Raw genomic sequence first — 48,155 nt, 5'->3', positions numbered from 1 at the left:
AGAACCGTCTGGTGCGGTAAATTTCTGGAGCAAACTGCCAGTAGTAGTGTCAAATAGGTAGGCTGAACCACTTAATAGTCCGTTTTCATCGTCTCCTATGGCACCAATCAGGGCAAGGTGATCGCTTAGAGCTACTGACCCTCCAAACAAGTCTGATTCAGAACCGTCTGGTGCGGTAAATTTCTGGAGCAAACTGCCAGTAGTAGTGTCAAATAGGTAGGCTGAACCACTTAATAGTCCGTTTTCATCGTCTCCTATGGCACCAATCAGGGCAAGGTGATCGCTTAGAGCTACTGACCCTCCAAACAAGTCTGATTCAGAACCGTCTGGTGCGGTAAATTTCTGGAGCAAACTGCCAGTAGTAGTGTCAAATAGGTAGGCTGAACCACTTAATAGTCCGTTTTCATCGTCTCCTATGGCACCAATCAGGGCAAGGTGATCGCTTAGAGCTACTGACCCTCCAAACAAGTCTGATTCAGAACCGTCTGGTGCGGTAAATTTCTGGAGCAAACTGCCAGTAGTAGTGTCAAATAGGTAGGCTGAACCACTGTTGCTTCCGTTTTCATCGTCTTCTGGGGCACCAATCAGAGCGAGGTTATCCCTTAGAGCTACTGAGTCTCCAAACAAGTCTCTTCTAGAACCGTCGGGTGGGGTAAATTTCTGGAGCAAACTGCCAGTAGTAGTGTCAAATAGGTAGGCTGAACCACTGTTGCTTCCGTTTTCATCGTCTCCTATGGCACCAATCAGGGCAAGGTTATCCCCTAGAGCTACTGACTCTCCAAACAAGTCTGATTCAGAACCGTCGGGTGCGGTAAGTTTCAGTTCAAAAGCGTTAGCAGGAGCTGTCAAAGCAAGAAGTGCCAGGAGCGGACAGGAGGCTATTTTACCAATTTTGTTTAGGTTAGTGGCTTTGCTCTTAATTGCTTGTTTTTGATTGTGCATATCTAAAATTTTTCCTCTATTTGTTGCCATGAATTTGTAAGTTATAGCGCTTTTCATATTAGACGTTAGTCAACCTCTCCAGAAAAGAGGGAACACTTAACTGGTATGGAGGGAACACTTAACCCACCCCTAACCCCTCCTGGGAGGGGAGTAATTGATAATTTCTGGATCAGAAATGAAATGCATATGTTTTAATCAGAAGCACCTACACAGAGGAGTTTCTCTGTTGTTTGTTATTAAACTTCTTTTAATCCTATATGCTCCATTTTCTGGTGTCAATAGCATTTTGCCTACTTCATCAAATCTTCATAAAACTTATGTTCTATCCCACGTTCCGCACTTCAAGTTATATGAGGGAACAGGGGAGAGTTGGGAGAGGGGGGAGAGGGGGGAGAGTTGGGAGAGTTGGGACATTTTTCTACCTTTTTCCCCTATTCTATATTCTCGATCTCCTGAGGACTGACTCCTGAGGACTGACTATGCAAAGATACCAAATGGCTTCTATAGAATCCGGTTGGTTATATAGTATATGTTTATTATTCTATAATTACTTCAATTTCGGCATCTCCTCATCTCCTCATCTCCCCATCTCCTCATCTCCCCATCGCCCCATTTTCTAATGCACTATTTAAGGTGTGTCGGTCCTGTCGGGTGCGTTAATGCAATGTAACGCACCGTCTATTCCAGAATTTTTTGCGTTACGCTTTCGGTGCGGAATGCTCCGCAAACACTGTTGTTTGCTATCGCAAAGCTGCGCTTTGTGCCAGCAAAACACACCCTACTACTTTTAACTTTTGAATTTTGAACTTTGACTTATCCATAGCGCTATTCCCATTGCCACCATTCCCAATACCATACCAGGTTCGGGTACATTTGCAGCATCCAATGGGTTATTCGGATCGGTTAACTGCTCCTTGCCATCTTCAACTTTTCGGTGAAAACGGTCTGCTGCTGCTTCTGCTCGTTTGAGTGCTTCCCGTTGTTCATCATTAACCAAAACTATCATTGAAGAATAAGGTGTAACTATTTTATAGGTTTTGGCGATCGCGTGAATAGTATCCAACTCCTCCAAAGTTTCCAAGTTCATTTTTTTACTCAACCCCAAAACTAACTTTTGAGCTGCCAGAGGTGCAAAATTATCTTCTATTATTTCCCCACGAGATTTTTTCTCCATAAACCAAGCATACCCATCTGCTACACTGACAACATATTTTCCTAATTTTGATTTTGCCGTCACTTGTTGGAATACTTCAGTAAGTTTTGTCGCTACACCACCCCCACTTTGTTGCATCAATTTTAATGTGGCATCATCATAAGCAGGTGGCATCGCTCCCAAATGCAGCATCCACAGAGGTGCGGATAAGTTTGGCATTTCTTGACTGTTATCCGAGAGTTCATAACTACCTTCATCCGTAACTAATATCACCCCATCGTAGGGAGTATCCTCTCGTAACTGGAGAAATTGTTCGAGCATTTCCTTATATTGGAGGGTAGCGAAAAATGTAACTTTCTCAGCATCAAACTGACTAATATCATCAATGCGTTGCGGTGGAAAACTAACATCAGTCAAATATATGTCTGCATCACCATTACCAAAACTCAGGTCTCCAAAACCATTTGCTACTAACCAGTCAATATTCTGTTTTAGTTCTTTTGTTTTAGTTCTCATGCTGTAGGAAGTATCGACAACTACTGCAAACCGTTCGCTTTCTGGTAAAAATTTTTCTGGCTTTACTAATGGTTGAGCAGAAATTTGATATCCGTTGGCAAAATTTATCTGACGTTGTTGTGGAGTTGTTTGAGCAACTGCGGTCAGACTAGATGGCAACCATGCGTCTCGATCGCTTCTGACAGACTTGCCGTTATAAATTCGTTTTGTGTCTTTATTCCAATATATGTTCCGTTTTTCTGTCAACTCTGGTAAAGCAAAATTATTATCTTTTGCCATTACTTGATAAGTTAACCATAAGTGCATTTGTGTTGGTCTTTCTGAGTTATTTCTTCGTTCCCTTACTGACAATTTGGCTGGTATAGGAAACGCTCGCAAACGATATTGCCGAGGTCCGACTTTTTCTAGTAGAGCAGGATCGACCGGACGTTCTCTTCTGACTTGGGAATTATAGACTTTTTGTGCTGCACCACGGGGGTAAACTTTGAAAGGAAAACGTTGGGTGCGGTTATCGGTATCGCCTAACCAAATACCTGTAATAACTGCACTTTCTGGGAGGGTAAAATAATAGAGAATTTCTTGAGGTTCAAAGGTTTGATTTTCGTAAATTTCATATAATTCTATATCTGCCCAATCTCCGTTTTCTTTAACTGTAATTTCTTGGTTTTTCAGCCAAACTTTTTGTTCCCCAATATTTAATAATCCAGCTTTCACTTCATCTATATTAGCTGTTGATTGAAGAGCATTAAGAATAGTTTTTTGTTCTGCTTTTTGAATGGGGGTATCGAAAAAATCACTGTAGAGTTTTGCTGCCTTTTCTTTATCTTTATCAGAACCTTTATATAAAAATGGTGAGACAAGATGATTGAAATAATCTTGTAATCCCTGATTAATTGATTCTGGTAAACCAAATGTACTTCTGTACATAATCCGAATTTGGTTACTTTCGGCAGCCGTACCCAGATAACGATATGAAGATAAATAGGCATTAACCAATCCATCTCTAATCAAATTAGAATTAGCCAAAAGTTCTTGGCGATCGCTATTATTTCTGACTGGTAAATCTAACATTTGAAAAGCTACAACTTGGGGTTGTTGCTGAAATGAAACAAACAGAATCATCCAGGCAATTATCACAGCAACAGCACCTTGAAATGTACGTTGATGACCATTTTGAAAAGCAAACATTCTCAATATTCTTTGCCCAGAATGAACGTATAAACTTGCCAGAGCTGAAGGCATAAACACAAAAAAAGTTGTGCTTAAAGCCAATACAAATAAAGATAAGAGCAATGTAAAAGCATAGCTAGGAGCGTAAGTTAACTCAGAAATAATTCCTTCAAGCCAGTAAAAGGAGAAAAATTCGCGTAACAAAATTACAGATACTGGCACAGCATAAAACAGCATTAATATTCCCACATATAAACCAGTTAATAACATCAGAGTGTGGGCAAATAATTGTAACCATGAGACTAACGGAATTCTCTTAACATAACCACATAACATTTCCAGAGAAAATGCGATAATACTAACTAATATTGTGCCTAAAATTAAAGTGCTGGCTTCGGTAAGTTCTCGCAGTACAAATAAACGCAATAAACATAGTAAAAATAAAGGTGCTTCTACACCATAAAATAACCGGATTAATTGTAGAGGTTGTTTGCGAAAACGCCACCCACCAAAAATTGTACAAATAGTTGGAATTGCTATTATACCGATGAAAGTAATCAAAAATTGATTGGGAATTAAACCAGAAAATGTAGCCTCAATTAAAGATGAGCCAATACTTGGTAAAATCCAGAAATAAACAAGTCCTAAAAATGCGAAATTCCAGACCCAAAATATACTGTAAAAAGTCAAATGCAAAAATGTTTTTGTTTTCATTAGAAAATTCCTTCAAACTATTGATATAGAAAAGTAAAAAAATCTAGTAGTTAACTCAGACATATTTAATTGTGTGTTATTATGGATTATAAAATGCCTTTCACAGTATAAATTTTAGCCGTCTAACCCACCCTACAAATTTTGCAATAGTCGGGGCAGGTTCAGCGTTAAATTAATGATATCAATATTTGATGAGATAAACCCGCCCCTATAGACCCACGGCCTATTTTATCCAAAAACTTAACCTATTAATTGTCATCAAGATCGATCCCTACTTCTCGCAATAACTGTTCTAAACGTTGGGCGCGTTCTTCCGCTATTTCCTTAGCCTGACGTTCCTGTAGAAGTTGTTCCTCCGCAACAGTTGCCCGACTTTGTGCCGCCTCCAGTTGTTGCTGCACTTCAATATAATCTGTAAACGCTTGCCCATCAGGACGGTACAAAATTAAAGTTTCTTCTGTTAGCTCAAACTTTATACCCAACCTTGGTGAAACCCAACCATTTATTTCATCAATTATTTCCAACCAAGGTTCCGAACGCAACCATCCTGTCAAAGTATTTTTTTGAGGGTCATAAAGATAATATTCTTCTACTCCATAGCGGTCATAAAATAATAGTTTGCGATTCATTTCTTTGGCTGTATTTCCTGGAGAAAGAATCTCGAATACTACCTGTGGGGAGACGTTATTTTCTTTCCATTGCTGATAAGAACCCCGGTCTCCTTTTGCCACTCCAAATACTACCATTACATCTGGAGCTTGTCGTAATTTATTATTTCCTTCTACTGGATACCAAAGTAAATCTCCAACAACAAAAACTTCTGAATTATCTGCAAATAACCAAGCTAAATTATACTGAATAACTGTAATCCAACGAAATTGAATTGTATTATCTGCCATAGGTTGACCATCACTATCGGGATAAACAATTTCTGCATCAGTTTGGGACAAAGGAAGTGGTGTTACCATATTTTATTTCCTCAAAACCTCAGTATTTTAAGTATATAGTATTTCAGAAGGAAGAAGAAATGCAAGACCTAAGTATTCAGGTATTAGCAGTTAGCTTTTGGTTGATTATAATGTACTAATAGCTTTTTAATTAATGAGCAAGATTAGATAATCTCCTTTAAAAGTAACTTTTTATGTTTGCTTAATATTTCAATTATACTTCTTCTTTTAAAAAGAAAAAATTAATAGCTGACCGCGAAAAGCTGACGGCTAAATGCTTAAGATAAGACACAGATGCTTTGATAAATAAAGCTACATATAACTGTTAATAAATTTCGGAAAAATTAATTTAATTCTGTTACAAATAACCAAGAACGTAAACGTTGAAACCAAGATGACCTGACAGTAACCACAATAATTGCCAAGGGCAAAAATAAAAATAGTCCCAGCATCTGCAATGCCAACATTCCCTTACTCATTGCCACTCCTAACAAACCATCTGCTACTCGCTGAGACCAAACCCCTATCAATGCCAACAGTAAAAACCCTAATAAACCAACTTGTTTGCTGGAAACATTACCCACTCCAGTCAAAACAAACGGACGAGACAACCATTTGTCACTCACCACTAAAAACTGCTCTACTTTTGTCAAAGTTACCCCAGGCAATATTAATTCTAGGAAAACTAAGCATACAAATAACCAACTCACCTGTAATTCTAAAGTGTAAGCAGGAATCAAAATTAATTTAATTGTAACGCTACAGTAATAGAACAGAAAAAACGGCCATAACAGTAGAAATTGAGGTAAACCGATAAGATAATTTGGCGTACTCAAAATTTCATTGACTCCACATAACAATGTCGGCAATAAAAACGCTCCTATAAACAACAAAATATACAAACAGACAACTCGCACAATAGCAGTAAATTTGTCAGGGTGACGCAAAGCGTAATTACTACATAGTTGTAAAACATAACAAAATACCAACATATTGCTAGCGCCTCTCGTGGGAGCAAGACCGTTTATTGCCATTAACCAAATAACTGTCATTTGTATTCCCAATAACCAGGTGACACGCTGTCGCCATAATAACTGCACTTTTAACTTAGCTACTTTTTTAATTTGATAAAAGTGTAGATCTTCTATCGAAATTATTTCTGTCGTTTCTGGGGTTTGCCTTCTGATTTTTTCATAAGGTCGGGTCAAGATGGAAACACCAGAAGCAATACCACCTATAAATGTTAATGCTATAGAAATGATTAAAGTAGGTGTGATTAATTTTAATTCTGTAGTGCGAGTTACACTTAAGCTACGTTGTGCCCAATTGACAACCTCTCTAATTAACTTTGGATCGTAGGGTTCGATGATGTGGTCAGCGGTATCAGAAACTATCAATAGTCTAGCAGTAGCATCGGTGAAATTACCACAAATATTTTTACTATCGTTAATACAAACAGGATTTTTCTTCCCTGTCGCCTCTTGCAGTGTGACTCGTAAGTCTTGGGGAGGGTTAATTTGTTCGTAGAGTCCAGCGCCTAAAAATAGATTTCGGGGAATAGTAGGGGTAACGATGCCACTCATACCTAAAATAATTGTTGAGCGCAATATTTCTTCTGTTTTCCCCAAAGCTAATGCTGTTGCACCTCCCATTGAATGACCGAGGATGCCAATTTTGTCTTGGTCAAAAATTTCTGGATGAGAGCGAATATAGGCAATAACTGTTTTAGCATCTGTCTGACTATTTTTTTCCAGGTTTTCTATAGATTTTTCAGCAGTTTTTAGTGGATAAGATTCGCCATAACCTCCGAAGTCGAAAGCGATCGCTGCTATTCCATGTCTGGCTAATTCTACTGCTAAGGATGCCATCATTTCTTTGCTATTGTTGACTCCGTGACATAGTAATATTACTGGGTGGGGTGTTGGTGTGGTGGGGGTATAGATGCGACTAACTAAATGTCGTTGGGAGTCGATTTCAATAGTTACAGATTTTGCTTCAATACCGATAGTCGGATTAAATATAACTGATAATATTAAACCTACTCCTAATAATAGCAAACTTAATAAAAATCTATAGGGATGCCTATTCATAAATCTTGGCCTTATTTTTAGTGGCTATTAATTATTATTCCCTGTTTTTACTGTTTTCTCAACAATTAAGTTATAATTTAATCACCAATATTTTTCAAGTTATGAATCAAGATTTACAAAATAAAGTATGTATTGTTACAGGTGCTAATTCTGGTGTTGGTTTAATGACTGCTGTTGGTCTGGCAAAAGCAGGGTGTCATGTAATTATTGCCTGCCGTTCTGTTATTAAAGCTGAGAAAGCTGTAGATTATATTCGTCAGAATAGTGGAAATCAAAATGTTGAATTTTTACCCCTTAATCTAGCTTCTTTAAATTCAGTAATTCAATTTGTTGATTTATTTTTAAGCAGAAAACTTTCCTTACATATTTTAGTTAATAATGCTGGTATTTTCAATCACAAAGGGACTACTCAAGAAGGTTTTGAATTAATTTGGGGAACTAATTATCTAGGTCATTTTCTTTTGACTTATCTTTTGTTGGAAAAACTCAAAAATTCCGGAGCTAGTAGAATTATTATGGTGGCTTCCGATCTGGCATTAAAACCAAAAGCTATTCCCTGGAATTTATTAGTTAAAAAAACACCCATTAATTTTTTAGAACTTTACTCTGTCTCTAAATTATGTCTATTACTTCTGACAACTGAACTCACAAGACAGCTAGAGAATACAAATGTAACTGTTAATGCAGTTCATCCAGGATTCGTACAATCTAATATTACGATTTGGCATCATTTGAGTAAATATTTAAGTTTAGGTATTTCTCCAGAAAAAGGTGCTAATAGTACATTGTTTTGTGCCCAGTCTCAACAACTAACAGATGTGACTGGAAAATTTTTCGACTCTCAAAGTCAGGAAATTCCTTTGCCAAAAATAGCAACAGATATTGACTTAGCCCAAACACTATGGAAAAAAAGTTTAATCTGGACTGGATGCCAGAAAAAAATAATTAATTCCACAACAAATTATGATAATTTTCTGGGAATTTCTGGTCCTTACTCTCTCAAATTAGATTCTACTGAACTTAGTCAAATTGCCCAAACAATTTTTCAAGAAGTCTTACCTAAACCTCCCAGTAAATTATTACTATTGAAGTTTTTTAGTTTTATATTGAAGTTCAAAATTGGTGCTGCTTTTCTATTATTAATCCAAATTTGGAAGCGAGAATTTAACATGGAAAGACATCTTGATTCCCCGGCAGTATGGAAATTATGTCAGGATGAGAATTTATTGGAAAAATTACAACAATATTTAGGAGAAAAATTAGTATTGTGGCGTTCTGAACTATGGGTAAATTATCCTGCAAAACAATTAATCCCGTTGTGGCATAGAGACTCTTATCCCAAATTACTTTCTGGAGTGGGTAAGACAATTAATGTTTATATTGCCTTAACTGAAGTCAATGAATTTAACGGCTTTGAGTTTATACCTAATACTCATATCGACAATAATTTATCTGTAAATATGACAGACCCTTTTAGTGGAAATGATTTTTTTAAAATTACAAATACATTAGCAGAAAAAACAATACCAGTTGTTCTCAAGCCTGGTGAATTTGTGATGTTTACAGATGAACTTGTTCATCGATCTATATGTAATACCAGTGGTCAAGTTAGACTCTCATTGACTTTACGAGTAACTCAACCTACGATTAATATTTTGCCTAATTATAATCCTAATTTTCAGGAGCCTGTATTCTTATAGTAATTATCATACTGCTAAGGTATAGCTGAACTCAGAAGTTAAATTATTCCTGTGACTAAATTTGAGAGCTTGATTGTGTTTTAATAGTGCAAAAAACTTGATTAGAGAGTGTTTTGCAAGAAAATATGAAGCTTGGAACCGATGGGATCTTCTATACTCCCTACTCCCTGCTCCCTACTTAATCAAAAAATTTTCATAATAATTAAGATTCCTACTGATGATATAGCAGGTAGTTCTCCATTTACAAATTTTTTTTACAAATTGGTAAATAGGGAAACTAATTTGTCACAATATAAATAGATAAAAGGTTACTAAAAATTATGAAGGACAAATTATGGAATCAGCTTATGTTTTCTGTCTAATTATTGGTGGAGCATTTGTGGCACTTTCGGCATTTGCTGGTCTAGATGGCGTAGATTTTGACCAAGACTTTGAGCCAGACTTAGAAATTATTGACCAAAAAAATAAAGAAGATAATACCTCAATATATCATCGGCCTCGTCGGCGGTTATGGTTACCATTTTTAAGCTTAAAATTCTGGACTTTTGGCAGTTGCTTTTTTGGCTTAACTGGAATTTTATTATCCAATATTTCTACCAGTCTTTCACCTACTATAATTGCCATTATTTCTATAATTGTTGGTATTTTATGTGGCACAATTATGTCTTATGTATTATATACCTTAAAAAATCGTCCTGCTGATAGCCTGGTGCGTAGTGATGATTTGCTAGGTCTTTCGGGAATAGTCGAAATTCCTTTTGATAAAAATAGTAAAGGCAAAATCCAAGTAAATGTTAAGGAGTCTATGGTGGCATTTACTGCTTTTAGTGAAGAAAATAGGGATTTTACTAGGGGAGAAAAAGTGTTTATAGTCGGAGTAGAAAATAATAGAGCATGGGTAGTATCAGAAGATTGGATGGCTAAGTCGTCTGAGGGGAAATCTTAGGATTTTTTACCTAGGAATAAATCACGATGAAAAATCAAATTTTAATGCTAGCCTATATCTCAGTGATAGTAGGAATATTTGCTGGAATGTTCATAGTTTTGTTGTTGTCGATTTTTCGTCAACGACAAGTTATAAATAGTCTGGTTAGTCCTCAAGATTTTTTGGGTTTACCTTGTATTGTAGAAATTCCTTTTGATGCTCATAGTAGGGGAAAAGTACGCCTATATATTAAGGGGTCTAACCTTGAGCTAATTGCCCGTACACAAGAATCTAAAGAATTTACTAAGGGAGAAAAAGTATTTATTGTGGGCACTGAAAATAATCAGGTGTGGGTAGTTTCCCCATCATTTTTTCATAACCAGGAATAATATTATGTTCTGTAAAACACTTAATAATAGTATAGCAATCCTCCGCATATTCGTGGCAAAAATCTTACTGCTTTTTAGGGAACTCTTAACAGGCCGGAGTTTCAAGTTTTTTATCTACTTTTTAATTTATCACGACCTATTTAGGATTACTATAGCTCTCGTAGTTGACCTTTAGCACCAGAGGTATATTTGGACTAAGTTAAAAATAAACAGTCAAAAGTATTGATGAATTGTGAGACTTCTATTAAGTTGATTTTTTTGATCAAAAAGAATAGAAAACGATCGTTGATATATTGTCTGTGTGGTAATTTATTTTAATTTCATTTGATCCAGAAATCTATTAATTAATTGCACACTTTGTAATGAGGAAATTTAGCTAATGAAAAGTCAATTTGTTGAGCCAGGAAAAACCGAAATAACTACAGTAGAAATTGCCCAAGATCCTAGAGTTTTAGAAACTAACCAAACTAATAACTTATTAATAAAAGAAGTTAATACAGGTTTGCCCATGGCTCTATCTATATTTGGAGTCATAATACTCATCTGGTTTATCAATACATTCATACAAATTTGTAAACCTAATGAAATTCTAATTTTATCCGGTCGTAAACGGCGGACAAAAGAAGGGCAAACAGTTGGTTATCGGGTAATCTTTGGTGGTAGAGCAATTCCCATTCCAATTCTGGAAACAACTAAAATAATGGACTTGCGAACAATGCCAGTTCCTGTGGAAGTCCGTAATGCTTACTCCAAAGGAGGTACCCCACTAAATATTCAAGCGATCGCTAATATTAAAGTTTCTAACGACCCCAAAGTGGTAGGCAATGCCATAGAAAGATTTCTAGACCGCGATCGCTCAGAAATTACCCGTGTTGCCAGAGAAACCCTAGAAGGAAACCTGCGGGGAGTTGTCGCCACCCTCACCCCAGAACAACTTAATGAAGACCGCCTGCAATTTGCCGAACGAATTGCCGAAGACGTGAGTCGTGACTTAGCTAAATTAGGTCTGCAACTAGACATCCTCAAAATTCAAAGCGTTTCTGATGATGTAGACTACCTAAATTCCATCGGTCGCAAACAAATTGCCATGATCCGCCGAGATGCCGAAATTGCTGAGTCTAACGCTAAAGCAGAAGCAGAGCAAACAGAAGCAGACTCTAAACGAGAGTCAGAAATTGCCAAAACTCAGGCAGCTACATTAATAGTTCAGAAAGAAAACGAACTTCGCAAAATCAAAGCTGAATTGGAACAGCAAGCGCGTTCAGAAGAAGAACGAACTATAGCAGCAGGGAAAGAAGCTAGGGCCAGAGCAGAACAATTATTGCAAACAGTCCGTGCCGACTTAGAAAGGTTACGTCTCGAAGCAGACGAAGTATTACCAGCAGAAGCACAACGGGAAGCAAGAGAATTAGTCGCTAGGGGAAATGCTGCTTCACTCTCAGAAAATGCTCAAGCTGAAGCCTTGGTTAACGATATGCTATCCTTAGTTTGGCAGGAAACTGGTAAGGATGCTGCCGAGTTATTCTACTTACAGCAAATTAGTATGATTTTGCGCGAGTCTGCTAAAATTCCAGGACAAGTTAAGCTGGAAAATGTTAAAGTTATTGATAGTGGGGATGGTAAGTCCATCGCTAGCTTGGTAAATGCTTATCCAGAAATCTTCCGTCAGTTCCTCAAGAATGTTAATCAAACCCTTGGCGTTGATGTCACAGGTAACTTCAGCAGTCAAAATGGCAAGAAAGTTGAATTTCTGGAGGCTCAAAAATAAGGCAATGGATAATTGATAAGTAGGTAGGTGAAAAAATTTACCGAATAATTAAGGTTTAAAGCCTCTCACTCGCCTTGGAGAAACAATGAATTTATTTTCCTTTTATTCAATCCAATCTGTTTTAGGGAGAGGTAATTATCAATTATCCATTATCCATTATCCATTATCCATTATTGAAAAGTATGTCATTGCGACTGGAACGGAGTGGAAGCAAGCAATCTCAAGGGTTTTAGCTGCTTTAATATTTCGTTATATAGTGACGTTTTTTATTCCTTCCTACCTACTTAATTAGACATCTCCAGAAAAGAGGAAACAGGAAACAGGAAGAAATAATAGATAATTTATGGATGAGAATTGATTAAATTTTTAATTTTTGGAGATGTCTATTAGAGATAGTTTTCATTATCCATTATCAATTATCGGCGTTGGTAAATTAGTGTATTATATTAATCTTAATTACTTAGGAGTCAGCAGTCAGGAGTCAGGAGGGAAGAAAGAAGAACTAAAGAAGAGTAGAAGGAGAAAGTTTTTTGGTTGCCTCAACAAGATGGGAAGTTCTATCGCGCTCTTATCCGGACATGGTATCATACCTCAAATTACCAACGCCCAATTATCAATTATCAATTATCCATTAATGAAGGAGTAAAAAAAACATGGAAATAGTATTAGCATTACTAGGAGTTTTCGGTCTAGGAACGGGTGCGGGTGTATTTGTAATTCGCAACCTTTATTACATTTGTCAACCAAGTGAAGTCCTAATTTTTGCAGGCGGTCGTCACCGTGTTGGAGACACCAAGAAAAAAGTTGGGTATCGCCTTGTTAAAGGAGGTAGTAGCGTTCGCGTTCCCCTATTAGAACAAGCTTTTCGCATGGACTTGAGTAATATGATTATTGAACTCAAGGTTAATAATGCTTATTCTAAAGGTGGTATTCCCCTGACGGTGGAAAGTGTGGCAAATATCAAAATTGCTGGTGAGGAACCTACTATTCATAATGCAATTGAGCGGTTACTAGGAAAAACTCGCCAGGAAATTGAAAAGTTAGCTCAGGAAACTTTAGAGGGAAATTTGCGTGGTGTGTTAGCTTCTCTAACACCGGAACAGGTGAATGAGGATAAAATTGCTTTTGCGAAAAACTTACTAGAAGAAGCAGAAGACGACTTGGAAAAATTAGGTTTGGTATTAGATACTCTGCAAATTCAGAATATTTCCGATGAAGTGGGATATCTTGATTCTATCGGTCGTAAGCAACAAGCGGAACTTGTACGAGATTCTCGCATTGCTGAAGCTAAAACTCAGGCAGAATCAATCATACGCGCTGCAGAAAACCATAAGAATACTTCTCTCAAACAGATAGAAACTGAGATTGCTATGGCTCGCGCAGAGGCAGAAAGGCGGATTAAAGATGCGATGACGAAACGGCAAGCTGTTGTAGCTGAAGCAGAAGCAGATATTGGCTCGGAAGTAGCACGGACTCAGGCTGAGGTTGGAGTACAGAAGGAACGGATCAAACAGGTTGAACAACAGTTACAGGCGGATGTGGTTGCTCCTGCGGAAGCCCAATGTAAGCGGGCGATCGCTCAGGCGAAGGGAGATGCTGCTGCTATTGTGGAACCAGGAAAAGCACAAGCTGAAGGTATTCGCAAATTGGCGGAGTCTTGGAAAGCTGCTGGTGAAAATGCGCGGGAGGTTTTTCTGTATCAGAAATTGGAGGAGTTGTTGAAGATTATGGTCTCCACTGTGCCAGAGGTAGAGATGGATAATGTGACTGTGATTAATTCTCAAGGTGGAAGCAATGCTACAAAAATGGCTGCTTTCTTTGAGGAGTTAAAGCAAACTGCTGGTATTGATGTCGCTGCTACCCTGGAAAGTCTGACAGCAGGAACTGATAAACCTGAAGTCAGGAGTCGCAAGTCAGAAGTTAAATAAGCAGTCAGCGTAGTAGGATACTCTGCATAGTAGGGACGTTGCATGCAACGTCCCTACAGGGAACAAAATTCTCCCACTACGGTGTCTTATAACAAAAATAATTACAATGCACCACCACCAGTTTTTGTTTGTAGTATAGCTCTCAGCCCCAGAAATTTCTATGCTTCTTGCTCAAGCCCAACTACGAGTTTTAATTATCACTATTCAAAAAGTACCTAGTTTTCCGCTCTTTATGCTCCAAAAAAAATTACTCCCCTACTTCCCTACTCCCCTACTTCCCTACTCCCCTACTCCCCTACTCCCCCACTCCCCCGCTCCCCCGCTCCCCTACTTCCCTACTCCCCTACTTCCCTACTCCCCTACTCCCCTACTCCCCTACTCCCGATCTTTGGAGAAACTCTTCAGCCGCAACTTTATCTAAAGGCTTTGCTAAAAAATATCCTTGGGCAAATTCACATCCTAGAGCTTTTAGTTGTTGTAGTTGAGTTTCTGTTTCGACTCCTTCTGCTACAACATTCATGTTCAGACTATGAGCAAGTGCAATAATCATCTTGACCATTTCTAAACCACCTAAGTTACTCTCCATCCGCGTCACGAACGATCGGTCAATTTTTAAAGTGTCAATGGGAAATTCATGGAGGCGACTGAGTGAGGAGTAACCTGTACCAAAGTCATCAATACAAATATTAATTCCTAAATCTTTCAATTCTTGTAGCACCTGAATCTGAGCTTCAGAATTTTCTAAAAGACAACTTTCAGTAATTTCCAGTTTCAGACTACTTCCGGGTAACTGAGTAGCATCTAGAATAGCTTGAATATTCTCCAATAAATCACTTTGCTTGAGCTGGATAGTTGAGAAATTAATATTTAGCAGTAGGGATTGCTGTTGAGGGAATTTATTTCGCCAATCTTGTAGCTGACGACAAGCTTCTTGAAACACCCACCATCCCAAAGGAGTAATCAACCCAGTTTCCTCCGCAACAGGAATAAACTTACTTGGAGAGATGCTTCCATCAGGAGTAAACCAGCGAATCAATGCTTCAAACCCACTCAAATAACCTGTAGTCACTTCAATAATTGGTTGATAATACAGAGAAAAATCTTCCCGCTCAATTGCTTGTCGAAGTTTATTTTCCAGTTGTAATCGTTCCATCGCACTTGCTTGGATAGTCGGATCAAAAATCACATACTGATTTTGGCCTTTAGCTTTGGCACAATACATGGCAGCATCAGCATCTCGGAGTAACTCGTCTGCTTTCTGATATTGTCTAGTGCTGAGAGCAGTTCCAATACTAGCTCCGAGATGAATTTCATATTCATTGAGTAAGAAGGCTTGGTTGAACTTTTGCTGAATCCTTTTGGTTATCGAGATCACTTCATGGATATTATTGAGTTCTTCGAGTAGAATCACAAATTCATCTCCACCAAAACGAGCAACTGTGTCTGAACCTCGAACAGAAACTTTTAATCGTTCTGCAACTGCTGCCAGAAGACTGTCTCCCACAGAGTGCCCCAAACTGTCATTGACAACTTTGAAGCGGTCTAAGTCGATAAACAAAACAGCATATAAATAGTCAGGGTAGCGTTCAGCATAGGAAATATTATGTTGTAATAAATTATCTAATAAGATTCGATTCGGTAATCCTGTAAGAGCATCATGAACTGCATCGTATTCGAGTTGAGCATACATTTTTTCAATTTGTTCTTGCTTCTTTCGCATCTTTTGAACAAACTGTAAAGTTTTTCTGATCGTGGTTTCTAAGTCTTGAAAATCAATGGGTTTGGTTAGGAAGTCAAATGCTCCTCGATTCATTGCAGTTCTAATATTAGTCAGATCGCCGTATGCAGAAAGTACAACTGCTTTAATGTTGTCATCAATATCGGATAGCTCACCTAGTAGAGTTAAACCATCCATTTCTGGCATATTAATATCAGTCAGCACAACATCAATATGGCCTTCCTGCTTGAGTTTATTCAAGGCTTCTATCCCATTTTGTACAAAAACAAAATCAAATTCCTTGGCTCGAATATTTTTCCGGAAGCGCTGTTTGATTAGGCGTTGAAGCTCAATTTCATCATCAACGACTAGGATTTTGGCTATTTGGGCTTTTTGTTCTTCAGGGGTTGCTGATTGAGAAAGAATATTATTCATCTAACATATTAGATATAACTATATATTACTATAAATTAAATTGCCAAAAATGTTATTACACTAACATTAGTAAAAAAAAGTAAGCGATCGCTTACTTAATACACAATCCTGATTCTGATTCTATATAAAGAATTTAAAATTAAATTCATCCAGGGATAGAATTTGACTTTTAGTCAAGTTAATTCTGTGATTATATATCTTAACTTGATTTCTCAGTTTATCTAAAATTTGTCTATATAAATATCTACGGTTGAATACTTATATCATATCTGTTGGTATCGTTTGTGTAAAAAATGGAGAAATATCTACCTTATCTTAGAGTTTTTCTTTCTTTTAAAACTTCTTCCTTCTTTCCTAGATAACTAAAGCCTTCTTCCTTCTTTATTAGTGAAAAATTAAGGTTTAAAGTCTCTCCTTTCAGGGAGAAAAAAATTTCCTCTGAACCAATCCTCTTCTTTTTAAGAAGAGGTAATTATTAATTATTAATTGTTATATCATGTCCGCTGCTATGGTCGCGTCGTGTAAAAGTTGGGGAAATATTTACCTTATGTAAGTTTTTCCTTTTCTTCTTTCTTCTTCCTTCTTTCTTCTCTCCTAGATAACTCAAGCCTTCTTCCTTACCGAATAATTAAGGTTTAAAGCCTCTTCTTTAAAGGAGAAACAATGAATTTATTTTCCTTTTATTCAATCCTCTTCCTTTTAGGGAGAGGTAATTATCAATTATCCATTATCAATTATCAATTATTGAACTTCTCTATACAATACCGATGCTACCGGACATGATATTACAAATAAAGAATTATTGAACTTCCCTATACAATACTGATGCTACCGGACATGATATTACAAATAAAGAATTATTGCTCTGCTGATTAAATATCACAGAATTTACAGATAAAGGTTTTAGTATTTTTAGGTCTGGAAAAAGTACCTAGTTCTCAGCTCTTTATGCTCAACAAGTTAGTATTTTGGGCAAGAGATTACCCCAAAAATTATATCAAATCTGCTTGCCTCGGAGTAACAAGAAACCGGGTTTGTGGGAGGTCAATGGTAGGGACGTATCGCTGCGCGACATGAAACGCATTTTTGTTATGCAACGTCCCTACAAGGGCATTTGAGACAAACCCGGTTTCTCTGCTTTTTTATACCAATACTACCGGATTTGATATTACTCCCCTACTCCTTAAAAAGGACTTTTTCAGAAAACCCTAATTAGGTAGTCTCACAATCACTTCCGTAAACTCACCCAATTCACTATTAATATTTATACTTCCTTGATGCTGCTTGACAATAATATCGTGGGTCAGTGATAGGCCCAATCCTGTCCCTTCTCCCGGTGGTTTAGTCGTAAAGAACGGGTCTAATATTTTGGACTTCATAGCTGGTTCAATCCCACAGCCATTATCACGAATTCGTATTTCCACTTCCTCTGATCTCAGATGGGTAGAAACCCATAGGGTAGGAGTATAGTCAATTTTCCCTACAGGAGAATTAGCTCTAAGTTGATTTTGCTTCGAGCGCATGGCATGAAAGGAATTGCCCATCAAGTTGAGCAATGCACGGATGAAACTGCTGGGAATCACTTTAACTAAGTCCAAATTGTCAGCATAGTTAGTGCGAATGGAGGGGTTAAAAGGCTTGTCCTGCTGTTGTTTACTGTGAGATACTAGCTTTATAGCTTGGTCTAGCAAGTCATGGAGATGGGTAGACTGAGGGATAGATTCCTTATACTCTACACGAGTATGTTGCATCATAGTTTCGATAATCTGTGTAGCCCGAACGCTATGATGGGAGATCGTTGTCGCATTTTCCTGCAAATCATCAATTATAGATTGGGTCAATTCTAAAGTTTCTGGATCTAGAGTGGAAATTACAGGTTCGAGGGTATCCAATAGTTCTTGAGAAAGTTCGATGGAACCTTCAGCATAGTTTTTGACAAAGTTGAGAGGGTTGCGTAGTTCATGGGCGACACCTGCGGTGAGAGTCCCTAGAGAAGCCAATTTTTCCTGGGCAATAATGCGTTGTTGGGCTGCTTTAAGTTCGGTAGTGCGCTCTTCAACTTTTTGCTCCAATGTCTGGGAATAATTACCTAATTCCTGGTTTGCTTGCTCTAATTTCCGATTGACTTTGGCTAATTCTAGCAATAATTTTTCCCGCTCTGCTTCGATATTTTTCCGATCGCTAACATCCATCACTACACCATCCCAGATAATTGAGCCATCTGCTTGTTTAATAGGATGGGCTACTGCTTGAATCCATTTCACTATTCCTGACGGTGTTACAATACGAAATTCTAGGTTGAACTGTTGCAGTGTCTGGTGAAGGTCAGCAACCATTCCATCAATTAGTAGGCTATCTTCAGGATGTTCAAAGTCTCGGAAACTATATTTGCCAGCCATCATTTCTTCAGCAGATACCTCATATATATCCAGACAACCAGAGCTTGCATAAGGAACTGTCGTCGATCCATCAGGTGCAATTAAGAGTTGATAGAGCATCCCTGGAATGTTGGCAGCTAGATAGCGAAAGCGAGTTTCACTAGCCTGTAATTTGCTCAAGGAAACTTCTAACTGCTGGGCATAGGATTGGGATTGCTTATACAGCCGGGCTTTTTCAAGGGAAATAGCAGCTTGGGTACAGAGGAATTTGAGAATTAGCAGGCGATCGCTCGTAAAGACACCACTGGCTAATTTATTTTGCAAATACAGAATTCCAATTAATTTTTGTTGATTCAGCAGTGGCAAACACAGAATACTCTGGGGAAATTCTTGGCTCAGATACTCATCAATGACTGGTAAATCTGTTTTCCGAGCGTCAATCATTACTATCTCTTGGGTATTTTTGACATAGTAAATCAGGTTAACGGGTAGGTTAGGGTTGCCTTCTAAAGACTGTGTACAAACTTCAGTCGTTTTCAGTGTGGTAATGGCTTCAACCTGCCAGTTTCCTTCAGGGTCAGGGAGGATTAAGGCACAGCGATCGCCTCCTGAGTTTTGTAGAATAATTTGAGTTAGTTGCTGCAGAAGTTCATCAAGTTGAATGATGCTCGAAATACTCTGAGAGGCTTTGAGAATAGTTGCTAAATCTAGGGTTGTATTGAGGTTGTTGTTTGAAGTGGATTTGTCTGTAATGGAAGTCAGGAGCGAAAGCGAGGAATCGCTAGCAAGCTCGGCTAAAGTTTCTAGAGAATTGCTTGGGTTTACCTGGTGTAGAATAGGCTGTAGCAAATGGGGGTAGCGCTGTTCTAAGTCATCAGTTTTAGCTTTAGCGCCCCACTTGACATAGCTATAATAGGCTTCTTGCAGGTAGCTAGCAGCGATTTTTTCTTTGCCTAAATCTAGATAAAACTTCCCAGCAAGTTCGTTAGCCAGGGCTTCTTCTTGAAGGTATTTATTTTCTTTAGCTCCAAAAATGGCACGATCGTAAAAATCCCCAGCTTGATAATTCTGTCCTAAGATGCGACTTTTTTCGGCTTCCACCAGATCGACCTTATGTTGATGATTCATCGGTGCATGATGTGCCCAATTTTTCATCTTTTCTTGATTGGCAGCAACCCGCTGTAAAATACTTTCCCTTTCCTCTGCACCAACCTTAGTCTCCTTATATAAGGCAAGGTGTGTTAGAGAATCATAAAAATAAAAAATCGGTATTACAGCTATACCTGTCTGTCCTTCTGAATATTTTTCAAATTCTGCTGCATTTCTGAGAGCCAGATCGAATTCTCCAAATAAATAACAGAGGATTAGTTTATTAAAATACAAGTAACTTATCGCTGTAATATCGTTGGAGTTATGATGGTGTAATAGCTTTTGCTCCTCATCATAAACCTCACCCTTTAAATAGCACCGACTTTTAGATTCATTCTGTAAATTTAGTACAGACTGCCAAAAAATAGCGATATAATTTAAACTTGTTTCTTGCTTGATTTTCTGGAGTGCATAATAGTATTTCTCTATATCTGCTCTCACTTCATCAAGATTATTTCCCACCAAAAAGACACCATAACAATAAATTAAAGCTGCATAGCCAGCAAATTCTAAATCTCCCGTTTCTATTCCATTGGTATAAGATTCTTGAAGGGGCTTTAAAATTGCTCTCAATGGTTCTTTCCAATGGATAACGCAAGAATAAGCCACATTAAATACTTTAGATTTAAGTTGATTGATATTTAGTTTTGATAAAACAGACAAACCCAGTTTTCCAAATTGATAACCTGTCTCAATATCTCCCACAATTCCACACATAATTAACCCGTAATTTGTATAAGCAACTGCTGATTCGGGGGAATTACCATATTCAACAGAAATAATAACTTGTTTACATACCACCAGAGGCAGTAGGTTGGGAGCAACAATATAAACAGGGATAAATATATTCGAGAGAATTTGCATCGCAGCTAATTTTTCTGGTGCAGTCATCGCTGGTAAATTGATTAATTGATCGATTTCTATACCGTTCAACTTTGGGGTAATTTCCTGGAAACCTTCCTGAATGTCATCTGGTGTCACGGGAGTCGGGAAATTCACCCCTAACTGATCTAAAACGACAAGCCCGAGATTGGTCGCTTCTTTGAGTTGGTTTTGGGCTGAGTAAGCTTTGATTTTGACTTCATAAACTTTGATGCGGTCTAGAATGTTAGCAGTATGAACATCTAATACTTTCGCCAGTTGCTCCATTTCCTCGAAGTCACCATTCAGATAAGCTCCCTCGATTTCTGACTCGTATAAGGCTAAAGTAAGAGAGTAATGAGAGTTCCAGGAATCTTGAGGTAAGAGCGTTCGACCGATACTGAAATATTCAACTGCTGCCCGATAAGCTGTTGAGGCTAAAGCTTTACCTCCTGCTGTCAGATTTAACTGAGCCAGGCGCTCGCGTTCGCTCTGAGTAGTTAGCAAGTCTACTCCATAATTCAACTGATTCACAATTGCAAAAATCTTTTCGTCCTGCACCTCCTCTGGAGTATTTTCCAGTAACAACCGTCCGATTTTCAGATGAGTGGTTTGTTTCTGCTCGTCATTGGGAATCAGAGAATATGTCGCTTGCTGCATTCGGTCATGGAGAAATCGATAATGGAGCATCTGTGAATCTGACTCTAACTTCTGCTCTTCCCCACCCACATAGAACTTGTATATTTGACTCTGAGGCAAAACTAAACCTTGTTGCAGTGCTGACCACAAAGCTGTTGCCGTTTCGATATCCGATCGCTCAGAAACAATGGCTAACGTTTCCAAATCAAATTGGTTGCCAATGCAAGCAGCTAGTTTGAGAATCTCTTGGGTGGATATGGGTAATTTTTGTAACTGCAAGGCCATAAATTCCACTACATCATCCGTCAGAGCAGCATCCTGAACTCGCACGATATCACACTGCCAATGGCCAGCTTGCCTATCAAACTCAATCAGCCCATCTTCATGTAAAGCCTTGAGAAACTGGGTGGCAAAAAATGGATTTCCCTGAGTCTTCTGATCAACTAACTCCGTGATAGGTTGGGCGAATTTCTCCCCACAATGGAGTGTATCAGCTACCAGATGATTGAGGCTATTTTGAGTTAAGGGTTCTAGGGTAATGGTATTCAGAATTGCCCCGTCTTTAGTCAGCCCATCTAAGGCTAACATCAAGGGATGGGTGGGTGAGACTTCGTTGTCTCGGTAAGCTCCAATTAATAACAGATAGCCTGTTTCTACATCCGTCATTAACAAATTCATCAAGTTCAGGGAAGCCGAATCTACCCATTGTAAGTCATCTAAAAATATAACTAACGGATGCTCTGGCGTTGAAAAGACTTGAGCGAATTTCTGGAAGAGTAAATTAAACCTATTTTTGGCAGCAGTACCGGATAGCTCAACAGCAGGAGGTTGCGCTCCAATAATCTGCTGTAGTTCGGGAATAACATCAATGATGACCTGCCCACTTTCCCCAAGGGCAGTCATAATTTTAGACTTCCAACTTTGGAGTTCAGTATCGCTTTCACTCAGCAGTTGTCTCATTAAATCTCGAAAAGCTTCCACGAACGCAGAGAAAGGAATGTTACGATTGAATTGGTAAAATTTTCCTTTGATAAAGTAGCCTCGTTTTTCGACAATGGGTTTATGCACCTCATTCACGACTGCGGTTTTGCCGATACCTGAGAAACCAGCCACTAAAATAAGTTGGCTTCTGGAAGTTCCCTTGTCACCCTTCCTAGCTACCTGTTCAAAAGTATCCAGTAACCTTTCGACTTCCCCTTCCCGTCCGTAGAGCTTTTCAGGAATCAAGAAGCGATCGCATACATCCCGCTCCCCAAGTTCAAAGGGGATAATTGTTTCTGTCTCTTCCCACTGCTGCAAACATCGCTCCAAGTCATATTTCAGCCCCAACGCACTCTGATAACGTTCTTCCGCATTCTTGGCCATCAACTTAATTACGATTGCCTGCAACGCCTCTGGTACTTTCCTCTGCCACCTATCTACTGGAAACTTTACCTTCTCGACCAGATGAGAATGCAGCAACTCCATCGGGTCTCTGGTGGCAAAGGGCAATTGTCCAGTCAGCAGTTGAAAACAGGTGACACCCAGAGAATAAAAATCGGTACGGTAGTCAATACCCCGGTTCATCCGTCCTCTTTGTTCCGGGGACATATAGGCCAGGGTTCCTTCTAGGACATTGGGGTTGATGAGTTGTTGCTGTTCTTTGGGCAGTAAGCTAGAGATACTGAAGTCTAGGAGTTGAACTTGAAGGGTTTGGGGATGAATCAGGATATTACTCGGCTTAATATCTTTGTGGATGATGCGTTGTTGAGTCAGATAGTGAAGTGCCTCAGCCAGTTGAATGGCTATGTTGAAAAAATTGATGAGGTTTTGGTCAGAGTTAGGCCAATACTTGGAGAGGGCGATCGCTCCTTCATCGGGCATTACCAGGGCATAACCGTTGCCGTAGCGTTCTAAAGCTAGAGGCCGAAGAATTGAGGGATGTTCTAAGTGGCTAGTAATAACGTATTGGTTGCGGAAGCACACTAGGTCATTGAAGTGGGGAAAGGGATTCCGCAGAACTTTGATGACTACTCGACTGTTATCGCTCTCCCGGATCGAGCGATATACTAAGGTACGTTTTCCGGCATATATTTGGTTTGTCTCTTGATAACCAGGCAAGTTAAGCATCATTACCTGAAAAATTCCGAAAATATTACCTTTTTAATTTTACCTCATTTTCACCTCAACTTAAAAAAAATTAACTTAATAGTTTAGTAGTGGACTGACACAGGTAATGACTGTGCATGAGGGAATTAGACTCTGTAGGGGCGGGTTTCACAGTAGGGACGTTGCATAACAAAAATGCGAACGTCCCTACAACGAGTTTTCACATTGAGTCAAATAAACCCGCCCCCAATCCCAATGATATAACCGACCGTTCTAGGGGGGTGTAAATCTTAGAGTAAGCATGAAAATTCTAGCTCAAACCCGCCCCTACTATTGCACCATTTTAGCTGTGTCGGTCCAGTAGTGTTGGTCCAGTAGGGTGCGTTAGACAGCTAAAATTGAGACTGTGGAAGGCATTTAACAATCTGTCGTAACGCACCATTTTAGTTAGATATGTTAATCCAGTAGCAAATGTAGTGGAGCGACACAAGTAATGGGTGTGCATGAGGGCGGTTCGGTGTAAATCTTAGAGTAAGCATGAAAATTCTAGCTCAAACCCGCCCCTACCATTGCACCATTTTAGATGAAACAATCTAGTAGTAACGCACCATTGAATATTTGCCAGTATTAGCGATCGCCTTTTAATTGCTGTAAAATCTGTCGGCTTAGGTTGGGTTGTAGCTTGCTTCCGCTTAACGATACGACAGTGAAACCCAACAGAAACTCGTTAATGTTGGGTTTCGGTTCCATGCTACGCAACGCTAACGTTTCCATGTCGCGTTAGCGAAACAACCCAACCTACATTTGAGGCGTGTCAGTCCACTACTGCACTGATAAATTTAGTAGATACAAGACAACATTGTATCAATTGCTGTTTGAAAAGCAACTGCAGCTTTTGCACTCATGTCACGAGGGACACAAACCCTATTTCTGAGAAAAGCTAGAGCGATCGCTCCAATGGCAGCAGCAGCAGTAACTTTCTCCTTGACTTCATTTTGTTGTTCAGTTTTAGGATCGACTGAGCGAGGGGAAAATGTAAGACTTCCCTCAATTAAATAATAAACTAAACGTCTTAAATAAAGGTCAATCACTGATTCAATTTTTGGTAAACTATCCTGAGTCACCCATGCTTTAATTCCCGAATTTTTGAGAATATCAGCAACAACAGTTTGATAGTTACTACTTAATCTTCCTGCTGCCTCCATTCGATAGTCTTTTTCCAGACTGGCAAATTCTGCTTGAGGTTTTGATTTCCCCTCATAAATAGGTTGTAAACGAAATATACTTTCCATGACCAAATTATTAGTTCGAGCATTGGGTTTCACACGTTGATAAGCCTCACGTTGGTCGATCACCATGAGCCATTGATTAATCCGAGGAAAGCGATCGTTATTATAGATAGAATACCGCCGAAATACAGGTAAATTTGCTGCTAATCTTCTGAGACTAGGAATATACATTATATCCACTAAGCTAAACTCTTTCATAAAATAAACACCAGGATACTGACCTAATGTTTCCTCCAACTGATCTAAATTAGTCTCAAAAGTTGTTTGGAAATTCAGCAGTTGTGCCTCTTTTTCTTCCGGTGTAATTTCTGTATTCTGCTGAGAATTAAACTGAGAATTAGCGAGAAACTTATATCCTGATCTAATTAAACCATTACTATCAAAATATTCAATCATATCTAAAGCTACAGACCTTTCTTGAGGTTCCCTCGGCAATAGGGGAAAGCTATCAAATTTCTGTTCTAAAGCAAGTAAAATATCTTTAGATTCATACACTAATTCCCCTTCAATTTTCACTGCTGGAACTAACCCAGTTGGAACCATATCCTTGTACCATTGTGGCTTGTCTGCTAAGTTAATCAACTCAACTTCAAAAGGGATTTGTTTTTCTTCTAAGGCCAACCAAACTTTTTCACAGAAAGGACACCAAGCATGAGTATCTCGATAAAGCAAAACAGAGGCTTTTTCTCCAGGGTTTAGTCGTTCGAGATAACTAGATATTGTTGCCGTGCCAGGACTTTGATCTTTTCTTAATATCCATTTTGCTGTGGTATTTTGTTGAGCAAACTGTTGCAATTCTTCCCAGTTAGGAACAGGTTGGTTATGGGATACATCTATTACCATTGGTAAATTTAATCTTTTCTAGTGTATGAGCGATTAATTTTCAATTATATAGCAGTTTCCTACTTGATGAAGTACATATATTTATGGTTTTAGGGAGTAGGGGAGTCGGCAAAAAATTTCATTCCGTCGGTTGTACCACTTTAACCTGGAATCTGCCTTATCATCAAGCAAAAAAAAAGCAGACTTTCATTAATTGATAATTGATAATTGATAATTACCTCTCCCTTTTAGGGAGAGGATTGAAACAAAGGCAGAAAAGATTTATTTTTTTCCCCTTGAAAGGGGAGGCTTTAAACCTGAATGGTCTAATTATTTAATTGTTTAATTATTAATTATTTCGGTAATTGTATTATTCTCTAATTTTTTTAGGAGATTATTATAATGAATAAAACACTATAAATTAACATATTTGATAGATATAGTCAATTTTTTTTGACAGTTGTACATCTAGAAAATGTGGGAATGGTAATATAAATATTGTCCTCTAATTCTAGCCTCCCTACACTAAAGTGAAAGTAATTCCCTAGAAAAAAATTAAAAATGACGGTCTAACTTAGCCAGGCGGATTTATCCCCTGGTTGAATAACAAAACGTGGGTAATAAAGCGCAGTAAAAGTTTGGTATAATTGTGAAGGGCGAGTCATAACAAGGTTTGTCACCATAGAATCCAGGTTGTTTGAACCCTTGGAGATGTCAAATTCAACTTTTAGTCCTCATTAACAAGGAAAATTACAATGGGTTACTTCTCTAGATTTTCAAAGCTTAAAAATCCTTATCCAAAACCACTAATTGTTATACTACTTGGTTTAACAGTTGCTTTTTTAAACACAGGTTGTATTGGAAATTCTCAATCTGATTCTAATAAATCGTCAAGCAACAATCTTAATTCGCCAGTTGATCCCGCAGAAAACTCACAGCAACAACTGAGCAGTTTAAGTATCGTCATGATTCCGTCCCAAAATTCGGAGGAGCAAAAGGAGAAGCGCGAACTTTTTGGTGATTATCTCGAAGAAAAATTAGGATTGCCCGTTAACATTCAAATTCCTGAAAACTATGACACAGCAATTGATTTAATTGCAGAGGGAAAAGTGCAAATGGCTTATTTAGGACCATTTTCCTATGTTAAAGCTAAACAACGGAATTCCAAGCTTGAACCTATCGTTGCCTATATTGATAGAAGAACGGGACGACCTTCGTATACCAGTACAATTGTTGCTAATACTGAGAGTGGAATTAAAACGATCGAAGATTTAAAAGGGAAACGTTTTGGTTTTGTCAATCAATCATCAACGTCTGGATATCTCGTTCCTCTGTCTCATCTAGTCAGCCAGAATATCGATCCAGAAAAGGACTTCACAGAAGTTCTGTATATGGGTAGCCACAACAAAAATGCTGCGGCTTTGGAAGCTGGAAAGATTGATGCAGCGGGTATTAATAAACCGACTTATTTGAACGCTCAAAAATCAGGACAACTCTCTCCAGAAAAATATCAACTGCTCTGGGAATCAGATCCCATTCCTAATGCACCCATTGTGATATCAAGAGAACTACCAGCAGATTTTAGATCTAATTTACAGAAAGCATTAATTAATGCGCCACCAGATCTGGCAGCTCTGAGTGGTGCTAAGTCAGATGGCTATACTCTAGTTCAAGATCGAGATTATGAACCTATTAGAGAATTGCAAAGGACATTAGGACTCAAAACTGCTGAGTAGAATGGCATGAAGATCACGACTAAATTCATTAGCTCATCTGTGGCAGTTGTTGTGCTCATTACTCTGGTGATGAGTGGGAGTTCTTTTTTGATCGGAAAAGCGGAGAAATCGGTAAAGGTAAGTCGCGTTAAAACCAGACAGGCGATCGACATGGGGATGTACTTGGATATTTCCTTACAGAATCAAGTCGTAGCACTCAAAGATTTTCTGATGTTAAATCGTAACCCTGCTGAGATGACGAAATATCATAAAGCAATGTCTAACTTTCTGATCACGTTGAACGATCTAGAGTTGCTGATGTCGGAGAGTGAAGAAATATCCTTAATTCGTCGTCGCTATCACCATCTCGTCCGTCTGGCAAACGACCTAGGCGATACTCCTTCTAGCTTTGCCCAACTTCAACAAGATGTCAGAGCGATCAATTCTTTTAGCGAAGATATCGAATTTTACATCAACTTATTGATTGATCAAACCCGACAGCAAGAATCTCTAACTCAGCAGCAAGTCAGTAAATTTAAACAAACAGTTTTAGTGATTCAATGTATAGTCATGGCTATTATTATTGCGATCTTGTTTGGTCAGTTTAAATTGATTTTACTGCCAGTCATCCATTCTATCGAAAAACTACAGCAAGGTGCAACAAATATTGGTCAAGGGGATTTAACATATCGTCTGAACATCAGAACTGGAGACGAAATTGAGCAACTAGCTCTTAAGTTTAATTATATGGCAACGAAATTAGACAGCTCCTATCAACAACTAGAACGAGAAAAAGAAAAAGCTGAAGTTGCCAATAAAGCCAAAAGTGAATTTCTCTCTAACATGAGTCACGAACTGCGGACTCCTCTCAACGGCATCCTTGGTTACGCTCAAATTCTCAGCCGTACCAAAGCCTTCTCGGGAAAAGGGCAGCATGGGGTTCGCATCATTCACCAGTGCGGAAGCCATCTTCTGACCCTGATTAATGATATTCTTGACTTGTCAAAAATTGAGGCTCGTAAACTAGAACTGGCTCCCCAAGCACAACATTTCCCTTCCATGCTGGAAAGCGTGTTTGAAATCTGTCGCATTCGAGCCGAACAGAAGGGGATTGAGTTTATTTATCAACCCGAACCAAACTTGCCAGAAGGAATCTCGGTTGATGAGAAACGGTTGCGTCAAGTGTTAATTAATCTAGTCGGTAATGCTATCAAATTTACTGACCAAGGATCGGTGACGCTAAAGGTTTCCATGCTCGAACAACAACCAGATCCAAATTTAAGACGTATCCAGTTTCAAATCGAAGATACTGGTGTAGGTATTGCCCCCGAACAGTTGAAAAAACTATTTCAAACTTTTCAACAAGTCGGCGATCGCGATAGGCGAGCGGAGGGAACGGGACTGGGACTGGCTATCAGTCAAAAGATTGTACAACTAATGGGCGGGCAGATTAAAGTGACGAGTCAGTTGGGTGTGGGCAGCAATTTTTACTTTGAAGTAGACTTGCCACTCGCCTCATATTGGGTACAGCAAAGAACGAGTAGTGAGGGTCAAACAATTATTGGTTATGAGGGAAAGCGTCTTCACTTGCTCGTTATTGATGATCATTGGGAGAACCGAGGAGTATTGGTTAACCTGCTCGAACCCCTTGGTTTTGAAGTCAGTGAAGCTGAGGATGGACGGCAGGGAATTGAACAAATGGAAGCCTTGCCACCTGACTTGGTAATTACTGACTTGGTAATGCCTGTGATGGACGGCTTTGAGATGCTGAAACGAGTGCGACACTCTGAAACACTGAAACACCATAAAATTATTGTCTCATCAGCGTCAGTCGCACAGCTAGATCGACAAATGGCAATTGATTGTGGGGGTGATGCCTTTTTGAACAAACCCGTTGATGCCAAAGAGTTGTTCGCCATCCTAGCAAAGCAGCTTGACTTGGAATGGCGCTACGAACTATCAGAGGATGCAACGGATGCTCAGTCGCCATCAAACTCTGCCAACACGGATGACTCTCAGAACATTGTTCTACCACCCCCAGAAGTGTTGCAATCATTCTTTAAGCTAGCCCAACAAGGAAAAGTGACAAAACTCCGGAAAAATTTAGAGAGCTTAACTGAGAGTGATGAAAGCTATCGTAACTTTACAACTCTCATTCTTACACTGACAGAACAATTCAAGTTTGAGGAGATTGAGACGGTATTAAAACAGTATTTGACAGATAGGAGCAGTTGTGGATAACAGAGAAATTCTTGTCGTCGATGACACAGTAGCAAATCTAGACGTGGTTACCGAAGTTCTAGAATATGCAGGCTATGATGTAGCAATGGCAATGGATGGCGAACGCGCCCTCAAATTGGTGAAGGCCAACCCACCAGATTTAATAAAGCACGAAAAAACTTAAATTTCCTAATATTTTAAGGGAGGAGTCAGAAGTCAGGAAGGAAGAAACAAGAAAGAAGAAGGAAAAGGAAGAGGAAGAAGAGGAGAAGAAGGAGAAAGTAGCGTTGGTAAATGATTGTATGATTTTTAGTAGTCGTAGGGGCGTTTTGCTATCGCACAACTCCGTTAACGCTACGCGACATATAAAACGTTTGCGGAGCATTCCGATAGGAAAGTTGTGCGTAGCTAATGGCCATTAGCTACGCACAACTTCGTTAACGCCCGTACAGGAATCAGTAGTTAAAACAGTTTTTTTCCTTACTATTAATCTGATTCCCATACAAATTTCATACCTTATTTCACCAATTATACTTTCTTTCTCCTCTCTTCCCTCCTGACTCCTGACTCTGTACGGACGTTGCATGCAACGTCCCTACCTCCTGACTCCTCCCTCGTTTATTTATAACTATTCAACCGGACATGATATAACAGGCCATTTGTCACAGGCGATACTGCTGAAACACATCTCTGGCAGCACGATGCAACAATGAATGAGTGTAAACCAATGAATTCATATCCTTAGTATACCCGCCACCAATAACGCAAGCGACGGGATAACCTGTTCCTACACAGGTACTCAATACTTGCATCTCCCGCCGAAATATTCCTGTATCTGTCAAAGCTAATTTTCCCAAAGCATCATGGATATGGGTATCGACTCCCGCATCATACAACACCAAATCTGGCTTGACTTCTGACAGCAAATCTGGTAAATATTCCGCTAATGTCTGGAGATAGCGATCGTCATCCATTCCCTCTGGCAACGGGACATCTAAATCGCTAATTTGTTTTCTACTAGGAAAGTTAATACCACAGTGCATGGAAAATGTAAATACACTAGAATCATTTTGAAATATCCAGGCAGTGCCGTCACCTTGATGCACATCTAAATCTACTATTAGGATTTTTTTGGCTAATCCTAATTTTTGGATGACACGAGCAGCGATCGCTAAATCGTTAAAAATACAAAACCCAGATCCATAACTGGGGAACGCATGATGGGTACCACCAGCAGTATTGCAAGCTAAACCATGCTTCAGTGCTAACTGTGCTGTTAATATTGCACCACCCACAGCAATGCAAGTTCGATTTGCTAATGGTTGACTCCAGGGTAAACCGATCCGTCTTTGTGCTTTTGGGTCTAAAGTACCATTACAATATCCTTCTATATAATCGCGATGATGTACTAATTCTATCAATTCTAAAGGTGGGAAATTAGGGGTAAAAAAATGGGATTTATTTGTTACTTTATCTGCTAGTAACATTTCATAAAGTAGTTTAAATTTTGCCATCGGAAAACGATGACCAGGTGGCATTGGTGCAACATAATTAGGATGATAAATAATTGGTAAATTCATTAATTAAGGGAGTAGGGAGTAGGAAATAGGCAATACTAGCTATTAGCTTTTAATATTTCCTGACAGTATAGTTAACCTCCTGCAGAAGCACTGACTCTTGGCTCCTACGGAATGCTTCACAAATACTTTTCATGTCGGCGACAGCAGAAAACTGAAACGTTAACAGCTTTTAGAGCTAGGGTTTAAATCTCCTTCTAATTCTAAACGTTTACTGCTGACTGTTGATTGCTTATTATTAAATATTACATTTTATTAGTTTATCCATCAGATAATGATAGGGAGCAAGTGCAGCACTTGTTCTTTGACGATGGGGAGCGGGAAGATGACCTTTTGGTGAATTTTCGGGAAAATCAAAGGCTAGCTGATCATATTTTAACCACTTATCTTTTTGATACCATCCAACAGTTTTGCCAAAAAGTTTATAGGCTTCCTCTTGAAAATTTATTGGCTTATTTCCTGTTTCTAAATAGATTGGTTTTTGTACAGTAAAACCAAAATATCCATTAGAATTTTTTACCCAAAGTTGGTCTATTTTCTTGAGGTCTGAACAAGGAAATTTAGAGATTGAAACAGGATTTAACCATGCTTCTGATTTTCGGTTAGCAACTTGAAGCATAATATTTTCTGTTTCCATATCTGCTTCTTTCCACTTTCCTTCTGCAAGCAGCTTTTCTAGTTTAGAGTAATCTGCGTTTGATGCACTCCAGACTTTAATAGTTTTGTCATCGCTACTACTAATAATATGCTGCCTGTCGGCACTTATAGCAATAGATGTAACCACCCATTGATGACCAGTGAGAGTGGCTTTGAGATTGCCAGTTGCTAAATCCCAAATTTTGATAGTCTTGTCTTCGCTACCACTAACAATAGTTTTACTATCTGAGCTAATAGCAACAGACCAAACCTCCTTACTATGACCAGTGAGAGTCTGTTTGAGACTACCCGATGCCAAATCCCAAACTTTAATCGTACCGTCAGCGCTACCACTAACAATAGTTTCCCCATCTGAGCTGATAGCAACAGAAAAAACTTGGTCATTATGATCGGTGAGAGTAGCTTTGAGGTCTCCTGTTGTTAAATCCCAAACCTTAATCGTACCATCACCACTACCACTAACAATAGTTTTTGCGTCGGGACTGATGGCAACAGAATAAACAACATTACTGTGAGCAGTAATAGTGATTTTAGAAGTGCCTGTTGCTAAATCCCAAACCCTAATCGTACCATCAGCACTACCACTAATAATATTCTGGTTTTCAGGGTTGAACGCAACAGAATAAACCGAGTTGCTATGACCATTCAGAGTAGTTTTGAGAGTTCCTGTTACTAAATCCCAAATCTTAATTGTGCCGTCAGCGCTACCACTAATAATAGTTTTTTCATTAGGATTAATAGCTACTGAAAAAACTCGATCGCTATTATCAGATATAGTCCCCTTGAGACTACCAGTTGCTAAATCCCAGACCTTGATGGTTTTGTCATAGCTACCACTAACAATAGTCTGTCCATCTAGACTGATGGCAACAGAACGCACCCAGTCATTATGACCAGTAAGAGTGTTAATTTCAGAAATATTTGTGGCGTAGGAGATACTATTACGGTTTGGTGAAGGTAAAAATTTTTCCCCCTTGCTGAGAAGTTTTTCTCTAATTTTTATTTTGGGATCGTTGGGGCGAGGTGGTATGGGTGGTATGGGTGGTGGTAAAAGTTTTTCCTGGTCTTGATCGTTGAGGGTAGGTGATGGTGAAGATGTTTCTTTTTGCCTAAGAATATTAGGAATAATAATAATAGAAGCAAGAATAGCACCGCCAGCAATACCTAAGCCTATTTTGACCCAACTGCGGGGGAGAGTTAGTGAAGGTTGTGGGATAAATGACGGTGAACCAGAAGGAGGAATAGTTGGTTGTTCATTATTAACCTGATTTTTATGTATTAAAACAGTTTCTAGCTGAGATTGACTATTAACATAATTATCATCATTTAATTCGACCATTATTTCATCAATAGTTTGATAACGATGCCTCCAATAATCGGCAAACATTTTATCTAGAACTCTACCCAATTTTTGGCTGACATTAACTTGGTTTTTCCAGATAAGTTCACCAGTTGATTCGTCTTTAGGTAATCGACTTGCTGGCGTTCCTGTTAATGCTTCAATAGTCATCATTCCCACAGCATAAATATCGCTACAAAACCTCGGTTGACCTGCTGCTTGTTCGCTGGGCATATATCCAGGAGTTCCTACTGCTATTGTGTGAGTTGTATGACCTCCAGTTGTTACAGTTAATCCTTTAATTTCTTTGACTGCTCCAAAGTCAATTAAAACTATTTTTCCATCAGATTTTCTCCTCATAATATTTTGGGGTTTTAAGTCACGATGAATTACATTTTGTTGATGTACATACTTTAAAACTTCTAAGATTTCAGTTAATAGTTTAATTGCTTGTTCTTCACTAATTTTTTGCCCTAGATAAATCTCTTTTGTGAGGTCGTTACCTTGAATAAATTCCTGAACGAGATAAAATTGTCCGCCCTCTTCAAAGTAGGCAAATAATCTGGGGATTTGAGAATGTTCTCCCAGACGTTGTAATGTTATTGCTTCTTTTTTAAATAAAGTTTTAGCAATTTGAAACACTTGTGGTCTGGGGTCTGATGGAGCTAATTGTTTAACAACACATTTAGGATGATTGGGAAGGTCTAGATCGGTAGCTAAATAAGTGGTGCCAAAACCACCTTTGCCTAACTCTGATAAAATTTTATAGCGGTGTCTAAGTGTTTTGCTAGTCATTGTTTTTTTGATGAATTTATATCAATTTTTAGGAGTCAGGAATCAGAAAATAAGTTACAGTAGTTTAATATTCTCAATATTTTCAGGCCAATTTATTCTTTATAGCGCTACGCGCTAGGGAATAGGGAATAGGGAGTAGGGAATAGTAAATTGTCAAAGGGTTTTTCGTATAGGGAAAAGCTCCGCTAACAGGATTTAGAAATGTCCTAACCTTAATGCATAGGGCTATAATTATTCGCTCATTTTACCGAAAAAATGGGTCTAAAGCCTCGCCCTTATAGGACGACTTTCTTTGTGGAAATATTTTTCAAATAATTGTTTTATCTGAGGAAATATGTGATAAAATAATACTATAGAAACAAAAAAGATAGCAATGTTAGTCAGAGAGGCCAAGTTATTAAAAGGGACATCAAATCAATATAAATCCTTGGATGAAGCTATCAGGACAGCACAGTTTATTAGAAATAAAGCTGTCAGATATTGGATGGACAACCAAGGAGTAGATAAGTCACGTTTATACAAACTGAGTAAAGAATTAGCTAGTGAATTTGCTTTTGCAAACAAATTAAATTCATCAGCTAGACAAGCCTCAGTAGAAGTAGCTTGGACTTCAATTAGCCACTTTTATCGTCGCTGCATTTGAAGGAGCAAAAAAGAAAGGGTATCCTAAATTTAAAAAGCATTGTCGGTCTGTAGAATATAAACAATCTGGCTGGAAACTGTCAGACGATTGTATGTTTATAACTTTCACCGATAAGTTTAAATCTGGCAAGTTTTCTCTATATTGTAATTCAAAAACAAGAGAAGATTTGTTTAGGTTAAAAATTAATCGGGTGAGAATAGTTAGACGTGCAGATGGGTATTATTGTCAATTTTGTTTAGACGCCAATAGAAAAGAAGCAGGAAATTATACTGGTGATGTTATAGGTATTGATTTAGGGTTAAAATATTTCTACAAAGACCAAAATGATAATGCTGTTGTTTATCCTCAATATTTGAGGAAGTCAGAGAAAAAATTAAAACGTCGGCAACGACAGTTAAGTAAAAAGTTTGTGAAAGGCAAAAAACCTCAATCAAACAACAATTATCACAAGGCCAGAAAGAGACTTGGGTTATGTCACTTGAAGGTGAGTAGGCAACGTAAAGACTGGAGCATTAAACAAGCTATGGCTACGCCACGCTTCGCGAACGGTGCGTAGTGGCATCTAACGATGTTGTTGTCTATGAAGACCTGAAGATACAAAACATGGTCAAAAACCATCATTTGGCAAAGTCAATATCTGACGCATCGTGGTATCAATTCACTCAATGGCTAGAATATTATGGAAAAATTTGGGATAAGGTAGTTGTTGCGGTGAATCCCAAATACACTTCGCAAGATTGTTCTAATTGTGGGCATAGAGTTTTAAAAACTTTGTCAACTCGTACTCATGTTTGCCCTAACTGCCAAACTGAAATATGCCGTGACACTAACGCAGCACGAAATATTTTGAGCCGTGGATTGGAAATAATAGGCATTGAGTGGAATCAAGGTACCGTAGGGCATACGGGAACCTCCTAGTAATAGGGAACGCTTTGGGAGATAACGGCCTCTGCTAATGATGGGCAACTTGCCGATCGTAAGTTGTGTCGATGAGCAAAGAATCACATAAGCGTGAGAATCCCCGTGCCTGACAGCCGGGGAGTATGTCAAAAGAAATACAGGAAAGCCACACTCAACTACATTATTAATTATTAGCTAAAAAATATATTTTTGCTCTAACTCTTCTTGACTTTCACGGGCGATAGGCTCCCCTATCTGACTTCTGACTTCCTTAAGGCTTAAGAGGTACAAAGTCATAGCGATCGCCAATCTTCACAACTTCTACTAATTGAATATCACCATCATAGTCACCAGAGTCTAAAAATTTCACTGCTCTCAATGCTCCAGGTGTAGAAAAGTTTGATGATAACTCCTCCCGAACACCTTCACGAGTTGGTTGAGCTTGATCGTCGATTGCTTTCCCAAGAGCTTGAAGTGCATCATACGCACTAATTGTTCGCCAATTCACGCTTGAAGTTCCCCACAGCTTTTGAGAGCGTTCTGGAAAATCTGAACCTGCTTCATTTACTTCAATATCCCATGCTATAGCTACAATCATTCCTACAGCACTATCTCGACCTTTCTCAAGAGTCTTTGCAGAGTAAACTTCATCCCCACCTAATACTGGTAAATTCCGTTCTACTAAACTTACCCAAACTTACCCATGCGGGAATTGCATGAGCTTTGGAGCTAGCTTCCTGTTTCACTGAAGACCACTGACCGCAGTCTGTTACACATCTTCTCCACAGGCTTAAAATCGGTGAGAACTCCACCTACTCCCAAACATAGTTTTCTAGGTTAACAGCAGCATTAAAGTCTCTGTCAGCAGTAAATCCACAGTCAGCACAATTATAAGTTCTCTCATGCAAAGGCATTTTCTGTTGATGCCCACAGTTTGAACATATTTGAGAACTTGGATAAAATCTATCAGCTATTATTAGCTCACTGCCATACCACTCACACTTGTATATAAGCTGACGCTTAAACTCATAAAAGCCACAATCTGCTATAGCACTTGCCAGTTTATGATTTTTGAGCATTCCACTTACGTTCAAATCTTCTATCACTATGGTGCTGTGGTTTTTGGCTAACCATGTTGTGAGTTTATGGAGTGCATCTGCTCTGATATCAGCTACTTTTTTATGAGTCTTGGCTAGTTTTTTTATGGCTTTGGCTCTGTTAAAGGACCCAGGCTCTTTTTTGTTGACACGACGTTGATAACGAGTTAGTCGTTTTTTTGCTTGCTTATAGGCTTTAACGTTAGCAAATTTAGTTCCATCACTACAAGTTGCTAGAGTATTTATGCCTACATCTACACCAATAAGCTCTCGTTTTTTTCTACTAGGGTTGGCTTGAGCATCATCATCATATTTAAAACTAATGTACCATTCACCTGCGCGTTTGGATATTCTCACATTTTTGACTGGCACTGAAGGTAAGATTTCATACGTTTTTACTACTCCTATTCTTGGTAGCTGTATGTAGTTTCCTTTCAAAATTTTAATACTTCCTTCTAAGTAGAAACTATCTTTTTTCCCTTTTTTCTTAAAGTTCGGAAATCCATGTTTAGGAACAGTTAAAAAGTTTTTAAATGCTCTATCTAAATCTCTTAAGGCTTGCTGGGGGGCACACTTTGATACTTCATAATACCAGGGATTTTCACTTTTAACTTCATCAACCAGACGTTTATGCAAGGTAATTGCACTAGGTCGTTTTTTCGTTAATTGATATTCCTTGATAGAAGTAGTTAATCCCCAGTTATAAGCATGGCGAGACACACCTGCGTGTTTGGCAAGTATTGTTTTTTGGTAATTGTTAACTTTTAACTTGGTCTTAATTGATTTCATTTGAGCTAGTAAGCCATAAAAAAAGTTTTTGATAATTATTTAGCATGACTTTAATGTATGATAGCAAATAATCTAATCAGCATATTTTCAATATTTATTAATATTTGTTTAATTTTGTCCAATTATTTGCTTTCAGTAGTTAACCCTATCTCAGAGATAAATTCTTGACTTAGCGATTTGCTGTACTTGCTATCTGAGTTATAAAATACCACTGCTTTTACTGAGTTTAACTCAGTCTGAGCATATTTTGCTAAAGCTTTGCAACTGCTCGATCGTTAAGTACGGTGCGAAAAAAATTTAGGTTTACCTGCTGCTTGTTCACTAGGCATATATCCATGAGTTCCCACTGCTATTGTTGTAGTTGTATGACCTTGACTTGTTACAGTTAATCCTTTAATTTCTTTGACTGCCCCAAAATCTATTAAGACAATTTTGCCATCAGATTTTCTCCGCATAATATTCTGAAGTTTTAAGTCACGATGAATTACATTTTGTTGATGTACATATTTTAAAACCTCTAATATTTCAGTTAATAATTTAGCGACCTCATTTTCTGTAAATATTCTTTGAGAATCAATCTCTTTTGCTAAGTCATTTCCTTCAATAAATTCTACTAAATAAAATTTTCCTTCCTCTTCAAAATAGTCAAAAAATTTAGGTATTTGATTATGTTTTCCCAAGTTTTGTAAAGTTTTTGCTTCTTTTTCAAATAATTTTTTAGCCACTTGAAAAACTTTCGGTCTGGGGTCTGATGGAGCTAATTGTTTTACAACACATTGAGGTTGATTAGGAAGGTCTAAATCAACTGCTAGGTAAGTAGTTCCAAAGCTACCTTTTCCTAACTCTGATATAATTTTATAACGATTGATAAGTATTTTGTTAGTCATTGTTTTTCTGATGAAGTTATAGCGCTATGCATAAGTTAAAAGTCAGTAGGGGCGAATGGCCATTCGCCCCTACAAAAGCTATTCGCCCCTACAAAAGTAATTTCTGAGTGAGTTTGAGCATTTAGCTAGAAAATATACCTTTGCTCTAACTCTTCTCGACTTTCACAGGCGATCGCCTCTCCATCTACTAAGGACAATTTTTTGCTAATTTCCCGCAAACCAGATATAGCTTCTCTTGCTTTTTGTTTATCAAAATTGAGGTGGAATTTCTTGAAGACTGAATTTAAGTAATCTTTAAGGCTCAAATATTTATGGGTAAATTTAATTTTTGAGCTTCTTTTGCTAGGCGATGGTAGTTTTGGGAACTTAATTTTATAGTTAGTAATTTGGATTCACTCATAATTGCTTTATTGAAAAAAAATATTACTTTAAATTATAGTATAGTAAGATCATGTCCGGATAATCGGGGAAGTCAGCAATTTTGGTTTTTCATCTTGCAAAAGTTCTTTTAAGATTACAATAACTTTTTGGTTTAAGCTGCAATTATTTTGATTAGCTAATTGTTGAATTTTTGCCATTAATTCATCAGGTAAATCATTAATTGTGAGGTTTGCCATAATTATTTTCTTGATTTTTTTAGTTTGATTTACATTTTAAGATTTTAACTAATTAATACTAACTCTGGTTATTAAAGTTAAAGATTGGCGGAGTCATTGCGAGTGGAAAGGAGTGGAAGGAAGCAATCTCTGGTAGTTTTGAAGATGGCTTCGGGGGGTTGAAATTTATGCGATAGACTTTGGTTTTTTTGTACCCCCTCGCCATGACAATTAAGTTCATTTAATTGGGGGAGTCATTGCGAGTGGAACGGAGTGGAGGGAAGCAATCTCTGGTAGTTTTGAAGATGGCTTCGGGGGGTTGAAATTTATGCGATAGACTTTGGTTTTTTTGTACCCCCTCGCCATGACAATTAAGTTCATTTAATTGGGGGAGTCATTGCGAGTGGAACGGAGTGGAAGGAAGCAATCTTTAGTAGTTTTGAAGATGGCTTCGGGGGGTGGAAATTTACTGGGTAGACTTTGGTTTTTTTGTACCCCCTCGCAATGACAATTGGGGGAGTCATTGAGAGTGGAACGGAGTGGAAGGAAGCAATCTTTAGTAGTTTTGAAGATGGCTTCGGGGGGTGGAAATTTACTGGGTAGACTTTGGTTTTTTTGTACCCCCTCGCAATGACAATTGGGGGAGTCATTGAGAGTGGAACGGAGTGGAAGGAAGCAATCTTTAGTAGTTTTGAAGATGGCTTCGGGGGGTGGAAATTTACTGGGTAGACTTTTGGTTTTTTGTACCCCCTCGCAATGACAATTAAGTTCATATTTTAATCGCAGGTGAAACGGAGTGGGGGTAAAAATTCTCAGTGTCAGGTATCGAAATGTTGAAATCAAGAAAACTCCCTACAAATTACTTCCTAAAACTTTTTTCTGTTGATTAATCAAAGGCTTATATGTTATGATGCTTACCAAGTTTTTTTGAGAGAGTTAATTTTAATCTTTTACATTAACTTCTATAGGCTAATTTCCCTTTATTTCAGGATATTCAAAGATGAAGAATTTTGATAATTAATAAAATTATAGATATCAATATATAGCAATTGCCACAGTTATCAGGCACATTTACGATCCCCCCTGCCCCCCTTAAAAAGGGGGGCAGGGGGGATCTTATGTAGGTTAATTTCCCTTTATTTAAGGATATTAAAGATGAAGAATTTTGATAATCAAGAAACTGTTTGTCAACTAAGAAAAACCTCTCTCCTACGAGGAGAGAGGCTTATTAATCCCCATTCCTTTGTAGGGAAGGGGAGCAGGGTGGTTAGGTTTTTGTGATTCATCAGTTCCATGCAGCACTTCTCAAACAGCTTCTCAAAAAATATACACATCAATATTTAGTAGGGGCGGGTTTAACCGAAAACCTTGATATAAACCCCATCTAGTTATCAAAACCCGCCCTCTTATTATTTAAACTAGGACTTACGCACCAGACCATATATATAGGGTTCAAAACTATAACGTTATAGTTTTTAAACTCTATGTATAGTACCTTTGCATAAGTAACGAATTAATACCTCCTAACCTCTAACTTCTGACTTTTGACTTTTGACTTCTGACTTCTAAAAGCTTCATACTTTGCCAAGATAAGAGAAAATCAATAACAGGGGCAAGTTAGTAAACTGTCCCTAAAAATTAGTAAACTTACCCAAAATTCTTAGATACTAGATTTATAACCAATAGTTTTAGAAAGTAAACAATGACCACATCTGCAAAATCTCCCACCTCTCCCAATTCTTGGCAAATGAGCGATCGCGAATCTGCCAATCTCCAAACAGTCACTCTCTACGATTCTGTTCAATCTCTCTCGGAAATATGGCCTAAAGCTGTCCAATATTTCGGCAAAACTACTGCCCTCCATGACCCCCACGTTAAACCAGAAGTAAAATTTACCTACGAACAACTGAACGAACAAATTCAAAAATTTGCTACTGGTTTACAAGCTTTGGGAGTTGTGTCCACAGAAAATGGCACATCTATCCCTTCAAGAGTGGCCTTATTTGCTGATAATAGTCCCCGGTGGATGATTGCTGACCAAGGCATTATTATGGCGGGTGGAGCAGATGTCGTTAGAAGTGGAACTGCTGATATAGAAGAATTGGTTTACATTCTTCAAGATAGTGGTAGTGTTAGTTTGGTCGTGGAAAATTTGGCCTTGTTGCAGAAATTGAGCGATCGCCTCCAAGACTTACCTATACATTTAATTATTCTGCTATCTGAGGAAGACCCAAATTCTGACGCAAATCTACCAGTGGTCAAATTTTCCCAAGTTATTGCCGCAGGGGAAGAAAATTCTCTCAAACCAACTAATCAAAATCTGGAAACTCTGGCTACCCTACTCTACACTTCTGGAACTACTGGTAAACCGAAGGGAGTAATGCTCACCCACGGCAACCTACTTTATCAAATTAACCTGCTTGGCACAATCATTCAACCCAACCCAGGAGAAGTTACCCTGAGTATTCTGCCAACTTGGCATACTTTTGGACGCATAGGGGAATATTTTTCTCTCTCCCAAGGTTGTACCCAAATTTATACTAATAAGCGTTATTTGAAAAAAGATTTCCAAGAATATAAACCCCACTACGTCTTCTGTGTTCCCAGGGTTTGGGAATTAATTTATGAGGGAGTACAAAAACAGCTCAGGGAACAACCAGCAAGTAAACAAAAATTAGCCAACTTTTTCTTCGGTATAAGTCAGCAATACATCACAGCTAGGCGTATTAGTCAAGGGTTAGTTTTACAACTTGACAAACCTTCTCAGTCTGAGAAATTCTTGGCAAGTTTAAAGAGTTGCCTATTATTGCCTCTTCATATTTTGGGAGAAAAAATTATTTATCAAAAAATCCGTCAAGCTACGGGAGGTCGGTTAAAATTTGCCGTGAGTGGGGGTGGTTCCCTGGCAATGCACTTAGAAAATTTCTTTGAAGCGGTTGGTATAGGTTTATTGGTGGGATATGGTTTAACAGAAACTTCCCCAGTTTTGACCGCCCGACACTATTGGGAAAATCTGCGGGGGTCTGCTGGAAGACCTATTCCGGGGGCTGAGATTAAAATAGTTGACCCAGAAAGTGGCAAAACTTTATCTCCTGGTGAGAAAGGAATAGTTTTAGCCCGGGGTCCACAAATTATGGCGGGTTATTATCAAAATCCTGAAGCGACTAACAAAGCTATTAACTCAGAGGGTTGGTTTAATACTGGGGATATCGGTTGGATGACTCCTAGAAATGATTTAGTCTTAACGGGGCGGGCAAAAGATACAATTGTTTTGACTAATGGAGAAAATATTGAACCTCAGCCTATTGAAGATGCTTGTGTCCGTAGTCAATATATAGACCAAATTATGTTGGTGGGACAAGACCAGAAATATTTGGGTGCTGTAATTGTACCTAATATTGAGGCTGTGGAAGAGTGGGCTGCCCAATCTAATCCTTCTGAGTCTGAACCCAAGATTAATTGGGAAAGTCAGGAGGTTCAAGAGTTATTCCGTCAAGAGTTGAATCGAGAAGTAAAAAATCGCCCCGGATATAGGCCAGATGACCGTATTGGTCCTTTTCGCTTGATTCTGGAGCCGTTTACGATTGAGAATGGCATGACAACTCAAACAATGAAGATTAAACGTCCGGTTGTTACGGAACATTACCGCGATATGATTAACAGAATGTTTGATTAATGACTATTGTGGATTTTGGATTTTTTATCTCAATTTAGATGCTCTGAAATCTTAAAGTCTATAGTCAATTTTCTCGCGCGTATTTGTAAACACAAAAGAAACTAACAAGAACAATTTTATGGAGTATTCTCAAACACAATTACTTCTAAAGCGAGCGATTAATGTTAAAGTAGTCGTTACCCCACGCTGGAAAGAAGAAGCTCAACAACAATTACAAAGCCAAATTAATAATTTAGATAGTCAATTACAACAGCTAGAAATGCAAGGGCAAAAGGCAATTTCTGAAATTCAAAAGCAAAGCGTACAACCTCCTGGTCCTCAAGTACAACAGCAGATTGAGAATATTCAACTTCAGGTAAATCAAAAGAAAAATGAGCTTTTGGAGCAGAAAAACCAAGCTCTACAACAACTACAACAAGTACAAACATTAGAATTAGAACAACAAGTTAGTCAGGGTCAAATTGAAAGTGTATTTACTGCCGATATTGGAGATAATTTGATCAAAAAAATGCAAGTAGAAATTCTGCTCCGGGATGGGGTTATTGAGGAAGTACGAGGTGAAGTTTAAACAGAAATAAGAAGTATAGAAAAGTATTTTTTATAGGAATATAGGGATAATTAGGAAAAAGAAAAATGGTATTTCATTAATGGATAATGGATAATTGATAATTACCTCTCCCTTTTAGGGAGAGGATTGACCAATAAGGAAAAGATTTATTTCTCTTGGTCGATTAGATATGGCGTTTAGCGTTCCGCACAACTTCGTTAATGCTCCGCAAACATGTCGGCTCAACCGCCGTTAACGGAGTTATGCGCCAGCAAAAACGACCGCTTTTTTTCCCTGAAAATGGGAGGCTTCAAGGCGTGAATTATCTAATTATTTAATTGCTTAATTATTAATTATTTCGGTAATAAATAATTAGGGTTTGCTGAAAAAAGTAGAGTGTGGGAAGAGTAGGAAGACAGAGAAAGTAGGAGAGTAATTGTCAAAGTAATTTTTCTACTATTGTCGGCCTAAAATCCTAAGTTTTTGGTAGCTTAAGCTTATTTATTTGCACTTTTTTTCAATCTAAAAAGCCTGAATCTCAAGAATTTCAATGTTTTGAGATTTAATCAGCAAGCCCTAATTAAATATTGGGAATTGATAGTATATTGGTTCTTAAATGAATTGAGATAAACCTACTTTTTGTCTTTTCCCTTTAATCTATAATCCCTGTTGCCTAAAATTTATTTATTACGTTCTAATTTCTTCTTCCATTGCAATCAACTAATAGCCAATCCCACAAATAAAGTTCCTCGAAATTCAGAATTTATTTGGGGTTGTAAATCAACTCAAAAAAATCTATATTTATTATTGAATAAAAGATAGTAGTTAGCAGATAAGTTTATTCTCATTATTTGGCTAACAGGATATAGAGAGGTTCTGAATTAACTCGAAGAAAACGGCATTAGGTATTAGATACTAGGTTTAAAATTCGCCCTTGGGTTCAGAATTTTTATCTAAATTCTGTAAGACTGGCGGATATTGGGGAGTGCTTTTCAAGCCTTCACTAAACATAAGATTTTCTGCTCTTTAAGAGCATCCCAGGTCTGAATTTCCCACTAATTAGGGTTTGCTGAAAAAGTCTTTTTTAAGGAGTAGGGGAGCTGGGGAGTAGGGGAGTGGGGGAGTGGGGGAGTGGGGGAGTAGTAGGGACGTTGCACAGGCAAAAATGCGTTCTCCGTTCCGGAATGCTCCGCTTTCCATCAGCAAAACGTCCCTACGGGAGTAATTTTTGGGGTACTCTCTTGACCTTGACCAAAATGCCCTCCTTTTTGATTTTTCGGGAACCGTGCATAAAGAGCTGAAAACTAGGTACTTTTTCCCGAGCTAAAAAGGCTAAAACCTTTATCTGTAAATGCTTTGATCTTTAATCAGCAAGCCCTAATTAATTCTGACTCCTGACTTCTTTTTCTATAGCATCACGCAAATAGGTGTTTGACATTTATAAATGCTTAAACTCAGTAAGGAATTAATTCTGACTTCTGACTTGCGCGTACCGCTATAGAATCCTATCTAAACAATTTGTCCACAAAAAAAACGACGGAAAACTAACATGATTAACGATATATTTATGCCCGCCCTTAGTTCCACCATGACTGAGGGTAAGATTGTTTCTTGGCAAAAATCTCCCGGTGATTGGGTGGAAAAAGGGGAAACAGTTTTAGTGGTTGAATCAGACAAGGCAGACATGGATGTGGAGTCCTTTTCCTCTGGATATTTGGCCACAATACTTGTAGCAGCCGGAGATGTTGCTCCAGTAGGTTCTGCCATTGCTTTGTTGGCCGAAACTGAAGCAGAAATTGAACAAGCTAAACAGCAAGGTGGAACTACAGAGAAGAAAGAAACTGCTGCTGCGACTGTTTCTAGCTCTGCAACTGCTGTTGCCACAGCTCCTGCTTCTATAGCAACAGAAGTCCAAGACAATTCGAGTCGTCGTAATGGACGGGTTATTGCTTCTCCTCGTGCTAAAAAGTTGGCCAAAGACTTGAAGGTAGATTTGAGTACCCTTAAAGGTAGTGGCCCTCACGGTCGTATTGTAGCGGAGGATGTGGAAATGGCGGCGGGTCGTACTCCTACCCCGGTAGCTGCACCAGTGAATATTGCTACTCCTGTTATTCCTACTCAACCATCTATTCCAGCACCTTCACTGATACCATCTGCACCTCCTGCTCCGGTAACTCCTGGACAGGTTGTACCAATGAATACTCTGCAAAATGCAGTGGTGCGGAATATGATGACAAGTTTATCTGTGCCTACTTTCCATGTTGGTTATAAGATCGTCACAGATAATTTGGATGGGCTGTACAAACAGATTAAGTCTAAGGGTGTGACAATGACTGCTATTTTGGCAAAAGCAGTAGCAATGACTTTACAAAAACATCCTTTAGTGAATGCTGCTTATGTGGATCAAGGTATTCAGTATCCTTCTGGGATTAATATTGCTGTGGCTGTAGCAATGCCAGATGGTGGTTTGATTACACCAGTATTACAAAATGCTGACAAGATGGATATTTATTCTTTGTCTCGTACTTGGAAAGGTTTGGTAGATAAGGCGCGAGCAAAACAATTACAACCAGATGAGTATAGCACTGGTACGTTTACTCTATCTAATTTGGGAATGTTTGGCGTAGATACATTTGATGCTATTTTACCACCTGGTCAGGGTTCGATTTTAGCTATTGGTGCATCTCAACCTCAAGTAGTGGCAAATGCTGATGGGATGATTGGAGTTAAGCGCCAAATGCAGGTGAATATTACTTGTGACCACCGAATTATTTATGGTGCTGATGCTGCTGCTTTCTTGCAAGATTTGGCGAAGTTGATTGAAACTAATCCGCAGTCTTTGACTATGTAGTTGAGCATCAGCGATGGGGGGATGGGGTGATGGCGAGTGTGGGAGGTGTGGGGGGTGTGGGGAGTGTCGGTTGAAAGATCGACAAAAGGAATAAAGAGAAGAAATATCTAATTAATAGATAAGAGATTACTTCCTTCCACTCCATTCCAATCGCAATAACTTTACAGTTAGTGTTGATCCGGACATAAAATATAAAGCTTTCTTCCTCCCTCCTTCCTTCTTACTTCTTAGTTCCTACTTCTTACTTCTTACTTCTTACTTCCTACTTTTTCCTTCTTCCTTCTTACTTCTTAGTTTCTACTTTTTCCTTCTTACTTCTTGCTTCTTACTTCTTACTTCTTAGTTCCTACTTCTTCCTTCTTCCTTCTTCTTTACTTACTTTAAAAAAAAATCAATTATGAAAGCAGTTTTAATGACATCACCAGGGGCACCAGAAGTTTTACAAATAGAGAAAGTTGCTGACCCTGTAATTGAAAATGATAGAGAAATATTAGTTAGTTTAAAAGCTGCCGGGGTAAATCCTATTGATACTAAATTACGCACTCGTGGAACTTTTTATCCAGAGCAAATGCCAGCTATTTTAGGATGTGATGGAGCTGGTATTGTAACAGAAATTGGTAAAAATGTAAAAAAGTTTCAAGTCGGAGATGAGGTTTATTTTTGTAATAGTGGGATTGGATTAACTCCTGGAAATTATGCCGAATTAGCTGTTGTGGATGAAAGATTTGTCGCGAAAAAACCGACTTCTTTAAGCTTTGTTGAAGCTGCTGCTGCACCGTTAGTTTTAATTACTGCTTGGGAATCTTTATATGATAGGGGAAATTTGCAAGCTGGTAGAAAGGTGTTAATTCATGGTGGTGCAGGGGGTGTTGGTCATGTGGCTATACAGTTAGCAAAATTACAAGGTGCTGAGGTTGCTACTACTATTAGTTCAGAAGAAAAAGCAGATTTTGTTAAAAGTTTAGGTGTAGATTTAGCGATTTTTAAGAATACAGATTTTGTAGAAGCTATTTTAGATTGGACGAATGGAGAAGGGGTAGATTTGGCTTTTGATACTATTGGCGGAAAGGTTTTTTATGATACTATTCCAGCAGTTAAAGTTTATGGTGATTTAGTGACAATTTTAGAGCCAAATTATAGTTTAGGAAATTTGAAAGTTGCTAGACAAAGAAATCTCAGAATAGGGTTAGAGTTAATGTTAACTCCGATGATGAAAGGATTGACGGAAGCTCAAGAGGATCAAGCTAAAATTTTACAGCAATGTGGGCGGTTATTTGACCAAGGAAAGTTAAAGATTAATGTTAATAAAACTTTTGCTTTAGATGATGCAATGGAAGCTCATCGAATGTTAGAAGGAGGCTCGATGATTGGTAAGATTGTTTTGACTATTTAGGGTTTGCTGAAAAATTCTTATGGGTGAGGGTAGGAGTCAGGAGTCGTAGGGGCGTTTCATGTCGCTCCGCGAAACGGCCATGTGCTAACGCAAAGCTCCGCTTTATATGTCGCGCAGCAAAACGCCCGTACAGGAGTCAGAATGAATGGGAAATTTAGAGCTAGTAGGAGGAAGAATTATCCCTTTATTTTTCAGCCATAAGTCAACCCAAAATCCTAACTTTTTAAGTTCCCTAGAACGAAAATATTGTACTTTTTTCAGACTTAAAAAGGCTAAAACATTGTAAGCATTCAGCCGTCAGCTATCAGCCAGCCTCCTGCGGAGGAGCTGCGCTAACAGCTATGAGTTATTAACTTATCCTGTTTGGCAGTTTGTATTTGAGAAATTAATCTCCAAAAAGTGAAATATAAATAATAAAGATAGCCAGCTAATTTTAATCACTCCTGTAGGTTTGCTCGGCTATTAGCTGAATGCTTACAAAACATTTATATATAAAGGCTTTTATATTTAACAGCAAAGCCTATTTAATTTTGAATAAGGATTATGGAAGGAGGTAGAATAAAGATTGATTTTAGGCTAAATATTATGTTTTTTTTCAGGAAATAGGGAATAAAATAGAAATAAATATAGGTGTATCTGATGAGCCTGAGAAACCCTATAATCAACTCTAGGTAATTAGTCAAAAAACTTTTTCTTTTCCTTTATTGCTCCTTCCCTTTTTTCCGCTCTAAATCAACATTTTTGAGATTTACAACTGAGCGTATATTATTCTTATTTTTACTGTTCTTTGACTCTCTAATATCATGTCCGGATGTAATGGTATAAATAAAATATTTGGCGATCGAGAGGATAC

29 protein-coding genes and 1 pseudogene are annotated in these 48,155 nt (G+C 38.4%); 15 read left to right on the top strand and 15 right to left on the bottom strand.

Translation table 11 applies throughout. From position 1 onward, the window contains the following. The 4 genes from ACP6PK_RS30995 to ACP6PK_RS30980 all read right to left on the bottom strand — a co-directional run. Window positions 1-972 (bottom strand): FG-GAP repeat protein (locus tag ACP6PK_RS30995; RefSeq protein ID WP_426565551.1); only part of this gene is annotated, 972 nt, incomplete at its 3' end. Between the two features lie 757 nt (window positions 973-1,729). Continuing rightward, window positions 1,730-4,495 carry a TIGR02921 family PEP-CTERM protein gene (locus tag ACP6PK_RS30990; RefSeq protein WP_426565549.1) on the bottom strand — a complete coding sequence of 922 codons (2,766 nt, stop codon included), beginning with the start codon at window positions 4,493-4,495 and terminating at the stop codon, window positions 1,730-1,732. 248 nt (window positions 4,496-4,743) lie between these two features. After that, window positions 4,744-5,463: a Uma2 family endonuclease gene (locus ACP6PK_RS30985; protein ID WP_426565547.1), complete on the bottom strand. Its 720-nt coding sequence runs from the start codon at window positions 5,461-5,463 to the stop codon at window positions 4,744-4,746. Between the two features lie 323 nt (window positions 5,464-5,786). Then, a complete protein-coding gene (locus ACP6PK_RS30980; protein WP_426565545.1) occupies window positions 5,787-7,532 on the bottom strand; it encodes an alpha/beta hydrolase in 1,746 nt (581 codons plus the stop codon). A gap of 5 nt (window positions 7,533-7,537) precedes the next feature. On the opposite strand from ACP6PK_RS30980, the gene ACP6PK_RS30975 reads away from it, so the two are divergent. From ACP6PK_RS30975 to ACP6PK_RS30950, 6 genes are all read left to right on the top strand, one after another. Then, complete coding sequence (locus ACP6PK_RS30975; protein WP_246844637.1) at window positions 7,538-9,232, top strand: SDR family NAD(P)-dependent oxidoreductase; 1,695 nt, start codon at window positions 7,538-7,540, stop codon at window positions 9,230-9,232. A gap of 334 nt (window positions 9,233-9,566) precedes the next feature. Further along, window positions 9,567-10,178, top strand: a complete 612-nt coding sequence (locus ACP6PK_RS30970) for an NfeD-like protein (RefSeq protein ID WP_426565543.1) — start codon at window positions 9,567-9,569, stop codon at window positions 10,176-10,178. Window positions 10,179-10,204: 26 nt separating this feature from the next. After that, entirely contained in the window at window positions 10,205-10,546 is a 342-nt protein-coding gene (locus ACP6PK_RS30965; protein ID WP_426565541.1) for a hypothetical protein, read from the top strand. Between the two features lie 379 nt (window positions 10,547-10,925). After that, a complete protein-coding gene (locus tag ACP6PK_RS30960) occupies window positions 10,926-12,314 on the top strand; it encodes a flotillin family protein (protein ID WP_426565539.1) in 1,389 nt (462 codons plus the stop codon). Window positions 12,315-12,693: 379 nt separating this feature from the next. After that, entirely contained in the window at window positions 12,694-12,960 is a 267-nt protein-coding gene (locus ACP6PK_RS30955; RefSeq protein WP_094678792.1) for a hypothetical protein, read from the top strand. Between the two features lie 7 nt (window positions 12,961-12,967). Continuing rightward, a complete protein-coding gene (locus tag ACP6PK_RS30950) occupies window positions 12,968-14,242 on the top strand; it encodes a flotillin family protein (RefSeq protein ID WP_426565536.1) in 1,275 nt (424 codons plus the stop codon). Between the two features lie 367 nt (window positions 14,243-14,609). Here the strand turns inward: ACP6PK_RS30950 and ACP6PK_RS30945 are convergent, their stop codons facing one another. After that, window positions 14,610-16,394, bottom strand: a complete 1,785-nt coding sequence (locus ACP6PK_RS30945; protein ID WP_426565534.1) for a putative bifunctional diguanylate cyclase/phosphodiesterase — start codon at window positions 16,392-16,394, stop codon at window positions 14,610-14,612. Between the two features lie 663 nt (window positions 16,395-17,057). Here ACP6PK_RS30945 and ACP6PK_RS30940 point away from each other — a divergent pair. Next, entirely contained in the window at window positions 17,058-17,177 is a 120-nt protein-coding gene (locus tag ACP6PK_RS30940; RefSeq protein ID WP_371357608.1) for a DUF4896 domain-containing protein, read from the top strand. 425 nt (window positions 17,178-17,602) lie between these two features. Here ACP6PK_RS30940 and ACP6PK_RS30935 read toward each other — a convergent pair whose 3' ends face one another. Together ACP6PK_RS30935 and ACP6PK_RS30930 are read right to left on the bottom strand one after the other, a co-directional pair. Further along, the gene (locus ACP6PK_RS30935; RefSeq protein WP_426565531.1) at window positions 17,603-23,533 is read right to left on the bottom strand and encodes a trifunctional serine/threonine-protein kinase/ATP-binding protein/sensor histidine kinase; all 5,931 of its coding nucleotides are present in this window, start codon (window positions 23,531-23,533) and stop codon (window positions 17,603-17,605) included. An 815-nt stretch (window positions 23,534-24,348) separates the two neighbouring features. Beyond that, the gene (locus ACP6PK_RS30930) at window positions 24,349-25,641 is read right to left on the bottom strand and encodes a glutathione S-transferase family protein (protein WP_426565529.1); all 1,293 of its coding nucleotides are present in this window, start codon (window positions 25,639-25,641) and stop codon (window positions 24,349-24,351) included. Between the two features lie 734 nt (window positions 25,642-26,375). On the opposite strand from ACP6PK_RS30930, the gene ACP6PK_RS30925 reads away from it, so the two are divergent. The 3 genes from ACP6PK_RS30925 (at window position 26,376) to ACP6PK_RS30915 (ending at window position 29,739) form a co-directional block, all read left to right on the top strand. Then, window positions 26,376-27,356: a phosphate/phosphite/phosphonate ABC transporter substrate-binding protein gene (locus tag ACP6PK_RS30925; RefSeq protein WP_426565527.1), complete on the top strand. Its 981-nt coding sequence runs from the start codon at window positions 26,376-26,378 to the stop codon at window positions 27,354-27,356. Between the two features lie 150 nt (window positions 27,357-27,506). Further along, entirely contained in the window at window positions 27,507-29,576 is a 2,070-nt protein-coding gene (locus ACP6PK_RS30920) for an ATP-binding protein (RefSeq protein WP_426565525.1), read from the top strand. Next, window positions 29,569-29,739 (top strand): response regulator, encoded by a 171-nt coding sequence (locus ACP6PK_RS30915; protein WP_426565523.1) that lies wholly within the window; start codon window positions 29,569-29,571, stop codon window positions 29,737-29,739. The genes ACP6PK_RS30920 and ACP6PK_RS30915 overlap by 8 nt, the downstream gene beginning before the upstream one ends. Before the next feature lie 478 nt (window positions 29,740-30,217). Here ACP6PK_RS30915 and ACP6PK_RS30910 read toward each other — a convergent pair whose 3' ends face one another. Together ACP6PK_RS30910 and ACP6PK_RS30905 are read right to left on the bottom strand one after the other, a co-directional pair. Then, window positions 30,218-31,135, bottom strand: a complete 918-nt coding sequence (locus tag ACP6PK_RS30910; protein WP_426565521.1) for a histone deacetylase family protein — start codon at window positions 31,133-31,135, stop codon at window positions 30,218-30,220. A 235-nt stretch (window positions 31,136-31,370) separates the two neighbouring features. Next, window positions 31,371-33,923 (bottom strand): GUN4 domain-containing protein, encoded by a 2,553-nt coding sequence (locus tag ACP6PK_RS30905; RefSeq protein ID WP_426565519.1) that lies wholly within the window; start codon window positions 33,921-33,923, stop codon window positions 31,371-31,373. Between the two features lie 373 nt (window positions 33,924-34,296). Here ACP6PK_RS30905 and ACP6PK_RS30900 point away from each other — a divergent pair. Then, a pseudogene (locus ACP6PK_RS30900) lies at window positions 34,297-35,484 on the top strand (RNA-guided endonuclease InsQ/TnpB family protein). A gap of 253 nt (window positions 35,485-35,737) precedes the next feature. Here ACP6PK_RS30900 and ACP6PK_RS30895 read toward each other — a convergent pair. The 6 genes from ACP6PK_RS30895 to ACP6PK_RS30870 form a co-directional block, all read right to left on the bottom strand. Then, complete coding sequence (locus ACP6PK_RS30895; protein WP_426565517.1) at window positions 35,738-36,064, bottom strand: type 1 periplasmic-binding domain-containing protein; 327 nt, start codon at window positions 36,062-36,064, stop codon at window positions 35,738-35,740. Between the two features lie 214 nt (window positions 36,065-36,278). Then, complete coding sequence (locus ACP6PK_RS30890; RefSeq protein WP_426565515.1) at window positions 36,279-37,352, bottom strand: RNA-guided endonuclease InsQ/TnpB family protein; 1,074 nt, start codon at window positions 37,350-37,352, stop codon at window positions 36,279-36,281. A gap of 275 nt (window positions 37,353-37,627) precedes the next feature. Continuing rightward, window positions 37,628-38,239: a protein kinase domain-containing protein gene (locus ACP6PK_RS30885; protein ID WP_426565513.1), complete on the bottom strand. Its 612-nt coding sequence runs from the start codon at window positions 38,237-38,239 to the stop codon at window positions 37,628-37,630. 125 nt (window positions 38,240-38,364) lie between these two features. Then, window positions 38,365-38,544 (bottom strand): hypothetical protein, encoded by a 180-nt coding sequence (locus ACP6PK_RS30880; protein ID WP_426565511.1) that lies wholly within the window; start codon window positions 38,542-38,544, stop codon window positions 38,365-38,367. A gap of 144 nt (window positions 38,545-38,688) precedes the next feature. Then, a complete protein-coding gene (locus ACP6PK_RS30875; RefSeq protein ID WP_426565509.1) occupies window positions 38,689-38,856 on the bottom strand; it encodes a FitA-like ribbon-helix-helix domain-containing protein in 168 nt (55 codons plus the stop codon). Window positions 38,857-39,212: 356 nt separating this feature from the next. Then, window positions 39,213-39,608 carry a hypothetical protein gene (locus tag ACP6PK_RS30870; protein WP_426565507.1) on the bottom strand — a complete coding sequence of 132 codons (396 nt, stop codon included), beginning with the start codon at window positions 39,606-39,608 and terminating at the stop codon, window positions 39,213-39,215. A gap of 929 nt (window positions 39,609-40,537) precedes the next feature. Between ACP6PK_RS30870 and ACP6PK_RS30865 the strand changes: the two genes are divergently transcribed. The 4 genes from ACP6PK_RS30865 to ACP6PK_RS30850 all read left to right on the top strand — a co-directional run bounded on the left by ACP6PK_RS30865 (window position 40,538) and on the right by ACP6PK_RS30850 (window position 47,302). After that, entirely contained in the window at window positions 40,538-42,511 is a 1,974-nt protein-coding gene (locus ACP6PK_RS30865) for an AMP-dependent synthetase/ligase (RefSeq protein ID WP_426565505.1), read from the top strand. Between the two features lie 118 nt (window positions 42,512-42,629). Beyond that, the gene (locus ACP6PK_RS30860) at window positions 42,630-43,079 is read left to right on the top strand and encodes a YlqD family protein (RefSeq protein ID WP_426565503.1); all 450 of its coding nucleotides are present in this window, start codon (window positions 42,630-42,632) and stop codon (window positions 43,077-43,079) included. A 1,528-nt stretch (window positions 43,080-44,607) separates the two neighbouring features. Beyond that, window positions 44,608-45,909: a dihydrolipoamide acetyltransferase family protein gene (locus ACP6PK_RS30855; RefSeq protein ID WP_426565501.1), complete on the top strand. Its 1,302-nt coding sequence runs from the start codon at window positions 44,608-44,610 to the stop codon at window positions 45,907-45,909. Between the two features lie 397 nt (window positions 45,910-46,306). Beyond that, window positions 46,307-47,302 (top strand): zinc-dependent alcohol dehydrogenase family protein, encoded by a 996-nt coding sequence (locus tag ACP6PK_RS30850; RefSeq protein ID WP_426565499.1) that lies wholly within the window; start codon window positions 46,307-46,309, stop codon window positions 47,300-47,302. Window positions 47,303-48,155: the final 853 nt, after the last annotated feature.

Origin of the sequence: Dapis hubbardiae BLCC-M172, from assembly GCF_050016015.1 — a bacterium.
Taxonomy (GTDB): domain Bacteria; phylum Cyanobacteriota; class Cyanobacteriia; order Cyanobacteriales; family Microcoleaceae; genus Trichodesmium.
The sequence above is the reverse complement of the archived record's forward strand: the minus strand, read 5'-3'. Positions and strand labels throughout refer to the sequence as shown.

Bases quoted from the DNA above. Each gene is read 5' to 3' on its own strand.
- ACP6PK_RS30850 (WP_426565499.1), top strand. From the start codon at position 46,307: ATGAAAGCAGTTTTAATGACATCACCAGGGGCACCAGAAGTTTTACAA.
- ACP6PK_RS30985 (WP_426565547.1), bottom strand. From the start codon at position 5,463: ATGGTAACACCACTTCCTTTGTCCCAAACTGATGCAGAAATTGTTTAT.
- ACP6PK_RS30875 (WP_426565509.1), bottom strand. From the start codon at position 38,856: ATGGCAAACCTCACAATTAATGATTTACCTGATGAATTAATGGCAAAA.
- ACP6PK_RS30890 (WP_426565515.1), bottom strand. From the start codon at position 37,352: ATGAAATCAATTAAGACCAAGTTAAAAGTTAACAATTACCAAAAAACA.
- ACP6PK_RS30920 (WP_426565525.1), top strand. From the start codon at position 27,507: ATGGGGATGTACTTGGATATTTCCTTACAGAATCAAGTCGTAGCACTC.
- ACP6PK_RS30870 (WP_426565507.1), bottom strand. From the start codon at position 39,608: ATGAACTTAATTGTCATTGCGAGGGGGTACAAAAAACCAAAAGTCTAC.
- ACP6PK_RS30855 (WP_426565501.1), top strand. From the start codon at position 44,608: ATGATTAACGATATATTTATGCCCGCCCTTAGTTCCACCATGACTGAG.
- ACP6PK_RS30930 (WP_426565529.1), bottom strand. From the start codon at position 25,641: ATGGTAATAGATGTATCCCATAACCAACCTGTTCCTAACTGGGAAGAA.
- ACP6PK_RS30970 (WP_426565543.1), top strand. From the start codon at position 9,567: ATGGAATCAGCTTATGTTTTCTGTCTAATTATTGGTGGAGCATTTGTG.
- ACP6PK_RS30980 (WP_426565545.1), bottom strand. From the start codon at position 7,532: ATGAATAGGCATCCCTATAGATTTTTATTAAGTTTGCTATTATTAGGA.
- ACP6PK_RS30940 (WP_371357608.1), top strand. From the start codon at position 17,058: ATGAATTTATTTTCCTTTTATTCAATCCTCTTCCTTTTAGGGAGAGGT.
- ACP6PK_RS30965 (WP_426565541.1), top strand. From the start codon at position 10,205: ATGAAAAATCAAATTTTAATGCTAGCCTATATCTCAGTGATAGTAGGA.
- ACP6PK_RS30950 (WP_426565536.1), top strand. From the start codon at position 12,968: ATGGAAATAGTATTAGCATTACTAGGAGTTTTCGGTCTAGGAACGGGT.
- ACP6PK_RS30860 (WP_426565503.1), top strand. From the start codon at position 42,630: ATGGAGTATTCTCAAACACAATTACTTCTAAAGCGAGCGATTAATGTT.
- ACP6PK_RS30945 (WP_426565534.1), bottom strand. From the start codon at position 16,394: ATGAATAATATTCTTTCTCAATCAGCAACCCCTGAAGAACAAAAAGCC.
- ACP6PK_RS30910 (WP_426565521.1), bottom strand. From the start codon at position 31,135: ATGAATTTACCAATTATTTATCATCCTAATTATGTTGCACCAATGCCA.
- ACP6PK_RS30865 (WP_426565505.1), top strand. From the start codon at position 40,538: ATGACCACATCTGCAAAATCTCCCACCTCTCCCAATTCTTGGCAAATG.
- ACP6PK_RS30955 (WP_094678792.1), top strand. From the start codon at position 12,694: ATGTCTATTAGAGATAGTTTTCATTATCCATTATCAATTATCGGCGTT.
- ACP6PK_RS30895 (WP_426565517.1), bottom strand. From the start codon at position 36,064: ATGATTGTAGCTATAGCATGGGATATTGAAGTAAATGAAGCAGGTTCA.
- ACP6PK_RS30885 (WP_426565513.1), bottom strand. From the start codon at position 38,239: ATGACTAACAAAATACTTATCAATCGTTATAAAATTATATCAGAGTTA.
- ACP6PK_RS30905 (WP_426565519.1), bottom strand. From the start codon at position 33,923: ATGACTAGCAAAACACTTAGACACCGCTATAAAATTTTATCAGAGTTA.
- ACP6PK_RS30935 (WP_426565531.1), bottom strand. From the start codon at position 23,533: ATGATGCTTAACTTGCCTGGTTATCAAGAGACAAACCAAATATATGCC.
- ACP6PK_RS30990 (WP_426565549.1), bottom strand. From the start codon at position 4,495: ATGAAAACAAAAACATTTTTGCATTTGACTTTTTACAGTATATTTTGG.
- ACP6PK_RS30925 (WP_426565527.1), top strand. From the start codon at position 26,376: ATGGGTTACTTCTCTAGATTTTCAAAGCTTAAAAATCCTTATCCAAAA.
- ACP6PK_RS30960 (WP_426565539.1), top strand. From the start codon at position 10,926: ATGAAAAGTCAATTTGTTGAGCCAGGAAAAACCGAAATAACTACAGTA.